Source organism: Dactylosporangium sp. CA-139066 (assembly GCF_050936175.1).
GTDB lineage: Bacteria > Actinomycetota > Actinomycetes > Mycobacteriales > Micromonosporaceae > Dactylosporangium.
In genome coordinates this window covers 6,297,246-6,352,386 of sequence record NZ_JBNJNH010000001.1, presented here as the reverse complement: position 1 = coordinate 6,352,386, position 55,141 = coordinate 6,297,246, and the positions used below count along the sequence as shown (strand labels likewise).

General features: G+C 71.9%; 57 protein-coding genes (2 of these 57 only partly in view). 35 read left to right on the top strand and 22 right to left on the bottom strand.

What is annotated here, in order from left to right:
- The 3 genes from ACQEVU_RS29170 to ACQEVU_RS29160 form a co-directional block, all read left to right on the top strand.
- Window positions 1-703, top strand: partial view of a LysM peptidoglycan-binding domain-containing protein gene (locus tag ACQEVU_RS29170; protein ID WP_433329046.1) — the 3' portion only. 350 nt of this gene lie to the left of the window's left edge; the window shows 703 of its 1,053 coding nt (coding positions 351-1,053); the start codon falls outside the window, past its left edge; it ends in the stop codon at window positions 701-703.
- 220 nt (window positions 704-923) lie between these two features.
- Entirely contained in the window at window positions 924-1,742 is an 819-nt protein-coding gene (locus ACQEVU_RS29165) for an alpha/beta hydrolase (RefSeq protein ID WP_433329044.1), read from the top strand.
- Between the two features lie 19 nt (window positions 1,743-1,761).
- Window positions 1,762-2,550: an SDR family NAD(P)-dependent oxidoreductase gene (locus tag ACQEVU_RS29160; protein ID WP_433329042.1), complete on the top strand. Its 789-nt coding sequence runs from the start codon at window positions 1,762-1,764 to the stop codon at window positions 2,548-2,550.
- Here the strand turns inward: ACQEVU_RS29160 and ACQEVU_RS29155 are convergent.
- Window positions 2,537-5,281: an ATP-binding protein gene (locus ACQEVU_RS29155; protein WP_433329040.1), complete on the bottom strand. Its 2,745-nt coding sequence runs from the start codon at window positions 5,279-5,281 to the stop codon at window positions 2,537-2,539. The genes ACQEVU_RS29160 and ACQEVU_RS29155 overlap by 14 nt on opposite strands.
- A gap of 123 nt (window positions 5,282-5,404) precedes the next feature.
- Here ACQEVU_RS29155 and ACQEVU_RS29150 point away from each other — a divergent pair, with 123 nt between their 5' ends.
- Together ACQEVU_RS29150 and ACQEVU_RS29145 are read left to right on the top strand one after the other, a co-directional pair.
- Window positions 5,405-7,141 (top strand): AAA family ATPase, encoded by a 1,737-nt coding sequence (locus ACQEVU_RS29150; RefSeq protein ID WP_433329038.1) that lies wholly within the window; start codon window positions 5,405-5,407, stop codon window positions 7,139-7,141.
- On the top strand, window positions 7,138-8,193 hold the full coding sequence (locus ACQEVU_RS29145) for a helix-turn-helix transcriptional regulator (protein ID WP_433329036.1): 1,056 nt from the start codon (window positions 7,138-7,140) through the stop codon (window positions 8,191-8,193). The genes ACQEVU_RS29150 and ACQEVU_RS29145 overlap by 4 nt, the downstream gene beginning before the upstream one ends.
- A 6-nt stretch (window positions 8,194-8,199) precedes the next feature.
- Here ACQEVU_RS29145 and ACQEVU_RS29140 read toward each other — a convergent pair whose 3' ends face one another.
- Complete coding sequence (locus ACQEVU_RS29140) at window positions 8,200-8,799, bottom strand: aldo/keto reductase (RefSeq protein WP_433329034.1); 600 nt, start codon at window positions 8,797-8,799, stop codon at window positions 8,200-8,202.
- A 107-nt stretch (window positions 8,800-8,906) separates the two neighbouring features.
- Between ACQEVU_RS29140 and ACQEVU_RS29135 the strand changes: the two genes are divergently transcribed.
- Both ACQEVU_RS29135 and ACQEVU_RS29130 read left to right on the top strand, forming a co-directional pair.
- Window positions 8,907-9,551, top strand: a complete 645-nt coding sequence (locus ACQEVU_RS29135; RefSeq protein WP_433329032.1) for a DUF1345 domain-containing protein — start codon at window positions 8,907-8,909, stop codon at window positions 9,549-9,551.
- Window positions 9,552-9,578: 27 nt separating this feature from the next.
- Window positions 9,579-10,334 (top strand): aminoglycoside phosphotransferase family protein, encoded by a 756-nt coding sequence (locus ACQEVU_RS29130; protein ID WP_433329030.1) that lies wholly within the window; start codon window positions 9,579-9,581, stop codon window positions 10,332-10,334.
- 1 nt (window position 10,335) lies between these two features.
- Here ACQEVU_RS29130 and pqqB read toward each other — a convergent pair whose 3' ends face one another.
- From pqqB to ACQEVU_RS29105, 5 genes are read right to left on the bottom strand one after another with little or no spacing between them, the layout of a single operon-like run.
- The gene (gene pqqB / locus ACQEVU_RS29125) at window positions 10,336-11,196 is read right to left on the bottom strand and encodes a pyrroloquinoline quinone biosynthesis protein PqqB (protein WP_433329028.1); all 861 of its coding nucleotides are present in this window, start codon (window positions 11,194-11,196) and stop codon (window positions 10,336-10,338) included.
- Complete coding sequence (pqqE, locus tag ACQEVU_RS29120; protein ID WP_433329026.1) at window positions 11,193-12,581, bottom strand: pyrroloquinoline quinone biosynthesis protein PqqE; 1,389 nt, start codon at window positions 12,579-12,581, stop codon at window positions 11,193-11,195. The genes pqqB and pqqE overlap by 4 nt, the downstream gene beginning before the upstream one ends.
- The gene (gene pqqC / locus ACQEVU_RS29115; RefSeq protein ID WP_433329024.1) at window positions 12,578-13,273 is read right to left on the bottom strand and encodes a pyrroloquinoline-quinone synthase PqqC; all 696 of its coding nucleotides are present in this window, start codon (window positions 13,271-13,273) and stop codon (window positions 12,578-12,580) included. Before pqqC ends, pqqE begins: the two co-directional genes overlap by 4 nt.
- The gene (locus ACQEVU_RS29110) at window positions 13,255-13,419 is read right to left on the bottom strand and encodes a hypothetical protein (RefSeq protein ID WP_433329022.1); all 165 of its coding nucleotides are present in this window, start codon (window positions 13,417-13,419) and stop codon (window positions 13,255-13,257) included. Before ACQEVU_RS29110 ends, pqqC begins: the two co-directional genes overlap by 19 nt.
- Complete coding sequence (locus ACQEVU_RS29105) at window positions 13,400-14,413, bottom strand: DMT family transporter (RefSeq protein ID WP_433329020.1); 1,014 nt, start codon at window positions 14,411-14,413, stop codon at window positions 13,400-13,402. The genes ACQEVU_RS29110 and ACQEVU_RS29105 overlap by 20 nt, the downstream gene beginning before the upstream one ends.
- 72 nt (window positions 14,414-14,485) lie before the next feature.
- On the opposite strand from ACQEVU_RS29105, the gene ACQEVU_RS29100 reads away from it, so the two are divergent.
- Window positions 14,486-15,397, top strand: coding sequence for a LysR family transcriptional regulator (locus ACQEVU_RS29100; RefSeq protein WP_433329018.1), 912 nt, complete (start codon window positions 14,486-14,488; stop codon window positions 15,395-15,397).
- Here ACQEVU_RS29100 and ACQEVU_RS29095 read toward each other — a convergent pair.
- Window positions 15,394-16,257 carry a class I SAM-dependent methyltransferase gene (locus tag ACQEVU_RS29095; RefSeq protein WP_433329016.1) on the bottom strand — a complete coding sequence of 288 codons (864 nt, stop codon included), beginning with the start codon at window positions 16,255-16,257 and terminating at the stop codon, window positions 15,394-15,396. The genes ACQEVU_RS29100 and ACQEVU_RS29095 overlap by 4 nt on opposite strands.
- A gap of 175 nt (window positions 16,258-16,432) precedes the next feature.
- On the opposite strand from ACQEVU_RS29095, the gene ACQEVU_RS29090 reads away from it, so the two are divergent.
- The 8 genes from ACQEVU_RS29090 to ACQEVU_RS29055 all read left to right on the top strand — a co-directional run bounded on the left by ACQEVU_RS29090 (window position 16,433) and on the right by ACQEVU_RS29055 (window position 23,948).
- Window positions 16,433-17,680 (top strand): ATP-grasp domain-containing protein, encoded by a 1,248-nt coding sequence (locus ACQEVU_RS29090; protein WP_433335122.1) that lies wholly within the window; start codon window positions 16,433-16,435, stop codon window positions 17,678-17,680.
- A complete protein-coding gene (locus ACQEVU_RS29085) occupies window positions 17,677-18,858 on the top strand; it encodes an MFS transporter (protein WP_433329014.1) in 1,182 nt (393 codons plus the stop codon). The genes ACQEVU_RS29090 and ACQEVU_RS29085 overlap by 4 nt, the downstream gene beginning before the upstream one ends.
- A 5-nt stretch (window positions 18,859-18,863) precedes the next feature.
- The gene (locus ACQEVU_RS29080) at window positions 18,864-20,069 is read left to right on the top strand and encodes an ATP-grasp domain-containing protein (protein WP_433329012.1); all 1,206 of its coding nucleotides are present in this window, start codon (window positions 18,864-18,866) and stop codon (window positions 20,067-20,069) included.
- Entirely contained in the window at window positions 20,069-21,313 is a 1,245-nt protein-coding gene (locus ACQEVU_RS29075) for an ATP-grasp domain-containing protein (RefSeq protein WP_433329010.1), read from the top strand. The genes ACQEVU_RS29080 and ACQEVU_RS29075 overlap by 1 nt, the downstream gene beginning before the upstream one ends.
- A gap of 16 nt (window positions 21,314-21,329) precedes the next feature.
- Entirely contained in the window at window positions 21,330-21,890 is a 561-nt protein-coding gene (locus ACQEVU_RS29070) for a hypothetical protein (RefSeq protein WP_433329008.1), read from the top strand.
- Between the two features lie 117 nt (window positions 21,891-22,007).
- Window positions 22,008-22,871: an isocitrate lyase/phosphoenolpyruvate mutase family protein gene (locus ACQEVU_RS29065; RefSeq protein ID WP_433329006.1), complete on the top strand. Its 864-nt coding sequence runs from the start codon at window positions 22,008-22,010 to the stop codon at window positions 22,869-22,871.
- Between the two features lie 28 nt (window positions 22,872-22,899).
- Window positions 22,900-23,388, top strand: a complete 489-nt coding sequence (locus ACQEVU_RS29060; RefSeq protein WP_433329004.1) for a hypothetical protein — start codon at window positions 22,900-22,902, stop codon at window positions 23,386-23,388.
- Complete coding sequence (locus ACQEVU_RS29055; RefSeq protein ID WP_433329002.1) at window positions 23,385-23,948, top strand: thiamine pyrophosphate-dependent enzyme; 564 nt, start codon at window positions 23,385-23,387, stop codon at window positions 23,946-23,948. Before ACQEVU_RS29060 ends, ACQEVU_RS29055 begins: the two co-directional genes overlap by 4 nt.
- A 3-nt stretch (window positions 23,949-23,951) precedes the next feature.
- Here ACQEVU_RS29055 and ACQEVU_RS29050 read toward each other — a convergent pair whose 3' ends face one another.
- A complete protein-coding gene (locus ACQEVU_RS29050) occupies window positions 23,952-24,359 on the bottom strand; it encodes a four-helix bundle copper-binding protein (protein WP_433329000.1) in 408 nt (135 codons plus the stop codon).
- A gap of 162 nt (window positions 24,360-24,521) precedes the next feature.
- Entirely contained in the window at window positions 24,522-27,998 is a 3,477-nt protein-coding gene (locus ACQEVU_RS29045) for a BTAD domain-containing putative transcriptional regulator (protein WP_433328998.1), read from the bottom strand.
- Window positions 27,999-28,084: 86 nt separating this feature from the next.
- Here ACQEVU_RS29045 and ACQEVU_RS29040 point away from each other — a divergent pair, with 86 nt between their 5' ends.
- A complete protein-coding gene (locus ACQEVU_RS29040) occupies window positions 28,085-29,497 on the top strand; it encodes an FAD-binding oxidoreductase (protein ID WP_433328996.1) in 1,413 nt (470 codons plus the stop codon).
- Window positions 29,498-29,533: 36 nt separating this feature from the next.
- Here ACQEVU_RS29040 and ACQEVU_RS29035 read toward each other — a convergent pair whose 3' ends face one another.
- Window positions 29,534-30,085 carry a TetR/AcrR family transcriptional regulator gene (locus ACQEVU_RS29035; protein WP_433328994.1) on the bottom strand — a complete coding sequence of 184 codons (552 nt, stop codon included), beginning with the start codon at window positions 30,083-30,085 and terminating at the stop codon, window positions 29,534-29,536.
- A 116-nt stretch (window positions 30,086-30,201) separates the two neighbouring features.
- Between ACQEVU_RS29035 and ACQEVU_RS29030 the strand changes: the two genes are divergently transcribed.
- On the top strand, window positions 30,202-31,161 hold the full coding sequence (locus ACQEVU_RS29030; RefSeq protein ID WP_433335120.1) for an NADP-dependent oxidoreductase: 960 nt from the start codon (window positions 30,202-30,204) through the stop codon (window positions 31,159-31,161).
- 35 nt (window positions 31,162-31,196) lie between these two features.
- Here ACQEVU_RS29030 and ACQEVU_RS29025 read toward each other — a convergent pair whose 3' ends face one another.
- Window positions 31,197-32,243, bottom strand: coding sequence for a S66 peptidase family protein (locus tag ACQEVU_RS29025; RefSeq protein WP_433328992.1), 1,047 nt, complete (start codon window positions 32,241-32,243; stop codon window positions 31,197-31,199).
- Between the two features lie 256 nt (window positions 32,244-32,499).
- On the opposite strand from ACQEVU_RS29025, the gene ACQEVU_RS29020 reads away from it, so the two are divergent.
- Complete coding sequence (locus tag ACQEVU_RS29020; RefSeq protein ID WP_433328990.1) at window positions 32,500-33,411, top strand: fructosamine kinase family protein; 912 nt, start codon at window positions 32,500-32,502, stop codon at window positions 33,409-33,411.
- Between the two features lie 82 nt (window positions 33,412-33,493).
- On the opposite strand, the gene ACQEVU_RS29015 is transcribed toward ACQEVU_RS29020, so the two are convergent.
- Both ACQEVU_RS29015 and ACQEVU_RS29010 read right to left on the bottom strand, forming a co-directional pair.
- A complete protein-coding gene (locus ACQEVU_RS29015; RefSeq protein ID WP_433328988.1) occupies window positions 33,494-34,240 on the bottom strand; it encodes a phosphotransferase in 747 nt (248 codons plus the stop codon).
- A 43-nt stretch (window positions 34,241-34,283) separates the two neighbouring features.
- On the bottom strand, window positions 34,284-34,856 hold the full coding sequence (locus ACQEVU_RS29010; protein WP_433328986.1) for a dihydrofolate reductase family protein: 573 nt from the start codon (window positions 34,854-34,856) through the stop codon (window positions 34,284-34,286).
- An 86-nt stretch (window positions 34,857-34,942) separates the two neighbouring features.
- Between ACQEVU_RS29010 and ACQEVU_RS29005 the strand changes: the two genes are divergently transcribed.
- Both ACQEVU_RS29005 and ACQEVU_RS29000 read left to right on the top strand, forming a co-directional pair.
- Window positions 34,943-35,518 carry a TetR/AcrR family transcriptional regulator gene (locus ACQEVU_RS29005; protein ID WP_433328984.1) on the top strand — a complete coding sequence of 192 codons (576 nt, stop codon included), beginning with the start codon at window positions 34,943-34,945 and terminating at the stop codon, window positions 35,516-35,518.
- 63 nt (window positions 35,519-35,581) lie between these two features.
- Window positions 35,582-36,160 (top strand): hypothetical protein, encoded by a 579-nt coding sequence (locus tag ACQEVU_RS29000; protein WP_433328982.1) that lies wholly within the window; start codon window positions 35,582-35,584, stop codon window positions 36,158-36,160.
- A gap of 144 nt (window positions 36,161-36,304) precedes the next feature.
- Here ACQEVU_RS29000 and ACQEVU_RS28995 read toward each other — a convergent pair whose 3' ends face one another.
- A complete protein-coding gene (locus ACQEVU_RS28995) occupies window positions 36,305-36,769 on the bottom strand; it encodes a hypothetical protein (RefSeq protein ID WP_433328980.1) in 465 nt (154 codons plus the stop codon).
- Between the two features lie 130 nt (window positions 36,770-36,899).
- Between ACQEVU_RS28995 and ACQEVU_RS28990 the strand changes: the two genes are divergently transcribed.
- The 3 genes from ACQEVU_RS28990 to ACQEVU_RS28980 all read left to right on the top strand — a co-directional run bounded on the left by ACQEVU_RS28990 (window position 36,900) and on the right by ACQEVU_RS28980 (window position 39,247).
- Window positions 36,900-37,064 carry a hypothetical protein gene (locus ACQEVU_RS28990; RefSeq protein ID WP_433328978.1) on the top strand — a complete coding sequence of 55 codons (165 nt, stop codon included), beginning with the start codon at window positions 36,900-36,902 and terminating at the stop codon, window positions 37,062-37,064.
- A gap of 41 nt (window positions 37,065-37,105) precedes the next feature.
- A complete protein-coding gene (locus ACQEVU_RS28985) occupies window positions 37,106-38,032 on the top strand; it encodes a L,D-transpeptidase (RefSeq protein ID WP_433328976.1) in 927 nt (308 codons plus the stop codon).
- A 342-nt stretch (window positions 38,033-38,374) separates the two neighbouring features.
- Entirely contained in the window at window positions 38,375-39,247 is an 873-nt protein-coding gene (locus ACQEVU_RS28980; RefSeq protein ID WP_433328974.1) for a hypothetical protein, read from the top strand.
- Between the two features lie 409 nt (window positions 39,248-39,656).
- Here the strand turns inward: ACQEVU_RS28980 and ACQEVU_RS28975 are convergent, their stop codons facing one another.
- Complete coding sequence (locus ACQEVU_RS28975; protein ID WP_433328972.1) at window positions 39,657-40,280, bottom strand: TetR/AcrR family transcriptional regulator; 624 nt, start codon at window positions 40,278-40,280, stop codon at window positions 39,657-39,659.
- Window positions 40,281-40,358: 78 nt separating this feature from the next.
- On the opposite strand from ACQEVU_RS28975, the gene ACQEVU_RS28970 reads away from it, so the two are divergent.
- The 4 genes from ACQEVU_RS28970 to ACQEVU_RS28955 all read left to right on the top strand — a co-directional run bounded on the left by ACQEVU_RS28970 (window position 40,359) and on the right by ACQEVU_RS28955 (window position 43,336).
- Entirely contained in the window at window positions 40,359-40,766 is a 408-nt protein-coding gene (locus ACQEVU_RS28970; RefSeq protein WP_433328970.1) for an SgcJ/EcaC family oxidoreductase, read from the top strand.
- A 435-nt stretch (window positions 40,767-41,201) separates the two neighbouring features.
- Window positions 41,202-41,954 (top strand): alpha/beta fold hydrolase, encoded by a 753-nt coding sequence (locus tag ACQEVU_RS28965; RefSeq protein WP_433328968.1) that lies wholly within the window; start codon window positions 41,202-41,204, stop codon window positions 41,952-41,954.
- A 297-nt stretch (window positions 41,955-42,251) separates the two neighbouring features.
- On the top strand, window positions 42,252-42,749 hold the full coding sequence (locus tag ACQEVU_RS28960; protein ID WP_433328966.1) for a DUF4419 domain-containing protein: 498 nt from the start codon (window positions 42,252-42,254) through the stop codon (window positions 42,747-42,749).
- 23 nt (window positions 42,750-42,772) lie between these two features.
- Window positions 42,773-43,336, top strand: coding sequence for a hypothetical protein (locus ACQEVU_RS28955; RefSeq protein WP_433328964.1), 564 nt, complete (start codon window positions 42,773-42,775; stop codon window positions 43,334-43,336).
- 7 nt (window positions 43,337-43,343) lie between these two features.
- Here ACQEVU_RS28955 and ACQEVU_RS28950 read toward each other — a convergent pair whose 3' ends face one another.
- The gene (locus ACQEVU_RS28950) at window positions 43,344-44,006 is read right to left on the bottom strand and encodes a Type 1 glutamine amidotransferase-like domain-containing protein (RefSeq protein WP_433328962.1); all 663 of its coding nucleotides are present in this window, start codon (window positions 44,004-44,006) and stop codon (window positions 43,344-43,346) included.
- A gap of 435 nt (window positions 44,007-44,441) precedes the next feature.
- Between ACQEVU_RS28950 and ACQEVU_RS28945 the strand changes: the two genes are divergently transcribed.
- The 6 genes from ACQEVU_RS28945 to ACQEVU_RS28920 are packed head-to-tail and all read left to right on the top strand — an operon-like array spanning window position 44,442 to window position 50,260.
- Window positions 44,442-45,035 carry a hypothetical protein gene (locus ACQEVU_RS28945; protein ID WP_433328960.1) on the top strand — a complete coding sequence of 198 codons (594 nt, stop codon included), beginning with the start codon at window positions 44,442-44,444 and terminating at the stop codon, window positions 45,033-45,035.
- Complete coding sequence (locus tag ACQEVU_RS28940) at window positions 45,032-46,138, top strand: peptidoglycan-binding protein (protein ID WP_433328958.1); 1,107 nt, start codon at window positions 45,032-45,034, stop codon at window positions 46,136-46,138. Before ACQEVU_RS28945 ends, ACQEVU_RS28940 begins: the two co-directional genes overlap by 4 nt.
- Window positions 46,135-46,821: an ABC transporter ATP-binding protein gene (locus ACQEVU_RS28935; RefSeq protein ID WP_433328956.1), complete on the top strand. Its 687-nt coding sequence runs from the start codon at window positions 46,135-46,137 to the stop codon at window positions 46,819-46,821. Before ACQEVU_RS28940 ends, ACQEVU_RS28935 begins: the two co-directional genes overlap by 4 nt.
- On the top strand, window positions 46,818-48,023 hold the full coding sequence (locus tag ACQEVU_RS28930) for an ABC transporter permease (RefSeq protein WP_433328954.1): 1,206 nt from the start codon (window positions 46,818-46,820) through the stop codon (window positions 48,021-48,023). Before ACQEVU_RS28935 ends, ACQEVU_RS28930 begins: the two co-directional genes overlap by 4 nt.
- Before the next feature lie 12 nt (window positions 48,024-48,035).
- Window positions 48,036-49,571 (top strand): HAMP domain-containing sensor histidine kinase, encoded by a 1,536-nt coding sequence (locus ACQEVU_RS28925; RefSeq protein ID WP_433328952.1) that lies wholly within the window; start codon window positions 48,036-48,038, stop codon window positions 49,569-49,571.
- Window positions 49,568-50,260, top strand: coding sequence for a response regulator (locus ACQEVU_RS28920; protein ID WP_433328950.1), 693 nt, complete (start codon window positions 49,568-49,570; stop codon window positions 50,258-50,260). Before ACQEVU_RS28925 ends, ACQEVU_RS28920 begins: the two co-directional genes overlap by 4 nt.
- 10 nt (window positions 50,261-50,270) lie before the next feature.
- On the opposite strand, the gene ACQEVU_RS28915 is transcribed toward ACQEVU_RS28920, so the two are convergent.
- The 4 genes from ACQEVU_RS28915 to ACQEVU_RS28900 form a co-directional block, all read right to left on the bottom strand.
- On the bottom strand, window positions 50,271-50,669 hold the full coding sequence (locus tag ACQEVU_RS28915; RefSeq protein WP_433328948.1) for a hypothetical protein: 399 nt from the start codon (window positions 50,667-50,669) through the stop codon (window positions 50,271-50,273).
- A 524-nt stretch (window positions 50,670-51,193) separates the two neighbouring features.
- Entirely contained in the window at window positions 51,194-52,336 is a 1,143-nt protein-coding gene (locus tag ACQEVU_RS28910) for an NAD(P)-binding domain-containing protein (RefSeq protein ID WP_433328946.1), read from the bottom strand.
- Between the two features lie 121 nt (window positions 52,337-52,457).
- Entirely contained in the window at window positions 52,458-52,733 is a 276-nt protein-coding gene (locus tag ACQEVU_RS28905) for an integrase (RefSeq protein WP_433328944.1), read from the bottom strand.
- Window positions 52,734-52,837: 104 nt separating this feature from the next.
- Entirely contained in the window at window positions 52,838-53,344 is a 507-nt protein-coding gene (locus ACQEVU_RS28900) for a MarR family winged helix-turn-helix transcriptional regulator (RefSeq protein WP_433328942.1), read from the bottom strand.
- Between the two features lie 67 nt (window positions 53,345-53,411).
- Here ACQEVU_RS28900 and ACQEVU_RS28895 point away from each other — a divergent pair, with 67 nt between their 5' ends.
- Window positions 53,412-54,656 carry an MFS transporter gene (locus ACQEVU_RS28895; RefSeq protein ID WP_433328940.1) on the top strand — a complete coding sequence of 415 codons (1,245 nt, stop codon included), beginning with the start codon at window positions 53,412-53,414 and terminating at the stop codon, window positions 54,654-54,656.
- Window positions 54,657-54,892: 236 nt separating this feature from the next.
- On the opposite strand, the gene ACQEVU_RS28890 is transcribed toward ACQEVU_RS28895, so the two are convergent.
- Window positions 54,893-55,141 carry the end of an ABC transporter substrate-binding protein gene (locus ACQEVU_RS28890; RefSeq protein ID WP_433328938.1) on the bottom strand. It continues 795 nt past the right edge of the window, so the window shows 249 of its 1,044 coding nt (coding positions 796-1,044); its start codon lies off the right edge, out of view; it ends in the stop codon at window positions 54,893-54,895.

Below are 55,141 nucleotides of genomic sequence, written 5' to 3'. Positions count from 1 at the left end.
TCCGGCGAGCCCGGGTCCGGCGCCGGTGCGTGCTCACGCGGCCGTGGTGCTGTACCCGGCCGGGATCGCCGTCGTGCTCGCGGGCGCCGGCCTGGCCCTGTGGGCGCGCCGCCGCCTGGCCGCTGCGCCCGCCCCGGTGCCGGCGTCGGCCGATCCCGGACATTCGCCGGCGGGGCCCGAGATCTATCCCGCGGAGGTCGTCGCGCTGCTCGACACGGGGGCGGTGCGGCTCAGCGGCCGTGCGGGCCGGGGAGGGGACGCGTTCGGGTGGCGGGCGGCGCACGAGCCGCCACTGGACGGGGCGCTGCCCGTGGTGCTCGGGGAGCGGGACGGCTGGCTGCTGTGGGCCGACCTCGCCCGGGTGCCCGACCTGCTCGCCGTGTCGGGGGCGCCGGACGCCCGCCGCCGGTACGCGGCCGGCCTCGCGGCCCAGCTGGACGCGGCCGGGCGTGGCGTCGCCGTCGTGGACGGTGCGCTCGGCGCCGACGCGCCGGCCGGGGCGCGGGTGCTGGACGGCTTCCCGGCCGCCGGCGGGGTCGGCGGCCCGGGTGTGGTGATCAGCGGCGAGCTGCCGCCCGGGCAGCTGGTCGACGCCCGCAGCCTCGCCGAGCGCACCGGGCGGGACGTGGTCGCCGTCGTCGTCGGCGACGTACCGCGGGCCAGCTGGTCGGTGGCGGCCGCAGATCTTCCCAAGGCGCGCTGAGCCGGGCGGGCCGGTCACTCCGACGCTTCGCCGAGCGCCTCCCCGACACTGGTCCAGTACCCGCCCAGAACCAGTCGGTCACCGCACCACCGTAGGGCTGCTCACCCCAGGGGCGCCGGGACTGGGGTGTTTCCAGGGTTCGAACGGCCCGGCCGGTGTGATGCCCTGTGTCCGGCCGGCGGCGCGACACGGCGCCCGGCCCGATCAAGGAGGCCCGACCGTGACCACGCACCCGCCCGTCATCTTTATCCACGGACTCTGGCTGCACGCCACGTCGTGGGGCCCGTGGATCGACCTGTTCGAGCAGGCCGGCTATGCGGCCTCGGCGCCCGGCTGGCCGGGCGACCCGGACACCGTCGCCGAGGCGCGCGCCAACCCGGAGAGCATCGCCGATCACGGCATCGACGACGTCGTCGCGCACTACGCGAAGATCATCGAGGGGCTGGACGAGAAGCCGATCCTGGTGGGGCACTCGTTCGGCGGCATGATCGCCCAGAAGCTGCTCGGGCAGGACCTCGCCGCCGCCGCGGTGGCGATCGACGCCGCGCAGATCAAGGGCGTGCTGCCGCTGCCGCTGTCGGCGCTGCGGGCCACGCTGCCGGTGTTCAAGAATCCCGCCAACCGGCACCGGTCCGTCTCGCTGACGGCCGAGCAGTTCCGGTACGCCTTCGGCAACGCCATCTCGCCGGAGGAGTCCGACGAGCTGTTCGAGCGCTGGACGATCCCCGCGCCCGGCAAGCCGCTGTTCGAGGCGGCCGCGGCGAACTTCGACCCGCACTCGCCGGCCGCGGTGAACACCGCCAACGAGATGCGCGGGCCGCTGCTGCTCATGATGGGCGGCCGCGACCACACCGTCCCCGAGGCGGTCACCCGGGCCACGCTGAAGCAGTACCGCCACTCCAGCGCGGTCACCGAGATCATGGACTTCCCGGACCGGGCGCACTCCCTGACCATCGACCACGGCTGGCGCGACGTGGCCGACGCCGCGCTGTCCTGGCTGGGCGCGCACGCCACCGCGATCGCGCGGCCGGCGTCCTGATCCCTATCCGGAGGTCACCATGGAACTGCACCTGACCGGCAAGGTCGCGGTCGTGACCGGCGCGAGCCGGGGCATCGGCCTCGCCGTCGTCCGGGCCCTGGCCGCCGAAGGCGTGCGCGTGGTGGCCGGCGCCCGGACCCTCACCGGCGAGCTGGCCGAGCTCGCCGGCGACGGCGCCGTGCGGCCCGTCGCCGTCGACCTGTCCACCGCCGACGGGCCGGGCCGGCTCGTGGAAACCGCCATGGCCACGTTCGGCCGCATCGACCTGCTCGTCAACAACGTCGGCGCCGTCCGTCCGCGCCCGGCCGGCTTCCTGGCCGTGCCGGACGAGGAGTGGATCGCCACGCTGAACGTCAACTTCCTCGCGCACGTCCGCGCCGTCCGGGCGGCCCTGCCGCATCTTTACGCCGCCGGTACCGCGGCCATCGTGACGATCGCGTCGGTCAACGCGGCACTGCCCGACCCGCTCGTCATCGACTACAGCGCGGCCAAGGCAGCGCTGGTCAACTTCTCGAAGGCGCTGTCGAAGGAGGCCGGCCCCAAGGGGGTCCGGGTCAACACGATCAGCCCCGGCCCGGTCAGCACCGACCTGTGGCTCGGCGCCGGCGGCGTCGCCGAGACCCTGGCCCGCGTCGGCGGCGGCGACCCCGCCGCGATCGCCGACCGGGCGGCGCACGAGTCCGTCACCGGTCGGTTCACCGAGCCGGAGGAGGTCGCCGGCCTCGTGCTGTACCTCGCCTCCGGCCTGGCCGCCAACGTCACCGGCGCCAACCTGGCCGTGGACGGGGGCCTCGTCACCAGCCTGTGAGGTCGCCGACGATCGTGTGCAGCTGCGACCGCGCCGTGATCCCCAGCTTCGGGAAGATGTTGTGCAGGTGGGTGCTGACGGTGCGGTGTGAGAGGTACAGGGCCTGACCGATCTCCCGGTTGGTCAGGCCCTGGGCCGCCAGCTGGGCGATCTGCAGCTCCTGCGGGGTGAGCTCGTCGCGCCCGGTGGTGGGCCGCACCCGGCTGGCCTCGCCGGCGGCGCGCAGCTCCTGCCGCGCCCGGTCCGCCCACGGCGCGGTGCCGAGCGCGTCGAAGGTGTTACGGGCCGCCCGCAGCGGTGCCCGCGACTCGACGGGGCGGCGCTGCCGGCGCAGCCACTGGCCGTACGCGAGCTGGGTCCTGGCCCGCGAGAACGGCCACCGGCTGGTCTCGGCGTTGAGCGCCGCGCGGAAGAGCGCCTCCGCCCCGGTGTCGTCGGCCAGCACCGCCCGCGCGTAGCGCAGCCCGGCGTGCAGGGCCGGCGACGACGTCCGGCGGCCCTCCGCCTCCAGCTCGGACACCACCTCGGCGACCTCGTCGCGCCGGCCGCTGTGCGAGGCCGCCTCCACCAGGTCCGTCAGGGCGAAGCAGCGCATCGCGACGTGGAACGACGGGTCGGCCGGGTCGTGCATCCGGCGCAGCTCGCCGTACGCGTCGGCGTAGCGGCCCTCCGCGAGCGCGCTGCGCCCCCGGGACAGCTGGGCGGTGGCCAGCACCGGCCGGACGCCGGCGGCGACGCCGCGCTGTTCCGCCTCGGCCGCCAGCGCCGCCGCCCGGTCCGGGTGGCCGCCGAGTGCGGCCATCACGGCGGCGGCCGCCCGGGCGATGCCGAAGAACAGCGGCTGCGACGTCTCCAGGGCGAGCCGGGCGGCCTCCTCGGCGGCGGGGATGCCCGCGTTCAGGTCGCCCTGGTGGGCCGCGCACCACGCCAGCGCGGCCAGCGCCCGGGTCAGCGAGCCGAGCCGGGCCTGGGCCCGCAGGCCGGGGATCGACGCCGCGCAGTACGCCTCGGCCTGGTCGAAGGCGCCGATGATGACCGCCGCGCTGCCGAGCAGGCGCAGGGTCTGCGCGTCCGCGCCCGCGCGGGCGGAGACGCCGCGCAGCCCGTCGATGACGGCCGAGCCCCGTCCGACCGGCGCCGCGAACGCGAGGATGGCGAGCCGGTCGGGGTCGTCCGCGGCGGTGGGCAGCGACTCGGCCACGGCGACGACCCGGCGCCCGGCCGTTTCGTCGGCCTCGGCCCAGAAGCAGCGCAGCGCCGCGCTGTTGAGCAGCCGCATGGCCAGCGGGACGCGCTCGCCCTCGGAGGCGACCCGCTCGGCGACCTCGGCCAGCGCGGATGGCGCGGTCTTCGGGTCGCGCAGCCCGTCGCCGAAGCTCGACTCGATCCACAGCCGCTGGGCCTGCTGCGTGAACGACAGCCCCCGGCCCTCCGCCTCCCGCAGCAGCCCGCCGACGACGTCGTGGCGGCCGAGCTCGACGGCGAGCCCGGCGGCCCGCAGCAGCCGGTCGGCCGAGCGCTCCGGGTCGACGGTGAGCTGCCCGGACCGCTGCAAAGCGGCGAGCACGGTGACCATGGCGCCGCGGCTCCGCGCGTGCCGGGCCGCCGCCTCGAGCTCGTCGGCGACGTCGTCGTCGGGCCCGACACAGGCGCCGGCACGGTGCCACACCCGGCGATCGGCCTGCCCGCGCACGACACCCGCCAGCGCGGCGTGGGCGGCGAGGCGCTGCGCCAGCGGTGCCCGCTGCCGGATCGCCGAGCGCATCAGCGGGTGCCGGAAGCGGATCGTGGCCCGGCCCAAGTCGACGAGCTGGGCGGCGACGGCCGGAGTCAGGTCGTCGACCGTCACCGCGGCGCCGGCACCGCCGGCGGCGTCGAGGACCTCGGCCAGCGCGTCGCCGTCGTTGACCGCCGCGACCAGCAGCAGGGCCTGGGCGGGCTCCGGCAGCCGTGACACCCGCGCCGCGAACGCCTCCTCCAGGCGCGCGGTCAGGGGCCGCCACTGCGGCTCCAGCGGGTCGGGGCCGGGCCGCCGTGCCGCGATCGGCAGCTCGACGAGGGCAAGCGGGTTGCCGGCCGCCTCGGCGAGCAGGCGCCGGCGCACCGCGGCGTCGAGGCCCGGCGCGCGGACGTCGAGCAGGGCGTCCGCCGCGGCCTCGTCCAGGCGCTCCACGCGCAGCTGCTCGAGGTCGCCGAGCCCGTCGGCGTAGCCGTCCCGCGCCGCCGCCAGCAGCACGATCGGGTCGGAGTCCAGCCGGCGGGCGACGAACGCCAGCGCGCCGGCGCTGGGCGCGTCCAGCCAGTGCGCGTCCTCGACGAGCAGCAGCGCGCCGGTTGCGGCGGCCGCCTCCGACAGCAGGTTCAGCACCGCCAGCGCGATGAGGAACAGATCCGGCGCGGCGTCCTGCTCCATCCCGAAGGCCGCCAGCAGCGCCGCGCGCTGCGGGCCGGGCAGGTCCTCGGCCCGGCCGAGGACGGGCCGCAGGAGCTGGTGCAGGGCGGCGAACGGCAGCTGCGCCTCCGCCTCCGTCCCGGTGGCGGCCAGCACGAGCAGCCCGTGGCCCACCGCGTCCCGGCGGGCCTGACGCAGGAGCGACGACTTGCCGATGCCGGCCTCCCCGCGCACCACGAGCGCGCCCCCGCGATGGCGGCCCGATTCCACGAGGGCGGCCAGGCGACGCAGCTCGTGCTCACGCCCGAAGAGCGTCGTGCCGGTACCGTCGACCGTCATCGCCATCCGTTCCCCGCTGCGGCAACCGGGATCATCCTGCCCAACCCACCCGGCCGGCGCCAGGCCCGGACCCGTCACGTGACGTATGGAGGCCGCCCGTCGCGCCGTCCTACGCTACGGACCGTGATCGCACGGTCTTCGGTGCCGGCCGATACCCGGCAACTGCCGCTGCACGGCCGACACGACGAATGCCAGGCCATCGAGGAGTTCACGACCACCGTCCGCACGGGCCTGAGCGCCGCGCTCGTGCTCGTCGGCGAGGCCGGGATCGGCAAGACCCGGCTGCTGCAGTACGCCACCGGCGCCGCCGCGGACCTGCAGGTCGCCCGGGTGGCCGGGGTGGAGCCGGAGCACCGGCTGGCCTACGCCGCCCTGCACCGGCTGCTGCGGCCGTTCACGGACCGGATCGATCAGCTGCCCGGCCCCCAGCGCGACGCGCTGGCCGGGGCGTTCGGCCTCGCCGAGGGCGTGACCGCGGACCGCTTCCTGGTCGGCCTGGCCGTCCTGACCCTGCTGGCGGATGTCGCCCGGAGCCTGCCGCTGGTCTGTCTCGTCGACGACGCCCAGTGGCTGGACCCGGAGACCGTGGCCGCCCTGGCCTTCGCGGCCCGGCGGCTGCACGCGGACAGCCTCGGCCTGCTTATCGCCACGCGCGACGAGCCGGCCCTGGCGCGGGCGCTGGACGGCCTGCCGACGCTGCCCGTCGCCGGCCTTCCGGACGGGGCCGCGCGCGACCTGCTGGCGCTGGCCGCCGCCGGCCGGGTTGCGCCGTTCGTCGCCGGCCGGATGGTCGCCGAGACGCGGGGCAACCCGCTCGCGCTGATCGAGCTGACCGCGGAGCTGTCCGCGGACCAGCTGGCGGGCGGGGCCTCGCTGCCCGACCGGCTGCCGCTGAGCCACCGCATGGAGGCGCACTTCCTGCGCCACGTCCGCACGATGCCGGCCGCCACGCGGTCGCTGCTGCTCATTGCCGCGGTGGCGCCACCGGACGACGTCGCAGTGATCTGGCGTACCGCAGCAATGCTGGGCCTGCCGGCGGAAGCGCTCGACCCGGCGGTCGCCGAGGGCATCCTCATGGCAGCGCCGGCGTGCACCTTCCGCCACCCGCTGATCCGCTCGGCCGTCTACTCCGCGGCCCCCGCGGCCGAGCGGCGCCGGGTGCACGCCGCGCTGGCCGAGGCGATCGACCGCGACGCCGACCCGGACCGCCGGGCCTGGCACCTGGCCGAGGCCACCGCCGGGCTGGACGAGGACGTCGCCGCCGAACTGGATCGGGCCTCGCTGCGGGCCCGCACCCGCGGCGGGTACGCGACGCTGGCGATGTTCCTGTCCCGTGCGGCGGACCTGACCCCGGATCCGCGGCGGCGGGCCGGGCGCCTGCTCGGCGCCGCCCGGGCGCACCTCGCCGCCGGTGACCCGGTCGCGGCCGGCCTGCGCCTCGAGCAGGCGGAGCCAGCGCTGCACACGCCCACGATGCGCGCGGCCGCCCAGCAGACCAGGGCCACCCTCGCCTGGTTCGGCGGCGGGGTGGCGACGGTGGTGTCGGCGATGATGCTGGAGGCCGCCACCGATCCCGGGCTGCCCGCCGAGCTGAGCAACGGCATGCTGTTCGAGGCCCTCACGGCCGCGATGCTGTCCGGGCAGCACACGGCGGGCACCACGATCGCCGACGTGGCCCGCGCCGCGCGGCGGGCACCCGGCCGCGGCCAGGCCCCGGCGTCCACCACGCGCCTGCTGCTGGACGCCTTCGCCACCCGGATCCTCGACGGGTTCGGGCCGGCGGTACCGCACCTGCGCGCGGCCGCGGCGGCGCTGCGCACCGAACGGGACCTGGCCCACGGCAGCATCCCTTCGCCATGATCGGCAACTGGGTGGCGGAGGAGCTGCTCGACGACGCGGGATACGAGGCCCTCCTGCGCCACGCCGTGCCGCTGGCCCGCGAGCGCGGGGCCCTCCACGCGCTCGACGCCGCGCTGCACGGGCTGGCCGCGGCGGCGACGTGGGCCGGCGACTTCGCGCAGGCCGACGCCATCTACGCCGAGGCGGCCGACGTCGGCAGCATGACCGGAACCGGCGACGACGGCACGGCGGGCCGGCAGATCGAGCTGCTGGCCTGGCGCGGGCACGAGGCGCCGGCGCGCGCGGCCGCCGACTCCGCGTTCAACGTCTGGGAGGCGCGGCGAGGCTACGCCGTGGTCGGCAACCACGCCCGCTATTCGCTGGCCATCCTGGAGCTCGGCCTCGGCCGGTATCGGGAGGCGCTGGCCTGGACGCTGCCCGGCTTCCGGGACGACGTGGTCGGCCAGGGCAATCGCATGCTGCCCAACCTCATCGAGGCGGCCGTGCGCGCCGGGGACCGGCCGAGCGCGCGGGCCGCGCTCGACCGGCTGGCCGAGCGGGCGAGCGCGAGCGGCACCCCGTGGGCGCTGGGGGTGCTGGCGCGCAGCCGCGCACTGCTGAGCGAGGAAGACGGGGCGGACGCCCTGTACCGCGAGGCGGCCGAGCACCTCGCCGGCAGCCGGATGGTCACCGAGCTCGCCCGCACCCACCTGCTGTACGGCGAATGGCTGCGCCGCCGCAAGCGCCGGACGGAGGCACGGGGGCAGCTGCGCCTCGCGCACGACGCCTTCACCGACATGGGCGCCGCCGCGTTCGCCGAACGCGCCCGCGTCGAGCTGCTGGCCTCGGGCCAGCAGGCCCGTCCCCGCACCGTCCCGGCCGGCCCCGACCTCACGCCCCAGGAGGCCCGGGTCGCCGGGCTCGCCGCGGCGGGTGCCACGAACACGGAGATCGCCACGCAGCTCTTCGTCACCGGCTCGACGGTGGAGTACCACCTCAACAAGATCTTCCGGAAGCTCGGCATCACCTCACGGCGGCAACTCCCGCGCGTCCTCCGAACGCCGCCGGAGTGACCGGCGCTAGGCGTTGGCGTACCCGGGGATCCGGTCGCGGATCCTCTGCAGTTCGGCCTCGTCGGAGACGCCCTGGAAGTCGTGACGCGGCGTGTACCGGCGTTCGAGCTCGGCGATCTCGCCGGATGTCAGGTCGAGGTCGAGGGCGGCGACGGCGTCGTCGATCTGGGCGGTCGTGCCGGCGCCGACCAGCGGGGCGGTCACGGCCGGCTTGCTGCGCAGCCAGGCGAGCGCGACCTGCGCCCGGGACACGCCGCGGGCCTGCGCGACCCGGCCGACCGATTCCACGATCGCCTGGTCGCTGCCGGCGGTGAGGGCCGGGTACAGCAGGTCGGCGTACCACCCGTCGGTCTCGGACCGCACGGTCGACCGGGCGTCCTGCCACGCGCGGGCGAGCCGGCCGCGCGCGAGGGGGCTCCAGATGATCGTGCCGACGCCCTCGTCGAGGCAGAGCGGGATCATCTCCCGTTCCTCTTCGCGGGCGAGCAGGTTGTAGTGGTGCTGCATCGATATGAACCGGGCCCAGCCGTGCCGGGCCTGCAGGTGCAGGGCCTTGGCGAACTCCCAGGCGGGCATGGACGACGCGCCGAGCTTGATGTACCGCATAGTGCTCCTCGATCTCTCCGGAGAGATCTCCATTTAACGTAGTGGAGACATCTCCGGATAGCAATCGGGCTGAGCGGGGCGGCCGTTGCTGTGCGACGCTCTGTTGCGTGAGTGGATCGATGTTCAGCGCGCACGGCCCCACCCCGGCCCGGGCGGCCATCGCGGCCGCGGTCGGGATCGCCGGCGCATGCGTGATCGGGCCCGTGTTCGGCTGGCCCTATGCGCCCGCGGCCGGTTGGAGCCTGGCGGCGTTCTTCTACGCCGGGCACACCTGGATCGTGATCGGCCGCATGTCTGCGGAGCAGACCGCGTCGCACGCCACCCGCGAGGACCCCGGCCGGCGGGCCTCCAGCATCGTGGCCGTGCTGGCCAGCGTGGCCAGCCTCGCCGGCGTGCTCTACGTGCTCGCGGCCGGCGCGTCCAAGGGTGTGGGCGCGGACATCTCGGCGTCGCTGGGCATCGCCGACGTCGTCGCGTCCTGGCTGCTGCTGCACACCGTCTTCACCTTGCGCTACGCCGAGCTGTACTACACCGGAACGCCGGGCGGTGTCGACTTCAACCAGGAGGAGCCCCCCGCGTACGCCGACTTCGCCTACCTGGCCTTCACGCTCGGCATGACGTACCAGGTCTCGGACACCGACCTGAAGACCCGCCCGATCCGGGTGACCGCGTTGCAGCAGGGCCTGCTGTCGTACCTCTTCGGCTCAGTCATCCTCGCGACGACCATCAACCTCGTCGCCGGCCTGCGCTGATCGGCGGTTGACGTGACGGATCACCAGGTGCTCCAGGATGACCCGCATCGGCGGGTGGAACGTATCGGCGACACGGTGCGGCGCCCTCTGCACCCGTGGTCTGCGACCATCCACGAGCTGTTGTGGCATCTGGAGAGCGTCGGGTTCCCGTACGCACCCCGGCTACTCGGCGTCGATGCGGAAGGCCGCGAGGTCCTCACCTACATCGACGGCGAGTCCGGCGGTGCCGCATGGGCCAAGGTCGTCGACGACGCCGGCCTGGTCGCGATGGCCCGTCTGCTGCGCGACTACCACGAGGCGGTACGCGGCTTCCGTCCGACGGCCGAGGCGGGGTGGGCCGCGTACACCGGCACCCTCGATGCCGGCGAGGTGGTCTGTCACGGAGACTTCGGACCGTGGAACCTGGTGTGGCGGGGCACGCAGCCGGTGGGCATCCTGGACTGGGACTACGCCTGGCCGGCTCGGCCCATCCACGATGTCGCCTACGCCCTGGAGTACGTGGCACCGTTCCGCGACGACGGCGTCTGCATCGGGTGGTTGCGCTATCCCGCGCCCCCGGACCGGCGGCGCAGACTGGAGCGATTCGCCGATGCGTACGGCCTCACGACGACCACCGGTCTCGTCGACGAGGTCATCGGCCAGCAACAGCAGGTGTGGCGGCGCGCCCGGCAGCTCGCCGCCGAGGGACGCCAGCCACAGGCCGCCTGGGAGGAGGCCGGCGTCCTCGATGAGGTAGCTGAACGGATTCGCTGGAGCCGCGCCCACCGGCACCTGTTCGAGTGACCTACAGCTCGAAGGACGCGCCGTCCGCGGGCACCTCGGCGGCCGATCGGGGGGTGGTGCCCGCCACCGCGGCCGGGTTGGTGTTGTTGAGGTGGGTGTACATGTACCGCGTTGCGGGCCGGCGCGGCAGGAGCGGCTCGGAGACCTCGATCGGCAGGTGGCCCATCGAGGTCGCGGTGCCGCCCCCGCCGGTCGAGCGGCGCAGCTCGTCGTCGTGCAGGAACGTGCCGTCGAGCACGACGCAGCCCGCGTCCGCGGTCAGCTCCTCGAACGCCGAGGACCACGCCGGCAGGCAGGGCGCGTAGACGAGGACGCCGCCGGTGTGCGGGTCGTGCACGCGGTATGCCAGCACCCAGTCGTCGCCGGGGAGGCCCTCGGCGTACCGCGGCCGCTTCGAACCGACGGTCAGCGCGCGCGCCCGCAGGCCGCCGTCCAGGTCGATCTCGCCGCCCCCGACGGCCGCGCAGTGCAGGGTGGTGTAACGGGCCAGGAGCGGCCGCACCGGGAAGGGCCCGGCCAGCGCGTCGAGCACGCAGCTGCTGCCGTACAGCGTCAGCGCGCTCGCCTCGCGCAGCGTCAGCAGCCCCAGGGTGTGGTCGAGCTCGGCCGTCGACAGCAGCACGCCCCGCAGCGGCGTGTCCCGCCGGCCCGGGCCCGGCGCCAGCTCGGGCGCGGCGGCGAGCTGCGTGCGCAGGTCGGGGGAGGCGTTGAGCAGGAACCAGGCCCGGCCGTCGCCGCTGACCGCCACGCAGTCCTGGGTGCGGTTCACGCCGGCGGCGCGGGCGCGGGCGCAGCCGTCGCAGGCGCAGTTCCACTGCGGCAGGCCGCCGCCCGCGGCGGTGCCGAGCAGCCGGACCCTCACGCCATCCGCCGGGGCACCGGCGCCGCCGCGGTGCCGGCCGCCGCCGCGACCCGCGTCAGCCGCTCGTGGTGCGCAGACAGGCTGCAGGCGGGATCGGTCGCCGCCGGATCGCCGGTGATCTGGTACGCCTGGCAGCGGCAGCCGCCGAAGTCGACCTCGCGCAGCGCGCACGAGCGGCACGGGTCGGGCATCCAGCCGGTACCGCGGAACCGGTTGAAGGACGCCGACGAGTACCAGATCTCGCCGAGCGGGCGCGAGCGGACGTTCTCGATGCCGAGGTCCGGTAGCTGCCCGGCGGCCAGGCAGGGCAGCGCGTCGCCGTTGGGCGCGACGACGAGCTGGCGGGCGCCCCAGCCGGACATGCACGGCTTCGGCCGGTCGGCGTGGTAGTCGGCCGCCACGTACACCAGCTCCAGCGCGTCGCCGTACCAGGCCCGGGCCGTCTCGGCGTCCCGCTGCGCCGTCGCGACCTGCTCCGGGGTCGGCATCAGCGCGGCCCGGTTGCGCAGCCCCCAGCCGTAGAACTGGGTGTGCGCGAGCTCCAGCCGGTCGGCGCCCAGGCCGGCGGCCAGCTCGGCGATCGCGAGCAGCCGGCCGACGTTGCCGCGGTGCAGGACCACGTTGACGGTGAGCGGCAGCCCGTGCGCGCGTGCCCGGCGGGCCGCGTCCAGCTTGCGGCCGTGCGCCCGCAGGCCGGCCACTTCGTCCGCCGCCGCCGGCTCGGCGTCCTGGATCGACAGCTGCAGATGGTCCAGCCCCGCGCCGGCCAGCGCCGCCAGGCCGGCCTCGGAGAGCGGGATGCCGCTCGTGACGAGGTTGCTGTACAGGCCGAGCGCGCGGGCGTGGGCGACGAGGTCCACCAGATCGGGGCGCAGCATCGGCTCGCCGCCGGAGAGGTGCACCTGCAGCACGCCGAGGTCGCGGGCCTCGTCGAGCACCCGGCACCACTCGGCGGTGGTGAGCTCCTCGCGGTACGCCGACAGCTCGACCGGATTCGAGCAGTACGTGCAGTGCAGCGGGCACCGGTAGGTCAGTTCGGCGAGCAGCCCGAGCGGCGCCGGCTCGCGGGGCGGCGGCGTGGGTGCATCGCCCGCGGTGTCGAGGCCGGCGGTCCCGGCCGGGCGGCCGGTGCCGTCGAGTGCGACGAGCCGCCGGCCGGCCAGGTCGCCGAGGAGCGCGCCGACCTCTTCGACGGACACGCCGTCATAGTCGCGCGCGAGATCCTCCGCGATGTCAGCGGCCGTGTGCACGCCGTCGCACCGGCTCACGACCTGCCCGGCCGTGTCGTTGAGCAGCAGGACACCCTCGGGATACAGCAGGGCCGGCCGGGCACGCACCCGGTCGTACGCGAGCCGCACCCCGGCGCGCAGGCCGGCCCCGCTCACCGCCGCAGCCCTGCGTAGTCGACGGCGTCGAGGATCGTCCGCAGCACGTCGCACTTGAACGACAGCGCCGCGACGGCCGCGTCCTGCTGCTCCCGAGTGCGGCAATGGTCGAGCACGAGCGAGAGGGTGTACTCGCTGTCGCGCCGCACGACGGGGATGCGGTTCTCGAAGTACGCGAAGCCGTGGGGCTTGATCCAGTCGTAGTGCCGCTGCCAGGCACGAACCCGCTCCGCCATCAGATCCGGCGCGAAGAGCTCGGTGAGCGCCGCCGCGGCGCCCTCGATCCACGGCCTCGTGCGGCAGAAGTTCACGTAGCCGTCGACGGCGAACCGGACCCCGGGCAGCACATGGCGCTCGTCGCGAACCTCGGCGGGGTCGAGCCCCACCGCCTCGGCGAGGACGAGCCAGTCCGCCAGCCCGCCCTCGCCGTCGCCGCTGCCGTCCTGGAAGGCGATGCGCTCGACCCAGCGCCGGCGTACCTCCGGGAGCGGGCAGCCGGCGATGATGGCGGCGTTCTTCTGGGACAGGCACCGCTGGTAGTACCAGCGGTTGGCCACCCACGCCCGGACCTCGTCCGGCGAGCAGTCCCCGGCGTGCAGGCGGACGTGGAACGGGTGCTTGTCCCAGTAGCGCGCCGAGAGTCCGCGCAGCGCCGCGGCGAGCTCCTCGCGACTCAGCGGGTCGTCGGCCACGGATCGCCGGCTCCGGAGTACGCGGTGATCTCGGGCCGGGTCTCCAGGCACTCGACGCGCGGCGACGTCCAGCGCCGACGCGCCGGCGCCGCGGGCGGGGTCTGTTGCGTTGCGGCCGGCATGGCCTCACCTCCGAGTAGCAGCATCGGAACTCCTGGGTGCGCGGTACATCGAGGCGGCTGCCTCGCGAGCCACCGCACTACCCGCGGCGGCGGTGGACATGCACCGGCGAGCCGAGGGCCCGCCGGCGGCCGAAGGATCAGACCGGGACCGGCGCGCGCGATGGGCGGCCTCGACGCGCTGGCCGTAGTAGGTGCCGCCGAGGACGAGTGCGATGCCGGCGACGCCGGCCGCGGCCAGGTGCTCGCCCGCGAGGCCCACCCCGATCAGCACCGCCCACACCGGTTCGGTGCCCAGCAGCAGGCTGGCGCGCGCTGCCGATGTGCGGCGGATCGCCCACAGCTGCACCAGGAACGCGAACACGCTGCAGCCCATCGCGAGATACAGGACGCCGAGCCAGTGCACCGGTCCGAAGGCGCGTCCCGCCGAGGGCAGTGCGGGCGCCGCGACGATCGTGAACAGGACGGCGCCGACCGCGGTCTGCAACCAGGTGAGCGTCACCGTGTCGTACCGCCGGCCGTCCGTCAGCCGCCCGGACAGCGTGACGTGGCCCGCGCGAACGACGGCGGCGGCGAGCATCAGGGCATCACCGGCCGTCGGCGCGTGCAGGCCCGGGCCGGCGACGAGCAGCATCACGCCGGCCACCGCGACCGCCGCGGCCACGAAAAATCGGCCCGGCAGCCACCGCCGGCGAACCCCGCCCTCGAGCGCCGGCGTCAGCAGAATCGTGAGGCTGATCAGCACCCCGGCGTTGGTCGCGCTGGTCAGGGACACCCCGTACGTCTCCAGCACCAGCACCGAAGCCTGGGTGAGGCCCAGCAGCGCCCCGACCCGCAGCTCCGGCCGGCTGGGCCGCCGCCTGGCCATGGCGGGCGCCAGCGCGATCGCCGAGACGAGGAAGCGCAGCGCCAGCACGGCCAGCACCCCGCCGACCAGGACGAGGGTCCGGGCGGCCAGATAACTGCTGCCCCACACCACCGCCACGGCCAGCAGCAACAGATCACTTCGACGTACCGACATGGTCGGAGCCTGAACGCGGCCTATCGTGAAGACAAGACCCGTACCGCTGAATCCATAGTGTAGTGAGACCTCATGGATCTGCACCACCTGCGCCTGCTCAGGGAACTCGGCGACCGGGGCAGCCTCGCCGCCGTCGCCCGGGCGATGCACATCACGCCGTCAGCGGTCTCCCAGCAGCTGCGGTCGCTGCAACGCTCGGCACGAGTCCCGCTGACCGAGCGCCGCGGCCGCCGTCTCGTGCTGACCGAGGCGGGCCGCGCCCTCGCCGCCGCGGCGATCGAGGTCTCCACCGCACTTGACCGGGCCGGCCGGGCCGTGGACGCCTACCTCGACGACCCGGGCGCGCCGGTCACGGTGGCCGCCTTCCACAGCGCCGCGCTCACCTACTTCGGCCCGCTGCTCGGCCGGCCCGGCCTGCCGCCGGTGCGGTGCTGCGACGAGGACGTGGCGCAGGCCGACTTCCCGGCGCTGGTCGCCGACTACGACCTGGTCCTGGCGCACCGGCTGGCGCACAGCCCGCCCTGGCCGTCCGACCGGCTCACGATCGTGCCGCTGGTCCACGAGCCGCTGTACGTCGCGATGCCCGCCGGCCACCGGCTGGCCTCGAAGCCGTCACTCACCGCCGCCGACGTCAGCGACGAGCCGTGGATCTGCGTCCACGAAGGATTCCCGCTGGAGGGCATCCTGACGGCGATCGCGGCGGCCGCCGGCGGGCCCCTCGAGATCGTCCACCGGGTCAACGACTTCACTGTCGTGGCCGCGATCGTGGCCGCCGGCGGCGGGCTCGCCCTGCTGCCCGGCTACACCAGCCGGCCCGGCTCCGCCGTGGTGCTGCGCCCGCTGGCCGACCTGCCGGCCGGGCGGCACATCGACGTCCTCGCCCGTCCGGAGAGCCTGCACCGGGTCGCGGTGCGCACGGTCCTCGGGGCACTCCACGAGATAGCCGCCAGGCCCGCGCGCCCGCTCCTGCGGCCACCGGCTTAGACGCGCGGCGCGAGGTCGTACACGTAGTAGCCGCGGCCCGGATACGCGTACGGCGAGTCGTCGCGTTGCTCGTCCACCACCCGGAAATGCTGTCCGAGCGCGGCGTCGAGCTGTGCCTTGCGGCTCAACCAGTACGGCCGGCCGTACGGCAGCGTCACCTCCCGGAGCCTGGTGAGCAACAGGCTGGTGCGGTGGTTCGGGTGGACGAAGCGGTCACCGTCCCAGTAGCGGTCCATGGCTTCGCCGAGCGCCGCGTACGACAGGAAGCCGCTGGCCGGATCCCAGTGCCGCAGGCCCGCCACACTGCGCAGCTCGCAGACGTCCTCCGGGGTGGGATCGGACAGCCGCGAATAGTGTTCGAGCAGCGTGTCCAGATCCTCGAAGACGCTGTACTCGTCGACACAGTCCATTCTGGACACCCAGTGGCCGCCCGGTTTGAGGATCGACCGTACGCGTGACATCAGGCCCCGCTGGTCGTCAGGATTGAGGTTGCCGAGCACGAGATCGCTGACCACCAGGTCGAAGTACCGGGGCGGCAGCGGCGCCGTCAGCCAGTCGCCACAGATCCACACCTCGTTCAATGACTCGGCCTCGATGAGCGTTGTCATGGCCTGCATCATGGGCAGCACGCGGTCGAGGATCGTGACCCTGAGCCGGGGAATTCCGGCGAGCATCGCACGCAGTTCCGGTGTCGAGCCGAGCACCAGTACCTCGACCTGGTCGCCCTCCTCGTCCAGGCGGATCCGCGACCGGATCCGCGCGACGTCGTCCGCCGATGGTCTGGCTGGTGGCGCGTACTTCGTCCACCGCGGAACGATGTCCTCCCACGCAAGGGGTGCGGTGATGCTGGCTGCGGCCATGACGATCCAACCAATCAATCAAGCAAATGGACGGGGTGCTCGCACAAAGCGCGACGGACCCGAATGTAGGCCCGTTCACCCTGCGCTGCGTATCGACCGAACGAGATATTGAGATCAATGTCGGCCTGTGGTTGCGTGAGGGCCGATCCGCAACGATGAGGGAGCCGTGAAGGTGATGCGCGCCCGGGCAACGCACGCGCTGGTGGGGTTCAGCAAGGGTCTGGTCGCCGACCTCGACCGGCTGCTGCCCCCCGCCTCGGTCGTCGTGCTCGAGGAGGCCGACGTCATCGTGGCCCGCGACGTGCGGCGCCGGCTGTCGCCGTTTCGCTGCGTCGCCTCGCTGCTGGAAATGCCCATCCACGACGAGGTGGACACCACGCGCCTGCTGCGCGCGGCCGGCGGGCCCGGTGACATCGGGATCGTCCTGCCCGCGGTCGAGTACGGCGTCGTAGCCGCCGCCGCACTCGCCGAGGCGTGGCAGCTGCGCGGCGCGGGTACCGAGGCGGCCCGGATCCTTCGCGACAAGGAGGCGCTGCGCCGGCACGCCGGCACCGCCGGTCTTCCGCAGCCGCGCTGGCGGGTTGCCACCGGGCCGGCCGACGTCACCGCGTTCCGCGCGTCACACGGCCGCTGCGTGCTCAAGCCGACCGGTCGCCAGGCGAGCCTGGGCGTGCGGGTCGTGTCGGAGCACGACGATGTGGCGGCCGCGTGGTCGCAGAGCGCCGGCGTCGACGAGTCGCGCATGCGCGCGCGTTTCACCACTCCCGTGCGCTACCTGGTCGAGGAGTACCTCGAAGGCCCCGAGGTCAGCGTGGAATGCCTGGTCGACGACGGCGCCGTCCGGTTCGTCAACGTCACCGCCAAGGTCGTCCACACTGGACCGTGGCCGGTGGAGCTCGGCCACGTGGTGCCGGCCGCGCTGCCGGCGGACGTCACCGCGACCGTCGTCGAGCTCACGACGCGCCTGGCCACCACTGTCGGGTTCGGCAGCGGAGTCCTGCACGCCGAGTGGATCCTCGTCGGCGGCGTCGACCCGCACCTGGTCGAGTGCGCCGCCCGGCTGCCCGGCGACAGCATCGACGAGCTCATCGACCTGGCCTACGGCGGCTCGATCACCGCCGACCTGGTGGGCCTGCTCGGCGGGGCCGGCGTCGCCGACCGGAGCTCACCGTCCCGCGGCGCCGCGATCCGGTTCCTGACCTGCCCGCCGGGCGTCGTCGCCGACGTGAGCGGCATCGACGTCGCCGAGCGGTCCGAGGGCGTCCACCAGGTCGCCGTGACCGCCAAACCGGGGAGCACGGTCGCGCCGCTGACCAGTTCCTGGGAGCGGGTCGGTCACGTCATCGCCACCGGGCCCACCGGGCCGGACGCCGAGGACCGGGCCGCGCGCGCCGCCGCGCTGATCGCGGTCAGCACAAGATGAGCCCTCGTCGTGCGCTCGTGGTCGTCGCGCTGGTCGACTCGGCCGGGACCGGGCTGTACCTGGCCGGATCGACGGTGTTCCTGATCCGGTCCGCGGGGTTGAGCGCCGCGGCGATCGGGACAGGTCTCGCCGTGTCCGGCGCGGCCGGCCTGCTCGCGTCCGTGCCGCTCGGCACCCTCACCGACCGCTGGGGTGCCCGGCGGATGCTCGCCGGCGTGCAGGCATGGCGGGCCCTGTGGTTCACGGCGCTCGCCTTCGTCGACGGCCCGACGACCTTCGTCCTGGTGTCGTTGTTGCTGGGCCTGGTGGAGCGGACGGCGTCGCCGGCCACCCAGGCGGTCGTGGCGGCAGCCGTACCAGGGCACGAGCGCACCCGCACCCTGGCGCTGATGCGTTCCGTGCGCAACGCCGGGTTCTCGCTGGGCGCCCTCGCGGCCGCGCCGCTGCTCGCCGCGCACTCGGTTGCCGCGTACCGCACCGTCATCCTCGCCGACGCCGCGTCCTTCGCCGCGGTGGTCTTCCTGCTGGCGCGGCTGCGCGTCGACACCGCACCGTCGCCGGTGCGCCGCGGCCCCCTCACGTTCCTCGCCGACTTCCGGGACTGGCGCTACCTGCGGCTGGCCGGGCTCAACGGCCTGCTGTACCTGCACACGACGATCCTGACGGTGGCGCTGCCGATGTGGACACTGCTGGCCACCCCGGCGCCGGTTGCGGTGGTACCGCTCCTGGTCGGCCTCAACACCGTGCTGACCGTCGCGTTCCAGGTGCCGTTCAGCTCCGGCGTGGACAGCGCCGCGGGGACGACTCGCGCGTTGCGTCGCGCCGGCCTCGCCCTCGCCTTGTGCTGTGCGGCGTTCGCCGCAGCCGCCCAGGTGGGGCGAACCGCGTCGGTCGCGCTGCTGGTCCTCGGAACCGTCCTGCTCACCGCGGGGGAGTTGTGGCAGTCGGCCGCCGCCTGGGAGGCGTCGTACCGGTACGCTCCGGAGCACCGCAAGGCGGAGTACCTTGCCGTGTTCGGGCTCGGCCCCGCGGCGCAGGAGATCGTGGGGCCGCCGCTGGTTACGCTCCTGGTGATGGGTCTGGCCGGGCCCGGCTGGGTGGTGCTGGCCGGGCTGCTGGCGGCGGTGGTGCCCGTCGTGCCCCGCGCGGTCGGCGATCTGGCGCTCCAGGAGGGGTGATCCCGGTGCACGTGGTTGTGTTGCAACGGCCCGGCTCGGCGGCACCGTGCGACCGCTGGATCCTGCAGGAGGCACCCGGGACGCGCGTCACGGTCGTCAGCTCGCACGGCACCGTCCGCCCGGACTCCGACCTCGGGCCGGGTGTACGGCGGGTCCTGGTCGACGACTACGACTCCGACGCCGCCGTGCTCGGCGAGCTGTTCCGGATCTGCCGCGAGGACCGGCCGGACCGGCTGTTCGCCAACTCCGAGGACGACGTCCTGCGGGCCGCCGAGGTCCGGACGCTGTTCGACATCGAGGGCCAGCGGTCCGCCTCCGCCCTGGCGTTCCGCGACAAGGTCGCCATGAAGGCGCTGTTCGCCGGCCTGGCCACGCCCGCGGTACCGTACCGGCCGCTCGGCTGTCTCGAGGACGTCTTCGCCGCACGGCGGCAGTTCGGTGCGGTCGTGGTGAAGCCGCGGGACGGCGCAGGAGCGGTCCAGGTGCGCGTGTTCCACGACGACGACGCGATACGGTACGCCTGCATCGCCGACCCGGCCTGGGTGACGAGCGTCCACACCGGACGGCTCATGGCGGAGCGGTACGTGCCCGGCGCGGTGTACCACGTCGACGTCGTGGTGGACGGTTCGGCCGCCCTGCTCGTGTCCGCGTCGCGGTACCGGTGTCCGCCGCACCGGTACGCCACCGACAACTCCGGGTCGATCATGCTGGACGAATCGTCGCCGGCGCGCCGGGTGCTGACCGGCGCGGCGCGGGAGTTCGTGCGGCGGCTGCCGGCCGGCCACGGCGTCAGCATCCTGCACCTGGAGTTCCTCGCGGACGAGCCGGGCCTGTTCTTCGCCGGCGAGGTGGCCTGCCGCAGCGGCGGAGCACTGATCAGGAACAGCATCCGGTACACCTACGGCGTCGACACGTCGCGACTGGCGTGCCTCATCGCCGTCGGGTTGTGGCGGGACACTCGTGAGCTGACGCCGGTGGCCGCCCCCACCGGCTGGCTGCTGTGGACCGGCGGCCGGCGCCTGGCGGCCCCGGCGGACCATCCGGACTGGCTGCTCGAGCATGTCGTGAGCGACCGGCCGGGCAAGGCGACCAGCGCCGTCGACGGCAAGGCGGCGTTCCTCGTCCGCGGCGCGAACGAGGACGAGATCGCCCGGCGGTTCGCCGCGCTGTCGGCCGGTGATCCGGTCGCCGTACCGCGGGCCGCGGGCTGATGGCACCGGGCCTGACCCGCGGCGGGCCGCGGGTCCTGCTGGTCAACTCGGGGAAGACCGAGGCGGTCGACCGTCTGCGCGTCGTCGCGCCGGACGCCGAGCTGGACGTCATCACCGAGGCGCCGTATGCCGTGCAGTACGCCGCCGACGTCCGGCTGCACTTCGTGACCGACATCGGCGACCTGTCGGCGGTCCAGCGCACAGCACTGGCGTTGCAGGCCGCCGCGCCGATCGACTACGTGGTCGCGCCGTCCGAGCGCAGCCAGCAGGCCGGCGGCTATCTGCGGTCGTTCCTCGGGCTGCCGGGGATACGCTTCGACACGGCGAACCTGTTCTCCAACAAACCGGTGATGAAGGCCGCCCTGGCCGCGCAGGGAATCGCGGTGGCGCCCCATCGCGTCGTGGCGGACCTGTCCGCAGTTCCCGCCGCGGCGGCCGGCCTGGGCTGGCCCGTCGTCGTCAAGCCCGCGCTGGGAACCGGGTCGATGAACACGTTCGCGGTGCCGTCGCCGGCCGCGTGGGCGGCCATCCGGGACTCGGCCGCCTGCGACGGTCTCCGGCATGCGAATTGCCCGCTGGTGGTCGAACGGTTCGTCGACATGGAGGGTGAGTACCACTGCGACGGCGTCGTCCACAATGGTCGCGTCGAGTTCGCTGCCGCGTCGCGGTACTTCATGCCACTGCTCGGAAACATCGATGCCTTCACGGGCTCCTACCTGCTGCCCGACTGGCATCCCGACGCCCACCCGATCGTCGCGCTGCACGAGCGCGTCGTGCGCGCGCTCGGACTGCGCAGCGGTGTCACCCATCTCGAGCTGTTCAAGACCGCCGACGGATTCCTGGTGGGTGAGATCGCCTGCCGGCCCGCGGGAGGCGGCATCGTCGAGGCGATCGAGCTGCAGTACGGGGTGGACCTGTGGCGGGTCTTCATGGAGACCGCCCTCGGCCGGCGCCCGTCGATGCCGACGCCGGCCCGCCGGTTGCGCGACGACATCATCGTCAACTGTGACCTGCCGGTGCGCCCCGGCCGGGTGGTCCGGATCTCCGGTCCGGATGAGCTGGCGCGGGTCCCGGACGTCGTGCGGCTGTCGATGACCGTCGGACCGGGCGACGTCATCGGCACCCGGCTGCACTCGGCGTCGACCACCGGCCTGGTGTACCTCGCGGTGGCCGACGAGGAACTGGTGTACAAACGGGTGCAGGAACTGGCGCAGGCGTACGTGCTCGATGTGGATCCGACCTAGCACAGGAGTGGAGCGGATGCCCGCAGCGTCCCGCGGTCACGGCGACGTGACCAAGATGCAGAAGTACGACCGGCTGGCCGCCGGCAGGTTCTTCACACCCGTCGTCGAGGTCGCCGCCGCCTACGTTGCCGCGGCCATTACCGACGCCGCCGCCACCGAGGGCGAGTTCTGGGCGCTGTCGTGCCTGCCGGGCACGACACCGGGCCGGCTGTCGGCGCTGACCATGCGGGCCACCGACATCCTGGTGATCTACCGCGTCCTGCCGAAGGTCGCCGCGTCGCCGGTCGACGCGCTGATGATCGTCGAACGCTCCACGCTGGAGGAGGGGTTCGGCGAGCGCGAGGTCGCCCAGCAGCGGTACCCGCACCTGCAGTTCGTCGACTCGGACTTCTACGGCGCGGGCGACGACCAGATGATGGTGCGCGGGCCGTACGACGAGATGGTCGCGGTGCTGGGCGACAGCGTGGTGGCCGGCGCGGCCCGCGCGTTGGCGCAGCGGATGATGGGCCAGGGCAGGGTGCTGTTCTGGCGCGGGCACAACCGGATGCTCGCCGACCACGCGCTCGGGCGCGCCTGAGCGGCATGATTGATCGTCATTGATTGGATTCCGGTCGCGCGACGCCGAAAACCGCACTGTCCCTTGTAGAGTCCGCCATATGTTCAGCGCAGCGGCGTGGACCTCGGGACGGGACCGATGATGGTAGCTGAGTATCAGGCGCGCCGGCAGAGGCTTCTGCCGCCGGGGGAGCGGTCCGCGCCGGTGTTGCTGGTCGGGACGCACAACGCGGCGGTTGCCCGGATCGCCGAGGAGGCGGGCTTCGACGGATGCTGGGTCAGCAGCCTGGAGATCTCGGCGACCAAGGGCATCCCGGACCGCAACCTGCTCGGCGCCAAGGAGATGATCGACGTCGCGCAGACGATCCGGTCCGCGACCACGCTGCCCGTCGTCGTGGACTGCGACAACGGATACGGCACCGACCTCGCCGCCGCCCGGGTCGCGCGCGAGCTCCACCTCGGCGGCGTGACCGGCATGTGCATCGAGGACAGCGCCTTCCCGAAGCGCAACAGCCTCATCAAGTCCGTCGACCGGTCGCTGGAGAGCCGCGAGGCCTTCGCGGGCCGGGTGGCACGGGCCCGAGCGGCCACCGGCGACGACTTCGTGATCGTCGCGCGGACCGAAGCGCTGATCGCCGGACTCCCGCTCGACGACGCGATCGAGCGGGCCCAGTCGTACGCGGAGGCCGGTGCGGACATCGTCGTCGTGCATTCCAACGGGGGCGAGGTCACCGAGCTGTGGGAGATCGCGAAGAAGTGGACCGGCCCGGCCCGGTTGGCGTCGATCCCGACCGCCTACACCAACGTCACCCTCGACGAGCTCGGGGACGCCGGATACGGCATGGTGGTCTACGCGAACCACCTCCTGCGCGGCGCGCTCGCCACCATGACCCGGCTCGCCGCGCAGCTGCGGCGCGGCGGTCAGCTGTCGGCGCTGACCGGTCTCGTCCCGATCCAGGAGATCCTTCGCCTGTCGGGTGAGCCGGGCGTCGTGGCGGCCTGAAGACGCCACGAGCGACCGGGACCGCGACATGGATACGAGGGTCGCGCTGCACGAGTTGCCGGCGGCGCTGGGACTCGATGTTGCCGTCGGCGTGCCGGACTCCCACCTTTCGAGGCTCATGGCCGCAGTGGGGTCCTCGATGCCGGTGTACACGGCGCCCCGCGAGGACGCCGCGGTGGGAGTCGCATGTGGACTTGCGCTCGGCGGGCGGAACCCGTTCGTGTACCTGAAGAACGCCGGGCTGTTCACGTGTGGCGACGCGCTGCTCTCGCTGGCGCGGGACATCGGCGTCGCCGTGTTCCTCGTGGTCGGCTGGGCGGGAACCGGGGACGACCGGCTGAGCCATCACGTCGTCACCGGTGAACGGACGGTCCAGTTCATGCTCGCGCTGGGCATCTCGTACCAGATCGTCGAGCACGACGCGAAGGTCGACCCCACCGCCATGCGACGGTGGTACGACGACTGCGTCGCGGCCGGCCGGCACCGCGCCCTCCTCGTCCGGCCGGGTCACGCATGATGTACCGCGGCGAGATCGCCTCGCGGATCGTGACCTGTGCGCGCGCCCGCGGCTGGCCCCTGTTCGTGGGCAACGGCTACCTCGCCCGCGAGGTGATGGCCATGGTGGAGCCGGGCGAGGCCCGGGCGCTGCCGCTGCAGGGCGGAATGGGCCTTGCCGGCGCGGTCGCGGCCGGGTTCGTGCTCGCCGGCGCGTCGTCCCGGGCGGTTGTCCTGGAGGGCGACGGCAACCACCTCATGGGGTGGTCGTGTGCGCAGTTCATCGCCTTCCAGCAGCTGCCCATCATCCACGTGGTGAGCGCCAACGGCGTGTACGCCAGCACCGGCGGCCAGACGGTTCCCAGGCGTGGCGGGCCGCAGGACGTGTCTGCCTGCGCCGCGGCGCTCGGCTACGGCCAGGGGTTCGCCGTCGAGTCTGCGGAGGAGCTCGAGGACGCGCTCGCCACCGCGACGGACACGGCACTGCCGGTACTGGTGTACGTGGCGGAGGACCCGCGCAGCGTGGCGCCCCGGCGCAGCCCCGAGACCAGCGCGAGGTACGCCGCAGCGTTGCGGACGTGAACGTCAGCCGTGCAGGCCGTGCAGCATCTGCCGGCAGGCCTCGGCGCACCTGAGGGTTGCCTGCGAGCAGATCCGGCAGTGCTCGTGATGGTGGGCGTGCTTGGCGCAGAGTTCGGCGCTGTGCTCGCAGGCGATCACGCAGGCCTCCAGTTGCGCGCTGAGCAGCGCCACGTCGCTGCCGCGGCTGATCAGGCGGCGGGTCGTCGCAACCGTGTCCGAGCAGTTCAGGTCGCGGATGATTGCGTCCTGCAGGTCGCGTACGTCGTCCTCGCCGACCATCGCCGCCGCGCAGGCGGTGACGGCCTCCTCACACTCCAGCATGGCGTCGATCGCCGAGGCCAGGCGCTCGCTGGTCACTTCGGGCCGGAAGCTCATCGCGACGCTGTTGAGGAGTTCCCGGGTCTGCGGCATGGCGATCCTCCCGGTTGCCGGGTACTGGGACCGTACGCCTCTACCACGAAACGGCCACCCCAAACCGGCCGCCGGGGGTCTTCGAGTGCTCGCCCGACGACGCCGGGCGGGCCCCATCCGACCCCGGCCGAGGCGGGCTGGTTGGCTGACAGAACCCTGGTGTCACCGCCAGTCGATGGACGTGACCTCAACCGGGCCGGACACCCCGGCCAGCTCGATTGGCTGGAGGGCCGATGCGGCGAAAGCGTCGGTGGCGGCTTCGATCGCGGGTCGGGTGGCCAGGACTTCGCCGTTGGCCGCTTCCGCGCCGATCTGCGTGGCGAGGCGGGTGGCGGCGTCGGCCTGTTCGGGGCCGCGTGCGGTGTGTACGGCGATGCGGACCCGGGGTGCGAAGCCGTGGTCTCGACGGTGATCGGCCAAGGCGCGCTGGACGTGGCACGCGCAGTTGAGTGCGACAGCGGCGTCCGCGAAGGTCGCGAGGTAGGTCTCGCCCTGTTGGTTGATCCCGTCCGCTCCGTGCTCGCCGCAGATCGACCGCAGGGTGCGGTCAAGCCATCGGGTCAAGGCGTCGGCTGCCGCGACGTCGAGCAGCGCGGCCAGTGCGGCGGGGTCGGCGCTGGCGATGTACACGACGGTGGGCGCGGTCCGTCTCGACGGCGGCCCGGCCGGGGTGGCGGTGCCGACCGGGGCTGCGCGCTGCGCTTGGATGAGGTCCTCCAGGTTGGCGTCGGCTCCGCGCCGGGTGGCCCGCTGGAGTTCCTCGGCGCCCAGGCCGGCGAGCAGCCGGGTCCAAACCGTTTCCTGGGTCTGTCGCTTCGCGGCCGGCGGCGACTCGCCGAGCAGGTTGCGTTGTGCGGCTGCCGCCCCGACCAAGACCGCGGCCTGCACGTCCTCGCCGCCGGCGAGTGCGGTGCGCGCCAGACCGTCCAGGCTGGCGGCGATCCCACCACGGTGCCCGAAGCGCATGCAGAGCTCGAGCGCATTGCAGAAGGTGTGCCGGGCGGCGTCCCGGTCGCCGCGGTCCAGCAGCAGCCGGCCGGCCGCCTGCAGGGCCGATGCCTCACCTTCCCGGTAGCCGATCGCGCGGTAGCGGGCGAGGGCCTCCTCGGCGAGATCTCCCGCCCGGTCGGGTCGGCCGCGTTGCTGCATGATGGAGCCGAGGATGTCGAGGGAGAAGCCGAGCGCGGTGTCTTCGCCGACGCGCCGCGCGACGGCCAGCGCCGCCTCCGCGGCCGACTGTGCGGCGGGCAGTTGGGGCGCATCGCGTCGTACTCGGGCCAGGTGCGCCAGCGCGATGGCCTCGCGCCACCGGTCCCGTGCTGCGCGCAGCGCGTCGACGGCGTGTTCGAGATGGGCGGTAGCCGCTGGCAGGTCGCCTCGCGTCCAGGCGATCATCCCCAGCCGGGTCAGCGCGTCGCCTTCCCATTGCCGGTCGGCGTGGCTGCGGGCGAGCCGGAGTTGCTCGGCGGCGAGTGCGTGAGCGGTGTCGATCTCGCCCAGCCCGAGGCGGAGCAGGGTTGCCGCCGCCAGCAGCCGCATTCGTCGCCCGGGCTCGGAGCCGGACACCACGCCCAGCCCGGCGTCGATCCAGTGCAGTCCCTCGGTGCGAGCGCCTGCTAGGTCCCACGGGTGCCAGAGCAGCGCCGCCATCCGAGCGCCGAGCTGCGCGTCGCCGTCCGGGCCGAACGCCCACTGCAGGGCGGCGCGCAGGTTCTCGTTCTCCTCACGGATCTGTTCGAGCCATGGCATGGAGCCGGCCTGGTACAAGTACGGCTCGGTCTGCTCGATCCAGGCAAGGTAGTGCCGCGCGTGGCGTTCGGCTGTCGTCGCGACCTCGCCTTTGTCGCGCCGGGCCTGCGCGTATTCGCGCAGCGGCTCCAGCATCCGGTAGCGGCTGCGCTCGGACGCGATCTGCTCCAGCTGGACCAGTGACCGCGACACGAGCCGGGACAGCAGCGCGGCGATGCTGCGCCTCGGCAGGTGTACATCGTCCACGATCATTTCGGCGGTGCCCAGCGTGAACCCGCCGGCGAACACCGACAGCCGCTCGAACAGCAACTGCTCGGGCTCGCTGAGCAGGTCGTAGCTCCACCGCAGGGCGGTGTCCAGACCGCGATGCCGGTCGGTGGCGTCCTCATGTCGGGCGTCCAGGAGCCGGAACTGGTGGTCGAGCCGGTCGGCGATCTGGCGCAGGGGAAGCGTCGCGACCCGGCTCGCCGCCAGCTCGATGGCCAGTGGCATCCCGTCGAGCCGGTGGCAGATGTCGCGTATCAGACCGACGTTGGCCTCGGTCACCCGGAAGCCCGGCCGGGCGGTCGCGGCTCGCGCGCCGAACAGCCACACCGCCGGGCTGGCGGCTGCACGCTCCCACGTGGTATCCCGACCGGGCACCGGCAGTGGAGACAGCGGCACGATTGCCTCGCCGGGTATGCCGAGGCTTTCCCGGCTGGTTGCCAGCACGCGCAGATCTGCGCCGGCCGCCACTACGGCGGTGGCGAAGCTGCTGCTGGCGGGTAGCAGATGCTCGCAGTTGTCCAGAATCAGCAGCGCTTTACGGCGTCCCAGCGCCGCGGTGACGGTGTCCAGGAGGAGTACACCCGGCTCGGCCCGAACCCCGAGCGCGTCGGCCACCGCCTGCGCCACGAGCTCCGGCGCCGTGAGCGGTGCCAGGTCGACGAACCAGATCCCGGCGGGGTACCGCTGGGTCATCGAGCGTGCGACCTCGATGGCGAGGCGGCTCTTCCCGACGCCTGCCGCGCCGACCAAGGTCACCAGCCGGTGGCCGTCGAGGGCGGCGGCGAGCTGCTCGCGCTCCCGTTCCCGGGCGACGAAGACGCCGAGCGGGCGCGGCAGCGGCGGTCGCGCCCGGGCCGCGCCCGGCGGGTCGAGGGAAGGGTGATGTTGCAGTACCGCGCGGTGCAGATCGTCCAGCTCCGGTCCCGGCATGACACCGAGCTGCTCGCCGAGGAGACGACGCACCGCCTGGTAGGCGGCCAGCGCGTCGGCCTGCCGGCCGCACCGGTAGAGCGCGACCATGAGCTGGGCCCACAGGCGCTCCCGTAACGGGTACTGCCGTACCAGAGCCGCGAGCTCGCCGACGAGGTCGGCGTGCGCGCCGAGGGCGAGATCAGCGTCTGCCCGCGCCGCCAGGGCGTCGAGACGAAGCTCCTCGAGCCGGTGAGCGGCGTTGGGCACGAAGGGTGCGTCGACCCCGGCCAGGGCGGGTCCGCGCCACAACGACAGGGCCTGCGCCAGCAGCGGCGAGGCGCGCCGGGGATCGTCTCGGAGGTGGCTGCGGCCCTCCGCCACCAGCCGTTCGAAGCGCATGGCGTCGACCTGCTCGGGCCCTGCCTGCAGCGTGTAGCCGCCCGCTCCGGTCACCAGCACGCGTGGTTGGTTCGCCCCGGAATCCTGCTCCAGAGCCCGCCGAAGGCCGGCCACCGAACCATGCACGATGGTCGCCGCGGAGGCGGGCGCATGCTCTCCCCACAGCAGGCCGATCAGCCGGTCGACCGGCAGCGGGTCGCCGGGATGGAGCAGCAGCGCCGCGAGGAGCGCGTGTTGCCGCGGCGGCCCGAGCGGCACGGTCGTCCCCGCGTCGTCGATCACCGTAACGGACCCGAGGATCTGGAACTCCACGTTCAGAACCTCCTCGACGTCTAGTCCATGTTTAGCCGACCGGCCAAGACTGTGTCCGTGCCTCGGCTACGGAAAGGAGCAGGCCGGTGGACCCTGTGACGGACAATGCCCGGGCGGCGAACGAGGCGGCCCGGGAGCTTCGCGGCACCTTCCGCGGAGACCTCATCCTGCCGCAGCACGAACGATACGAGACCGCGCGCAGGGTGTGGAACGCCAGCATCGACCGGTATCCGGGGCTCATCGCCCGCTGCGCCGACACGGGCGACGTCATTGCCGCGCTCCGCGCCGCGCGCCGGCACGGCCTGGAAGTGGCGGTGCGCGGTGGCGGGCACAGCATCGCGGGTCTTGGTGTCGCCGACGGGGCCGTCACCATTGACCTGTCGCGAATGGCGGCCGTACAGGTCGACCCGGATGCCCGGCGGGCCACGGTGCAGGCGGGCAGCCTGCTCTCCGGGCTCGATCGGGAGACCCAGCGGCACGGGCTGGCCGTCACCAGCGGCTTTGTCTCGCACACCGGGGTCGCCGGCCTGACCTTGGGCGGCGGGTTCGGCTGGACCGCCCGCAAGCACGGCCTCGCCTGCGACAATCTCCGCTCAGCCCGGGTCGTCCTGGCCGACGGCAGCTCGCGGGTCGCCGGCGAGGAGCAGGACGCGGACCTGCTGTGGGCCTTGCGCGGCGGCGGCGGGAACTTCGGCATTGTCACCTCGTTCGAGTTCGATCTCCACGCGGTCGGGCCGATGGTGACCACCGGCGCCGCCTTCTACGACCTCGGCAACGGCCGGACGGTGCTGGAAGCGTTTCGCGAACTCGCCACCGAGGCGACCGATGAGACGACCTGGGCCGCGTCCGTCTGGGACGTCGAACCCGGCTCGTCGCTCCCCGAGGAGTACCACGGCAAGCCCGTCGTGTCCCTCGTATTCGTGCACATCGGTGACGTCGAGCAGGGCGTGGCGCTCGGCCGTCAGCTGCGGCGCCTGGCACGACCGCTCGCCGAAACGGTCGGCCCGGTGCCGTACCTGGAAGTGCAGAGCAGCAACGACACCGCCTGGAGCCATGGGGTGCGCCGGTACTGGAAGTCCCACTACCTGTGGGAGCTGCCGGACGCCGCGATCGAGACCTTCCTTGCTCGCGGCGCCGCAACGCCCGCCGACCGCCCAGCTGTCGCCGGGTCGCTGCAGGCCCGGGGCGGCGCCATCGGCCGGACCGGGGAAGACGACTCCGCGGTGGGCCATCGCGGTGCCCCGTTCGAGTTCATGGCCTCCACCGGCTGGAACGATCCGGGTGAGGACGACTCCCGCCGCAGCGGCGTCCGAACCTTCGCCGACCAGATGGCCCGCTTCGGCCGGGGCGTGTACGTCAACAACCTCGACCTCGAGGGCGAAGATCGTGTCCGCGACGCCTACGGCGCGCAGAAGTACCGGCGGCTCGCCGCCCTCAAAGCCCGTTTCGACCCCGACAACGTCTTCCACCTCAACCAGAACATCCGCCCCGCCACATAACCAGGCCGGCCGCCGGCGGCGGCGTGACGACGCGGTTCAGGGTCTGGATCGCAGGCCGTCCATCAGGATGTTCAGCAGGCGGCTTGCCCTGGCGTCGTGCTCGGGCGGGCGGGCTACGGTGAAGATGCCGATGAGGCTGGCGGCGATGTCCTCGGCGGTGACGTCGGCGCGCAGTTCGCCCGTCACACGGCCGGCGTCGAGGAGCTCGTCGATGGCCGCGAGGAGCTCGGTCTGGGTCTGGGCATGGGCGATTTCGCCCGATTCGATCATCGCGAGCAGCGTGTCGAGCATGCCGTTCTTGGTTGCGATCCAGTCCCCGAACAGCTCCATCCAGCGGCGCAGCGCCGCGGGCGGGGGAAGCTGGGTGAGGAGCTCGCGGGCGCCGTCGGTGAGCCGCGCGACCTGATCGCGGTAGACCGCGTCGACGAGAGACTCGCGGGTGGGGAAGTGCCGGTAGAGCGTGGCGATGCCGACCCCGGCCTCGCGTGCGATCGCGCGCATTGACGGTTCGGTGCCGGTGGACACGAACACGCGGGTCGCGGCTTCGAGGAGTTGGCTGCGGTTGCGTGTCGCATCCGCTCGCAGCACACGAGTTTCTGACTCTGCCAAAACGGATCACGCTCCGGTTATGGTACGGTGCTCTTGTAAACGGAGCATAGTCCGGTTCTCGTTGCCCTCGTTCGCCGCCAAGGAGACAAGTGAGCATGCAACACCCGAGCGTCAACACGTCGGCGACCACGAGCCGAGCGGTCCTGCTCGAGTCATTCGGCGGCCCCGAGGTCCTGGACCTCCGCGAGGTACCCGCACCGCAGGCCGGCCCGGGGCAGATCCGCGTGCGAGTCACCGCGGCCGGACTGAACCCGATGGACTGGTTCATGACCTCCGACGCGGAGACCGCCGCTCGATTCGGCTTGCGCCTGCCGTCCGGTTTCGGAACCGACTATGCCGGGGTCGTGGACCAGGTCGGTGACGGCGTGACCGGGTTCGCGGCCGGCGACCGGGTGTTCGGCGGCGCCCTCTCCCGCGCGGTCGCCGACTACGTCGTCATCGACGTGGCCGGGACCATCGCGGCGGGCGGCGACGCGCACCATACCCCCGACGGCGTCGACGACCGCACGGCCGCCGTCCTCGCCATTGGGGGCTGCACGGCCGCCGCCGCGCTCGCCGTCGTCAAACCCGGCCCGGGCGACACGCTGCTCATCGGCGGCGCGGGAGGCGGGGTCGGCGTGTTCGCCGTGCAGCTCGCCCGCCTTGCGGGCGCACGAGTGATCGGGACGGGATCGGCGACGTCGGCCGATGCCCTGCGTGCCCTCGGGGCCGAGCCGGTCGCTTACGGCGACGGCCTGGTCGACCGGCTGCGCGCCCTGGCTCCCGCCGGCGTCACCGCGGCCATCGACCTGTACGGGACGGAGACGGCGCAGGCGGCACGAGAACTCGGCGTTCCGGACGGGCGCATCACCACCATCGCCGCACAGATCGACGGCATCACACCGGCAAACGGCGCCAACGCCGCGCCCGGCGCCATCGAGGACATTGCTCGCCTGGTCGCAGCGGGCCGGGTCCGTGTGCCCATCGCGGCAAGCTTCCCGGTCGAGCAGATCCGCGCCGCCGTCGAGCTTCAAGCCGCCCGCCACGTACACGGCAAGGTCGTCATCGACCTCTAGCTCTCGCCCGCTGCGTCAATCTTGATCTTGGAGGCTCACGCGCGGCCATGTCTGCGGTCCCAGCCGGCCGGTGGTGTGGTCGCGAGCGGCTGCACTGCCGGTTCGAGTAGGGAAAATGTCAGCTGCTGCGCATCAAGGCCGACGCGGATGCCGACCGGCATCGGCAGATTCAGGCCGGCATGACCGACTTCAACGTTGCCCAGGACCGGGATGTCACGGTCGCCGAGGACGTCGAGGACGATCTCGGCAAGCGTCGGGGACGGGTTGGGCCCCTCAAGTCCAATGATCTCGCGCGGAACGCCCACGACCATGCCGGAGATCCGATCGAGAATGCCGCAGTGCCGCAGGACCTGCAGATAGCTCCAGACGTAGGAAGCCTGGCCGCCCATCTCCTCCCAGAACAGCACCGCACCGTCGAACCATTCGAGCGGCACCGCGAACCGCGTAGCCTGCACCAGCGCGATGCGATTGATCACCCCGCCGATCAGCCGGCCCTCGGCGCGACCGGCGCGCCAGCACTCCCACGACGGGCTCGCCGGCAGCGCACCGATCGCCTCGGTGCCGGTCAGTAGCCTGGAGTAGAGTTCCTCGAATTCCGCTCGGCGTGTCGCCGGCACGGCCTGCCAGTGCCCGCCGAAGCCAGGCACGGCCATGTCAGCATGGAACCCGACCAGACCCGTGCGTGCGTAGAGCGCCAGATGCAGCAGCGAGATGTCGCTGTAGCCGAGGATCGGCTTGGGGTCGGCCTTGATCGCCTCAACGTCGATCAGGTCGAGGTAGCCGAACGCCGTCTGGCCGCCGTCATTGGCGATGATCGCGCGCACCTCGGCATCCCGCAGCAGACCGTTGAGCTCCGCGGCGATCTCCGCCGGCGTGGCCGCGCTCCACCAATGGTGGCGCCCTACTTCCAGGAGCGGTGCCCGACGCACGCGGAATCCCATCCGCTCGAGCACAACCACCGCCTGCTCGACATTGGGCTCGTAAGCGGCAGGGAGCGGCCCGGACAGCGCTGCGATAACGACGAGATCACCGGGCCTCAGGGCACGGGGTCGAAGCAGTTGAGGCGGTGCTGAACCGGTCATCGGTGCAGTGTCCACACACGCGCACCAACTCGCTACGTATTTGCCGATCGACGCAATGGGCGGCCGCGAACCCCGACCTGGCGCTGTCCCTGCTCCGCTACGCCACCCACTGGGATCCGTTTGCGCCGTGACGGTGGCGGACCGGGACGTGGTGGCGCTGCTCCGCCGCAGCGTCGATGCCGGCGGCGAGCGTAAGGTGTGGAGCGCTTCGAGGCGGCCCTGCAGGATCTGACCGAAGCAACGCGAATGCGCAGCGGTGACTGCCAGGTTTGAGGCTCGGGGGTCGACGATGTTCCTGCTGGAGTGCCTGTACCGGGCGGGGATGGACGACGTTGTCACGGTGGAGCCGGCCACCGGTGGGTTCGCGGCGCTCGCCGGCATAGCCGTCCGCCGCGATGCGCCGCCGGTGTTCGTCAAGGCCTTCACCGAGCCGCCGGCCGACGACGTCTTCGTCGCGGAGGCCGAAGGGCTGGCCGCGCTGCGCGAGCTCGGCGGCATGGCGACGCCCGAGGTGATCCTGGCGAACCGGGAACTGCTGGTGCTGCAGGTGCTGCGGCCGAGGCCGTCCAGCGAGACCTTCTGGGAACAGCTCGCGCACGCGCTTGCGGGCCTGCATACGAGTACGACCCATCCGCGCTTCGGCTGGCACCGCGACAACTGGCTGGGCCGCCGCCGGCAGCGCAACACCTGGGAGGACGACGGCTTCGCGTTCTTCGCACAGCACCGGCTGCTGCGGTGGCTCGGGCAGCCCCGCGTCGATGCGGCACTCGACGCCGATGACCGCCGGGCGCTGGAGCGACTGTGTGACCGGCTGCCCGACCTGCTGCCGGACCGGCCGGCCTGCCTGACCCACGGCGATCTGTGGGCCTCGAACGTCCTGGCCGCCGCGAACGGCCGGCCCGCGCTGATCGACCCGGCCGTGTCGTACATGTGGGCGGAGGTCGACCTCGCCCACGTCTGGTCCACCGCGCCACCGCCCGAGGCGCAACGGTTCTTCGCGGTCTATGCGGAGCTGACCTCGCTCGATGCCGGCTGGCAGTCCCGCATGCCGATCGTGCAGTTACGCCAGCACCTCGCCGTGCTGGCCCAGCTCGACGACGACTGGGGCGCGGGCGACCAGGTCCGCGCTACCCTCGCGCCATTCCGGCCGCGGCGACAAGGCATATGAGGGTACGAACGGCACATTGGTCGATGCGCGTCATCGCGGCCCCGCCGCCGTGACCGAAGGCTGTTCCCGGGCTCGTGCGGCCTTACATCCGGGATCTCAGCACGTCGACCTCGCAGCCCGGCGAGAACGGGTCGAAGCCGTGCTCGACCAGCCACCGGACCGCCTGCAGGCTTCGCAGCGACCACCACGCGCGGATCACGTCGAGGTCGACGTCGGTGCCGTAGCCGGCGACGACGTCGTCAAGGTGCTCCTCGTGTCCGAGCGTCAGGATGGCGAGATCGAACAGGGCGTCGCCCTGGGCCGCCTCGGACCAGTCGACCACGCCGGTGATCTCGTCACCGTCGACGAAGACGTGGCTGAGCTGCAGGTCGCCGTGCACGAACACCGGTGTCCACGGCCGGAGCGCCGCCTCGGCGATCCGGCGGTTGCGCGAGACCAGGTCAGCCGGAAGGACGCCGTTCGTGACGAGCCACTCGCATTCGCTGTCGAGGTCCGATGCGATCTCGTCGACGCTCCGGCCGGGCCATGGCGGCAGCGGCGCGTCGTGCAGCATCCGTGCGGCGGCACCCGCCGCGGCCCACGCCGCCGGCGACGCGGTCGACGGCTCGCCGAGGCGGCCGAGTGCGGTCCCTGGGAGGGCGGCGAGCGCGAGCGCGGGCGGCTTGCGCCACAGGACCTCCGGAGTCGGGATCGGCGCCATGGCCATCGCCTCGACCTCGACGTCGGTGCGCGTCTGATCGGCGTCGATCTTCAGGAACACGTCACCGACGCGCAGGGTCGCGCGCTCGTTATGGGCGACGACGACCTCGACCTCCTCCACGTCGGCCATTATCGCGGCGGACGACCGCCGATGTCGCCGGGTTTCTTGCCGATCACGTCCTTGTGTACGTCAGGACGGCGGCCCCGCTCGCGAAGGTCCGGCTGCCCGTCAGCGTGAACGGGGTTGGCCGGAACGCGCCGGCAAGCATCGGGATGCCGGCACCGGCGACGATGGGGTACTGCTTGATCACCAGCTCGTCGATCTCGGGCAGGAGCGCGCCCGCGAGTTGTCCGCCGCCGCACAGCCAGATGCCGAGGCCGTCCTCCTTTTTCAGGCGCCGGACCAGGCCGACCGGGTCGTCCGGCACCAGTGCCACCTCGGGGTCGGCGATCTCCGCGATGGTCCCGGACACCACGTACTGCCGGAGGTGCCGGTACGGGCTGGTCGCGCCGATCGCCAGGCCCGGCTCGTAGGTGCCGCGGCCCATCACCACGGTGTCGAAGCGCCGGTTCGGTGCGTCGGCGAGCCCGAAGTGCCCGCGTGCGTGGGTGGGCAGGGTCTCCGGGTACTCCTCGCCGATGTAGGCCAGGACGTCCTCGGCGAGCGGGAGGAAGTCGAACTCGCCGCCCGGACCGGCGATGAAGCCGTCGATGGTGGTGCCGATGTAGTAGGTGAGGCTTCGCATTCCAAAAACTCCATCTGTAGTGCTATATCTGTAGTGATCTGAAGGTAGTACTACACTTGCAGTGGTGTCAAGAGGGGGTTGCTGTGGTGCGGCAGAATCCGGAGCGGCGCGCGGCGCTGCTCGACGCGGCCATCGAGGTCCTCGCGCGGGAGGGCTCACGTGGCCTCACGTTCCGGGCGGTCGACGCGGAGGCGGGCGTGCCGAACGGCACGGCGTCGAACTACTTCGCCAGCCGCGACGATCTGATCAACCAGGTCGGCGGCCGGGTCTACGAGCGGCTGCGGCCCAGCGACGAGCAGTTCGCCGAGGCGCAGGCGGGCCCGGCCGACCGGGCCAAGCTCGCCGCGCTGATGCGGGAGCTGGTCCAGCGCATGTCGGCCTTCCCGAGCGGCTACCTCGCGCTCGTGGAACTGCGGCTGGAGGCCATCCGCCGCCCGCAGCTGCGCAGCGTCCTCACCGGCATGATCCGCTCCGACCTGGACGGCAACATCGCGTTCCACCGGGCGGCCGGGCACCCCGGCGACGCGACCACGGTCAGGCTGCTGTACCTGGCGCTGAACTGGCTGATCCTGGAGCGGCTGACGCTGCCGGGCGTGTTCTCCGACAAGGAGACCGAGACGCTGATCGCTGAGGCGGTGGACCGCCTGGCCGCGGCCGGCTGACGGTGCGGCTTCCCGGCAGGTCCGCCGAGTAACGCATCGACGCCTGCGCGTGATCGGTGCGTAATGCCGATCGCCGAGGATTCCACCATGACGCGTTCGCTCGCCGTGGCGGTGGCGGTGCTCATGGCAATGATATCGACGGGCGCCTGTTACCTTGCACCCTTTGGCCCGGATCCCGTGCAGTACGCGGCCTTGGCCGTGATCGATGGCCGCCCGACGGCGGTCGTCGCCGCGTGCGGGCGATCAACAGTTGACGTCAAGGTGTACCTCGGCGGCAACACCATGGACGATGACTTTCACGTGTGGTCCGTCACGGTCACGCTGCCGGACCAGACGCAGGACGTCGAGGTGGAGCTGCTCGGAGCCGAGCGACCCGGCTGGAAGATCACCTCCAGCCAGGAGGAGGTCGTCGGCGCCAGCCCGTACAGCTTCAAGGTCGTACCGCTGACGTCGATCGAACCCGGCCACCACTACACCCTCGACTCATCGGACGGTGGCCCCGAAGGTTCGAGCGCGCCCGCGGTCAGCTTCACCACCGAGGACCTGACCAAGATCGGCCCGGGCCAGGTGCTGTCCGCGGTTGACTACGACCGCTCCAAGGTCGTGTCACGCGACTCGTTCGTCAACGACCGCTGTGGCTGACACTCACGCGGCGCGGCGCACGCCGGGAGTGGTTCGCGAGCATCGAGCCACTCGCCGGGTACCAGCCGATCATCGATCGGGAGCCGTTGGGTACGCGACGAGTACTGTCCGCCTCAGTCAGGTCGGCCTGCCGGATGACAGGGCCTACAAGCCTGCTCCGGTGGTGAACATCGCGGCCATGGCGGCGAACATCCGGGTGTGTGCTTGTTCGGCTTCGGTGGCCACGAACCGCCGCAGCGGCCATGGCGCATGGATGGTCAGCGTTTCCTGGATGGTGGTCGCGTCGCCGGTCGGGATGAACGTCACCTGTCCGACCAGCCGGATTCGCGGCGCCTGACGCGCGAGCGTGGCGATCGGACCGTCGGGTGACGCGGAAATCCGTACCCGGTAGGTGAATCGGATCCGCAGGCCCGCCACGACCATCCGGTCGGTGACGAGGTAGTCGGTGATCGCGGTACCGTCCGCTGCGAGGGTGGTGCCGACCTGGCGCACTGCGACGATCAGCGGGTGGACCCGGCGCAGGTTGGTCAGGTCGAGGTACCAGGCACGGACGACCGCTGGCCGGGCCGGGATGGTGGCGGTGATGACACGAGACACGATGCGCGACATGGCGCTTACACTGCCATCGAGGGGCCTGGCGGTGGAACCTTCTCCGGACGCAGCACACGGTCACTCCACGAGGACTGAAACCCACGCGGAGTGACCATGTGCGGTCGGGCCAGCGCGCGCGGACAGCGGCATGAGCGTGCAGCTGATCAGGCTTGCCGCTGCATCGAAGCCGTCGCCGGCCGCGCTGAGGGTGAAGGCTGCAAGGGACATTCCGCGTGCTGACAGTGCAGTGGGGTTCGATCCGGCCGATTGTGATGTGGTCGAGCCGGACAGCGGTGGCGGTGGGCGTGCATAAGGGGCATCGTCGTGGTTATGCGATCTTCTCACCGTGTGCGGGTGGCGGCGCTGCTGGTCGGTCTTGGTCTCGGGTTGACGGCGTGCGGCGGGAGCTCCGCGCCGCAGGCCTCGTGGTCGGCGGCGCCGTCGTCGGGTCAGCAGCCGGCCGGGGGCGCGTCGCCGTCGGTGTCGCCGGCGCCGAGCGGTAAGCCGGTGCACGTGCGGTTGTACGAGAAGGACGGGGCGACGTACGGGGTGGGCATGCCGATCATCGCGTACCTGTCGGCGTCGATCACCAGCGCCAAGGACTTCGACGCGGCGACCCAGGTCACCGTCAACGGGGCGCCGGCCCAGGGCGCGTGGTACTTCCAGAAGTCCACGATCTACGCCGGCTACCCGATCGAGGCGCACTACCGCCCGGCCGAGTTCTGGCCGGCGCACGCCGAGGTCGCCATGAACCTCGACACGAAGGGTAAGTCGGGCGGGGCCGGGCTGGTGTACGACAACAGCCTGACCCTCGACATGAAGACCGGGCCGGCGAACGTCGGCAAGGTCGACGGCAAGACCCTGCGGATGGTCGTGACCTCCGACGGCAAGCAGGTCTTCGACTTCCCGGTGTCGCTGGGCAAGGCGAGTACCCCCACGTTCAACGGCACGAAGGTCGTCATGGAGAAGAAGGCGGTCGAACACATGGTCGGCGACGGCTATGACGAGCAGGTGCCGTGGTCGGTACGGGTCACCAACTCCGGCGAGTACGTCCACTCGGCCAGCTGGAACGGCGGCAACATCGGCCAGCGCAGCACCTCCCACGGCTGCACCAATCTGACCGAGGCAAATGCCAAGGCGTACTTCGACTTCGCCCAGGTCGGCGACCCGATTACCTACACCAACACCGGCGGCCCGACGATGCCGACCTGGGACGGGTACGGCGACTGGAACGTGCCCTGGAACACCTGGCAGGCGGGCGGCGCGGTGCCGGCCAACTGACGCACCTCCGGGCGAACGCCGACATCGCAGACGGCCGCGATGCCTTTCAGTACGCGGGCCGCGGCAAATCCGCGCACCTGATCAAGGGATGTGCCGGCTGCGCCGCGGCAGCCGGCGCACGAGATGCGCGGGCGCCACGCCAGTTCGGCACTGCCCTTTTGCGCGCGTTGGCCCGACGCCGAGGGGGTCCTGGGAGGCGCGCATCGGGGCGGCATGCGTCCCGGGGTGCGGTGGAGCCGATGCGCTACCGCGTGCCGCAAACCGGCGACGGTGGCACAGTGGCCGCGGGTAACCCCGGAGGTCGACAGGGCTATCGTGTCCGGCGTGAGTCTCGCGGACCTGGTGACCGACGCCGCGACGGTGGGCTTCCGGGGTGTGGACGCATCGATGCTGCCGGGGCTGCGCGTGATCCGCCGCCGCGGTCCCGCGCGCGCTCGGCGGGCCGCGCTGCTCGCGTTGCTGCACCTCGGTGGCGAGAAGGCGCTCGAACCCGCCGATCTGGCCGTCCTGCGGCGGCTCATCAGGATCAAGATGCCCAGCGACCGGCCGCACACACTCGACGGCTGCTTCAACGCGTGGTTGGCGGTCCGTGGCGGCGACCAGCAGGGGATCATGCGGATCCTCGGGCTGAGCCGGTCGGTGCCCGCCACGTACGGCTTGGGCGAGACGCTTGTCGCCCACCTGGGGCACGGCGGGCCCGACCGCTCGCGCACCTGGCGGCACGTGTTCATCTCACCTCGGCTCAACGGCTGGACCGTGGTATCCGGCCCGAGTTGCGACCCCGACAACGAGCCCCGGGTCGAAACGTGGATTCAAGACCTGAGTTCGGTGTACGGCGACGCGCAGGCCTACTTCTACGGCAGCCAAGGCGACGGCGACGCCTGGCTGGTCGGCTCACGGGGGCGGATCGTGCGCCGTTTCAGCAGCGAGAAACCGGAAACGGCGAGCGGTGAGCCGCTGCCGATCGAACTGCGCACCCTGCGGCGGCTCGGCTTCACCGGCCCGCCGGAGCGACTCGATGCCGAGAACGCCGATGACTTCTGGGACTTCGTCGGCGAATGCGGTGCGCCGCAGGTCGCGGCCGAGCTGAGCATCGACCCGGTGTGGACCGGCTGGCCCGCCGACCTCGACGTGGACGCTCATCCGCTGATCGCCTGGCCCGAGTCCGACGATGAGGTCAGCATCCTGCGCGGCTGCTACACCTTCAACATTTAAGCGGATCCGCGCACAACCCGGGCTGTTCTGCAGCACAGTGACCCTCACCGCTATGGCCGCCGTGCAGCTGGATAACCGGTGCTGGGCCTGGCCGGCGTGGCGGAGGCGCCGGGCGACCTTGCCGGCGTGGGGGGAACTCGCGGCTGGTGGCCCTACCAGCGGTGCCGGATGATCAATGGCACCACCATCGCCGAGCCTGGCCAGCCGTCCGGCACTGCGCTGTCATCGGCCACGAGAGTGAGCCGACCCTCGACGGCGTGGAGACACGGAGCGTGCCGATCTTTAGGGGCGACCGCCGCGCGAGACTCGCGGCAGATCGGTGAACGTGATCTTGACCGAGCTGGTTATCCACTGTGGACAATCGGTGTCGGCGGCGAGCGTCGGGGCGTGGACTGCGAAGGCGGACGGATCAGGGGCGGCGAGCGTACGTGCCGAGGGACGGTTCCAGCGCTGTGAAGGCTTTCTCGGCCGCGGTCGACAGGGAACGGCGGATGGCGGGGGGCTTGGCGCCGCGCAGGAGAAGGGTGACGCTGTACTCGAACAGGACGCGGTGAATCGACGCCAGTTGGGCTGCGACTATGCGGGGGTACGGGTCGTTGGCGGTGGACTCGCTGGCCAGGGCGTCGGCGAGGGCCTGTTCGCGACGGTCGGTTATGTCGCGGCCGCGGGCAGTCAGGGAGTGGCTGGAGTGGACCAGGCGGGCGAACGACTCCGTCGGGGGGCCGAGGGTGACGTCGCCCGCGGCCAGGCGGGTGGCGTAGTCGCGGCGGAGAGCGGCGAGGGGCGTTTCGCCGCGTGGGCGGGTGATGACGGCCTCGGCGAGGCTGTTGATGGTGGCCTCGGCGTGGTCGAAGACGAGGTCCTCCTTGCGCGGGAAGTAGTTCGTGACCGTCATTTTGGACACACCCGCGGCAGCGGCAATCTGCGGGATGGTCACCTTGTCGAAGCCTTCCACCTCGAACAGAGCCATGGCCGCGGCGGCGATAGCGAGGCGGGTGGCCTCCTTGCGGCGCTCGCGCAGTCCCTTCGTCACGGGTCACAGCCTACACCGACTTATGCTTGACATAAGTTTAGGCGAAGCATAAGAATGGCGATGACGGGGAGGTGGCACGTGTACGACGAACGGGCAGTACGTCAGGTCGGCGGGGCGGTGCGGGACGCCTGGAACCGTGGGGACGCGACCGCGTACGCGGCGTTGTTCACGCACGACGCGAGTTTCGTGGCCTGGAACGGCGAATACGGGTACGGGCGGCGGGCCATCGAGGCGGCGCATCGGCACCTGTTCGCCGGTCCGCTGGCGGGTTCCCGCATGACCGTCGACATGAGCGAGCCGGTGCGGTTTCTCCAGGCCGACGTCGCCGTAATGGTCACCACTGGAGCCGTCACCCCGGGCGCAGAAGCCACCGGAGCGGTCGACACGACGGGCCGCGAGGGGCACGTGGCGGTGCAGACGTATGTCCTGGTGAACGGCGACGACGGGTGGCGGATCGCCGCATTTCATAATACGCGCCGCCCCTAATCCGCGCCGGCCGCGAGGACAGAGGAGCGGCGCGACGTGTGCGTACGAGATCGGGACGGCCGGCGCCGACACCATGCCGGTGTGGTGCCGCATGTGATCTCTCGTGCTCCGACTGGAAACGTTGGCCGGGTTGCTCAGGCTGCCTTGGCAGTGGTCTGACCGCAGCGGCGTTGCGGTTGGCCTTGGGCCCACCGGATGCGGTACTGCCCGGCTTGGTGCAGTCGGCGTGTCGCGTCGATCCCCCTCGCTGTCTCACATCAGCGTGGCAGGGAACGCGCCCGAGTCCACTTCGAACCCACTGCTCGACGAACGTAGCCAGTGACCTGAACAATCCCCGAGCGGTATCGGTGCGATCGGCCGGCTTCACCAGGCGACGGGACAACGCGAGCGGAGCGACCCCGCTATGCTCCCGGGAGCGCTCCCAAGGAGGCCCTCATGCGCCGAGTCGCGGCACTCTGCCTGACCCTGATGCTCACCGCCTGCTCGGGCGGCTCCCCCGACCCGGCGCCGCCGTCGGAGGGCCCGCAGGCCGGGTCCCATTGCGCCGACGCCGCGGACCGCGGCAAGCGGGTCGGGTTCGCCACCCCGGCGGGCACCCGGCTGGCGGGCGTCGAGCTCGGGACCGGTTCGAAGGGCATCGTGCTCGCTCACCAGAACGGCTCGAACCTGTGCGAGTGGCTGCCGTTCGGCCAACGCCTCGCCACCCTCGGGTATCGGGTGCTCGCGTTCGACTTCGGCGGCGACGGCGACTCCGGCCCGCACCAGGGCGACGACCGCCTGGACGACGACGTAGTGGCCGCGGCCACCCACCTGCGCACGAGCGGGGTCGCCGACGTGGTGCTGATGGGCGCCTCAAAGGGCGCGGCCGCGTCGCTCGCCGCCGCCGTCACGCTGACCCCCAAGCCGGTAGCGGTCGTGTCGCTGTCGGCGCCGGTGGTGTTCGGCGGTGTCTCGGCCGAGGACGCGGTGCCGCGCCTCGCCTCGCCTGCACTCTTTCTGGCCGCCGAGAACGACCACCCGTTCGCCGACGCCGCGCAGCAGTTCGATGCGGCTGCGCCGAAGGCGGTACCGCATCAGGTCTTCATCGCCATCGGCGCCGAGCACGGGACGGGTCTGCTGGCCGGAGGTCAGGCGACGAAAGTCACCGAGCTGATCGAGGCGTTCCTCAAGCAGCACGCGCCGGCGTGACGACCAGCCTGCTGCACGGCAGTCTGGCGCGCCCGGCGGCCGGTACGGAGCCACCCGGACCGCGGCATGAGCGAGTACCCCTTCGTCAGCCCTTGTCGTCGGGGGTGCGGTCCGGATGCTTCACCCAGGGACCGAGCAGCCGAGGCACGATGTCGGTCATGCTCAACGCATGTCTGTCGTGTCGATCACCATGACGGGGTTTTTGGGACTCCCCGAACCCAGGGGCGACGTTCAGGCGCTGTAGCGCAAAGGTTTCGACCGCCATGGTCGGCGCGGTCGCCGCGTAGCAGCGGGGCAGTGCGGTGCGCGGTCGGTGGTTATGGTTCGGGCATGACCACCTTTCCGGTCGATGATGTGACGCCCGCTGGCGCGCCGCTGCCGACGCGGCCGCTTGGCGGGCTGTTTCCTGATGCCCTGGCGTTCGGTGGTGACCCGGCGCTGCCGCTGCTCGAACCAGACGGTGTACACCCGCTGCTCAGCGCTGTCGCCCGGGCGTTCGCCGACCATCGGCCGCTGGTGCTGTCACCCGACGCGGTGTGGCTGACCATCGCGCACGGCGTCGCCCAGCACGTCCGGCTGCACGCCGAGCAGCTGCGCCCGCGGCTGGTCCGCCACACCGGCAAGAAGCGACTTACCGTGACCATCGACGGGGCGGTGCCGCACGACACCGCCTCATGGGCGCACACGACCGAGTTGTTCACCAAGCTGCTCGCCGCCGAGATCATCGACCCCGACCGACGCTATCGCCGGCTTTGGCCCGGAGACGTGGTGCCGATCGCTCGCGCCGATCGCTGACGAATTCGTCCGGGCCTCGGCCGGTGGTGGCCCTGTACGCCGGCCTCGTCGGCGTCGCCCAGGACCCCGACGGCGCGCTGCGGCCGGTCGCCGCGTGGCACGTGGCGCCCGCGGTCATCGAGATCGACGACGTGATCGACCGGATCGTGCGTGAGCACGACACCACCCCGGCGCAGGACGTGCCCGGTGAAGCGCCCGCCGAGGTCGTCGCGCTCTACCATCGCGGCGGCTCCGCGACCCTGTTCGGCGGCCGCTGGCGGCTGGTGCCGGCAAACGAGCGCCGCTACATCGACACCGACATCCTGGACCTGTGGACCGAGACGCTCATTGAGCTGGCCGACGGCCGGACCATCGCCTCGGCGACCGACGTGTCCACAATGATCACCTACTGGGTGCTGTGCCGGGTGGTGGAGATCGGCGAGCCCGGACGGTCCACGCCCCGGTTCCGCCTGGCCGACGATCCGGCCGATGTCCCGTTGCTCGGCACTTCCTTCGTCATGCTGCTCGACGCCGCTATGGACTCCGGCGGCAACATCGCACACCTGGAGACCGGGCGCCTCGACCAACTCGACGCAGTGGTCGGCTAAACCGCTGCTATGACCCGAACTTCTTCCATTGCCCTTCGGAGACCACCTCGACCGAGCCGTCGACGACCTTGATGGCCGTCTGTTCGTCGATGGCGTAGGCCGGGACACCGATTTCGGCGGCCCACCGCTCGGCGTCGGCCAGGGTGTTTGTTGGAAAAGCGTCCAGGTGCGGAAAGATCGAGAAGTCGACGACTCCCAGGGTGCGGTCGTCCGGCGCGGACGGCCACTCGACGAAGTACGTTCCGATCCGGGGCGTCATCACCATGCTTCCGGCACTCACTCCCACCCAGACCGTGTCGGGCAGCGATGGCAGCAGATCGGCCAGCCCAGACTCCCGCATCCAGTGGCACAGGTACGTCGCGTCTCCGCCGTCGACCAGGAGAACGTCGGCATCCCGGACCCAGGGGCCCCATCGCTCCGCGCCGATGGTGGGCAGTGCGGTGAGCTCGAGGACACCGAGCGACGCCCAACCCAGGCCGGACAGGTACTGAAACACGGGCTCGGCGGCTACGAAGCCCCGCACCGATTTCGGACCGCACATCGGGTGACCCCACTGTGCTGTCGGGACGCAGAGGGCGTGGCACTCGGCGATCGGCTTGCCGAGGAGCTGCACGAGCGCCGAGTGGATGCTTGGGTTCGTGACGCCGCCTGACGTAAGCAAGAGCTTCAAGGTGCCTCCAGATTCGCGCGCGGAGGGTGGATGTGCCTGAAGACCTGGGACCGTGCTGGAACTCATCGTAGGTCGAGCAACCTCTTCAGAGGTCCCTCAGGTCGCCGGGTGCGATTGCCACTAATCCTCCACCCCGTCCTACCCGCACAGCACGTGCACCGTAGGCACACCTCCGGCAGCATCGACTTCCACAACGACGGTTGGATGTTCCGCGTCCGCAGCGTGGCCGCAATCCTCTGCGCGCCAACGACTTCCTGTCACCCGTCATCGTGATGACCAGGCGTGTCCGGCACAGCCGGACACGCCTGCAACCCTCGGTCTACTTTTTCAGGTCGAAGTAGCTAGCACGGAGCGGCCCTGGTCACAGGTTGTACACGAGCCGGCCCCGGGGCGGCAGTACCCCGAAGGGGGAACCGGCGCTTCCACTCGACGGTGATGTGGTCGCGGCGGCCCGCTGGGAGTGTTGGCGCCGTGATTTCCAATAGACGAAAGCACCAGCTCGCGGCCATGCTGTGCACCGCGGTCATCGGCCTTGCCGGGTGCTCCGGCAAGGGCGCGGCGAACGCGGGGGCGTCGCCGACGCCGTCCCTGTCCGATGCGCAGATTCAGGCCGTCGTCAACGAACTGGTCCAATGCATTCGTGAGAACGGTGCTCCGGGCATGCCGGACGTACGGGTCGAGAACGGCAAGGTCATCCAGCCGGACGAGAACTCGGTCGACGAGACGACCAAGCAGAACGCCAAGTCGGCGATGGATGCGTGCGCCTCCATCCGCGACCGGCTGCCACCGTCGGTGTTCCAACAGGGCCAGGCGAATGGCGGTGGGCCCGGGCCGCAGGACGTGCCGGCGCTGCGCAAGTTCGGCGAGTGCATGCGCCAGAACGGGGTGCCGGAGTGGCCCGACCCGAAGGCCGACGGCTCGTTCCCGTCCGGGAGCGTCCTGGAGACCGAGGGCAAGTCGCCGCGCATCGTCGCCGGCTTCGAAGCCTGCCGGCAGTACTACGACGGCGGTTTCCGGACGTCGTCATGAGCGGACGCAGCAGAGCCCGGCGGGTGGGGATGGCCGCGGCGGTGTCCGCGCTCGGCGTGGCGGCCGTCGGCGCCGGCGCGGCGGTGCTCGGCCGGCCGCATCCGGCGGCACCGGTGGCGCAGGTGAGCACGAACACCGCGGCCGTGACGCGTGGGCCGGTGGCCGAGCGCACGCGGTTCACCGGCACGCTCGGCTTCGACGGCGCTTACCAGGTCGCGCACCAGGGCGAGCCCGGGATCGTGACGGCGATGGCCGAGGCCGGCACGACGCTCGCCCGCGGTGGGATCGTCTACGCGGTCGCGAACCACCCGGTCCGGCTGCTCTACGGGGCGGTGCCGGCGTACCGCGACCTGGCCGCCGGGGTGACCAACGGCCCCGACGTCAGGGAGCTGGAGGAGAACCTCGTCGCGCTCGGCATGGACCCGGGTCGGCAGATCGTGGTCGACGAGAAGTTCACGGCGGCGACCGCGGCGGCGATCCGGCGGTGGCAGACGAGCTGGGGGCTGCCGGCGGCGCAGCGTACCGGCCGGCTGCCGCAGGGGTCGGTGGTATTCGCGCCGGGTCCGCTGCGCATCGCACAGGTCCAGGCGCCGATGGGGGCCGCGGCCGCACCGGGCCAGCCGGTGCTCTCCGCGACCTCGACCAACCGGGTGGTCACCTCGGAGATCCCGGTCGCGCGGCAGTCGCAGGTACACGTCGGCGACCAGGTGCAGGTCACCGTGACCGGGCTCGGCGGGCCGGCCACCGGGACCGTCGTGCGCATCGGGCGCACGGCCACCGCCCAGCAGTCCGGCCAGCAACAGCAGGGCGGCGGGAACGGCCCGCTGACCGTGACGATCACGATCCAGGTCAGCCTGCCCGCCGTCACCGCGGAGCTCGACCAGGCCCCGGTCGCGGTGCTGATCACCGCCGCCAGCAAGCGGGACGTCCTGCAGGTGCCGGTGGTGGCCCTGCTGCCCCGCACCGGCGGCGGGTACCAGGTCCGGCTGCCGGACAACACGCTCGTTGAGGTGAAGCCGGGACTGTTCGACGAGGTCACCGGCCGGATCGAGGTCACCGGCGATCTCACCGCCGGCCAGCTCGTGCAGGTGCCGGTCTCATGACCGCTGTGCTGGAGCTCGACGCCGTGCACAAGGTGTACCCGGGTACCCCACCGGTCGCCTCCGTCGCGGGCATCACGCTGACCGTCCACAGTGGAGAGCTGGTGTCCGTGGTCGGCCCCTCCGGGTCGGGCAAGACGACCCTGCTGAACCTCGCGGCGGGCCTCGACCGGCCCAGCTCCGGCTCGGTACGCATCGCCGGGCAGGCCATCGAGGGCCTGTCGGACCGGCAGGTGTCGGGGCTGCGGGCGCACCGCCTGGGTGTGGTGTTCCAGCAGTTCTTCCTGCTGGAACACCTCACCGCGCTGGACAACGTGGCCACCGGGCTGCTCTATCGGGGGGTACCGGCTGCCGAGCGACGCCGGGCGGCCGGCGCGGCGCTGGAACGGGTCGGGCTGCGCCACCGGGCCGGGCACCGCGCCCGGCAGCTGTCCGGTGGGGAGCGTCAACGGGTGGCGATCGCCCGGGCCCTGGTCGGCCGCCCGGCGGTGGTACTCGCCGACGAGCCGACCGGGAACCTCGACAGTGCGACCGGCGCCGGCATCCTCGCGCTGCTGCGCGAACTCAACGCCGCCGGCACCACGATCGTCGTCATCACCCACGACCCGGGCGTGGCCGCGGCCACCCACCGGCGCATCGAGCTGCGCGACGGCGTGGTCGTCCACGACACCGGAGGCGGCTCATGAGCGACGTGGCGCAGCGGTCCCGGGTGCGGGCCTCCGACCTGCTCCCGGTCGGCACCGTCGGGCTGCGCAGCCGGCGGGTCCGGGCCGCGCTGTCGATGCTCGGCGTCGCCGTCGGCATCGCCGCGGTCGTCGCGGTGCTCGGCATCACCCGTTCGAGCCAGGCCGACCTGCTTGCCCGGATCGACCGGCTCGGCACCAACCTGCTCACCGTCGCCAACGGCCGCACCTTCGGCGGCGGGCAGGAGGTACCGCTGCCGCCGACCGCGGCCGCCACCATCGCGCGGGTCGACGGCGTCCTCGGCACCGCGCCCACCGCGGCCCTGCCGGGCGTCACCGCCACCCGCTCGGACCTGATCCAGGCGCAGCGCGGCGGCGGCGCGTCGGTCCGCGCGACCGACCCGACACTGCTGCCCACGCTCGACGGTCACCTGGTCAGCGGCGTCTTCCTCAACGAGGCGACGATGCGGTACCCGACCGCCGTGCTCGGCTACCGGGCCGCGGAGACGCTCGGCATCGCGGACCTCACCGGCGATCCGCGCATCGCGATCAACGGGCGCACGTACGCCGTCATCGGCATCCTCGAGCACCTCGAGCTGGCGCCGGAGATCGACGGCTCCGTTCTGATCGGCTTTCCGGCGGCCGCGGCCCAGTTCGACTACGACGGGCACCCGACGCGGATCTACGTGCGGGCGCAGACCGACCGCACGGTCGAGGTACGTGGCCTGCTCGCGCGGGCGACCAGCCCGACGGCGCCGGAACAGGTGGACGTCAGCCGCCCGTCGGAGACGCTCACCGCTCGGCTGGCCGCGGCCGACGCCGGTACCGCGCTGTTCCTGGGCCTCGGGGCGGTCGCGCTGTTCGTCGGCGGCATCGGCATCGCCAACGTCATGGTGATCTCGGTGCTCGAACGGCGCGGCGAGATCGGCCTGCGCCGAGCCCTGGGGGCGACCCGGGCGCACGTCGCCGTGCAGTTCCTCATCGAGTCGGTGCTGCTCGGCGCCGCCGGTGGGCTGCTCGGCCTGCTCGCCGGCGCGGCGATCACGCGCGGCCTCGCGTACCAGCGGGGCTGGCAACCGCTGATCCCGCCGGAGGCGATAGGCCTCGCGCTGGCCGGCGCGGTCGTCATCGGCGCGCTGGCCGGGCTCTACCCGGCCGTGCGCGCCGCCCGGCTCGCACCTACCGACGCGCTGCGCAGCACGTAATGTGGACTGGCGATGACACACCTCGGGCTGCGAGCCAAGATGGCCGCGTCGTACGTGCTGGTGACCGCCGCCGCCGTCGCGGTCGTGGAGATCGTCGTGCTGGTACTCGTGATGCCCGGGCTGCTGGGCGGTACCTCGTCCGCCGACCGGTCGGTGATCGTGTTCGTCACCGCGAAGGGCTACGCCGACCGGGTCGGCGAGGCGGTGCAACGGCTGGGCCACCTGCCCGGGCCCGCCGAGCTGCAACTCGGCGAGGAGGGGCTGCGGCTGGCCCCCGGCGAGGCGATGGTCACCCCGGACCGCAGCGCCGTGCGGATCCCCTACACGCCGAGCGCCCAGGACGCCGCGCGGCCGATGTCGCTCGCGCTGCTGCTCGACAATGACCGGCGGATCGTGGACAGCTCCTACCCCGCGCGCTACCCGGTCGGCCAGCCCTACGGCGGTGCCGGTGTCGCCGACCTTCCGGCCGACACGAGCGAAAAGCTCCTGAGCCTCGGCAAGGGCGGCGCCGAACGGACCAAGACCGCCGGAGGCGCCATCCTCTGGGCCGCCGTACCGATCGCTGCCACAGCGAAGCAATCGACCGATATGATCGGCCTGCTGTACGTGCAGGTGCCGGACGACCCCGCGCTGCCCACGCTCGTCAAGACTCCCGACCGGCATTCCGACGTCTGGAACAACGTCGCTGCGCAGTTCGGCGTCGGGCTGCTGGTCCTGCTGGCCGCGCTGCCGGTCGGCGCGGTCTTCGGCCTGTACTCGACCCGGCGGCTCATCGGCCGGCTCCGACGGCTCGCGGCCAGCACCGTGGCCGTCGCCGACGGCGACTACCAGCACCGCGTCCCGGTGTCCGGCTCCGACGAGGTGACCCAGCTGGAGACCAACTTCAACCGGATGGCGGCCCGGCTCGCCGAGGCGATCGCCGCCGAGCGGCAGCTGGCCAGCGCCGGCGAGCGCGCCCGCATCGCCCGCGAGCTGCACGACTCGATCTCGCAAGACCTCTTCTCGCTGCGGCTGCTGGCCGGCGGGCTGCGCCGGGCACTGCCCGCGGACTCGCCGCTGTACCCGCGGGTCGAGGCGATGGAGCACACCGCGACCAGCACGATGCACGAGATGCAGGCCCTGCTGCTGGAACTGCGCCCGGTCGCCCTGCAGGACGCCGGGCTCATCCCGGCCCTGCAGGAACTGTGCCAGGCGTACCGCGACCGTATCGGCGTCGCCGTCGACGCCGACCTGGAGCCGGTCGACCTGCAGCCCGCGGTCGAGCACGCCGTCCTGCGGGTGATCCAGGAGGCCCTGGCCAACGCGGTCAAGCACGCCCACCCCAACCGCATCGCGCTGCGGGTACGCCCCGACGACCTGCAGGTCGAGGTGTCCGTCAGCGACGACGGCAGCGGCTTCGACCCCCTCCACGCGGCGGGCCGGCACGGCATGGGCCTCGACCTCATGCGCGAGCGGGTCGCCGAGCTCGGCGGAATCTTCCACCTCGAGTCCACACCCGGCACCGGCACCACGATCCGGGTCCTGCTCCCGCGAGGATGGCCGACATGATCCGGGTGCTGATCGTCGATGATCATAAAGTGGTACGGCAGGGACTGCGTTACCTGCTCGAGCAGGAGGACGGCATCGAGGTCGTCGGCGAGTGCGCCGACGGTGCCAGCGCACTCCAGGCCGTGCGCAGCCTAGAGCCGACCGTCGTCCTGCTCGACCTGTTCCTGCCCGGCCTCGCCCCGGGCGAGAACGGGCTCAGCGTGCTCACACACATCAAACGCGACCGGCCGGCGACCGAGGTGCTCATGCTCACCTCGTCGAACGCCGATGAGCACCTGCTGGCCGCGGTACGGGCCGGCGCGCTCGCATACCTGCCCAAGACCGCGGGCGTCGACCAGGTTGTCGCCTCGGTCCGCGCGGCCGCCCGCGGCGAGAGCCTCCTCGAACCGAGGATCGCCGCCCGGCTGGTCCGGGAGATACGCGAGGGTACCACCCGGCGCGGCCGGCTCGACCAGCTCTCGCCCCGCGAGGTGGAGGTGCTCGGCGTACTCGCCCGCGGCCGGTCCAACCGGGAGATCGCCCGCACGCTCGCCATCAGCGAGGAGACCGTGAAGGCCCACGTGTCGAGCATCCTGGCCAAACTGCAACTGGCCGACCGGACGCAGGCCGCCATCTTCGGCCTCCAGCAACGCCTGGTACCGCTGGACGACGCCCTGAACGAGACCGACTCGTCGCCCGGCGGCGAATGAGCGCGACCGGCTACAGGTCGTACAGGAGCCGGCCGGTCAGCGGATCCTGGCCGTAGCGGTGGCACAGCTCCGCGAGCACGTCCTCGTGGGCGAGGCCGACGTTCATGACCGTGTCGTTGCCGGCGTAATAGATCACGATCGTGCCGTCGGGACGGCGCGTGAGGCCGCAGGAGAAGACGACGTTCGGCTCGTGCACGTAGTCGGTGTCGCCGACGCGGCAGTCGGCTCGCGACGCCGGCTCCACCGAATAAACCCACGTCCTGGCGGATCGCCGCCGACCGGCGGCGATCCGCGGCTGCCATCGCTTGCAGCTGACGTACGGCCATCCGTTGCCAGCTGGACCAACATCGAGGTCCATCCCAGCCAACTCCTGGGCGTTGGCCGCGAAGTAGTCCATCATGACGCCCACGTCGCAGACGGTATCGCGGACACGGGCGCGCCCGAAGACGACACCGAGCAGGACGGGCACATGGCCCATCCCCGGCTCGCAAGTCCCCGATGAGCAGGACTCTCAAGACACCCCGTTCTCGTTCCCGTTACGACGTCGAAGGGCCAGACGCGGCATCAACCAAAAGTCACCGGCAAGATCAGGTGCGCACACATCGGCAATGACAGGAAGCCTCCGCCACATCGGGATGGCTACCGTCCGTATCGATCACTAGGACGCAGGCCTTGCGCGCCACCGCGGCAGAGGTGGAATGGACTGCCCGGCTCGTCCAACGCTGTCGGGCGGTTGCGGTGCTCAGCGCTGGGGCTGTCGATCTCGCGCCATTGGCCGTCTGGCGTCAGTTGGTAGCGGCGGGGCGGTTTCATGCACCGTTGCGTTATTCCACGTCGTCCTGGCGTCGACGGTGTAGGTCTTGTTGAGGTTGGCCTCGGTGTCGGTCGTGGGCGGCCGCGACGAAGAGCAGCGCTCGTCTCGGCCCTGGTCGATCACGCGGGGCAGCGCATCAGTTCGTCGACTGCGATGCGCGCGGATGACGGGCAGCCCTTAGTAAAACCGTAGAAGGGGCCGAAGTCGCGGGTGGAGGCGAAGCCGATCACGTAGAGACCCGTCAGTGATGTTTCGAAGCCCTCGGTCAGGTCGGGGAAACCATCTGTCGTGCTCACCTGGTGCGAGACGCTGCGCAGGTAGGGGATGCGAGACAGATCTGCCTTGTAGCCGCATGCGAAGATCACATGGTCCGCGATCAACGTGGTCTGGTCGGAGAGCTGAAGTCGCACATCTTGATCACCGGGCGTCACGTCGATGACTGCGCAGTGGGGATGGCTGGTGACAACGTCCGTGGCGAGGCGTGGGACGAGCCAGGGCTCGAGGGTGAGGCGGCCAGCTCGCCAGAATTCGCCGGCGATCCTCTGTTGTTCCTCGGCGGAGAGCCGGCGCCACCATCCTCGCTGTGCCAGCGTTTGATCGATGTATGGGTCCATGAAGGCCCAGCTGACCTTGGCGAACTCCGGATTGGGATGGCGATGCACCATGTGTACCTGCTCGGCGTGCCGGTCGCACAGCAGTGCTGCCCACTCGTAGGCGCTCTGCCGCCCTCCGACAATGGCGACACGGGCGGCGGCGAGATCCTCGAAGGTGACGAGTTCGCTGGTATGTGATCGGAGTGTCGGCGGTACGTCCTCGTGCCAGTGCGGGAGGTTGGCGAAGTAGCACATGCCCGGGACGGCAATAACCTTCTCCGCTGTGATTGTCGAGCCGTCGTCCAGGTGTGCGAGAAAGATCCCGCTCGGTTTGGTGAGGTCGGTGACCATCCGTTCGTCGACTTCGAGCGACGTGCGCTGACGGAACCACTCGGCGTAGTCGATGAAGATAGCGATCGGAATTGGGTCGAAGTCCTCGGGTCGCATCCCTCGGTCCTCGAAGAAGGCATTGAAGGTGTAGTTGCCGCCTGCGTCGAGGTGCCAGTCAGGACCCGAGCGCAAAAACATGTCAGCCGGCATCTGCTCACGCCAGAAGGCCATCGAGTGGCCGACGATGTGAGTGTCGATTCCGTTGTCACGAGCAAAGGCGGCGGCCGAGTACGCGTACGGCCCCGCACCGATTACCAGGAGTTCTGTCCGCTTCGGCATGGGTCCTCCGGTCAACGGCGGATTAGAACGAGTCTCAGGCCGCCCTCGAAACCTCCCGAAAGATCTGATACTTCGAGGCTACCTCGAGCCCTGTGCCTGCCAACAAAGCCGTCCGCGCAGGTCAGGCGGTATGTTCGTACTCGCGTAGCACACCGCCGAGGCGGTCACGTCGATGGACGTTCACGTGGGCGAGTCGGTGTGGATCGCTGATCGGCTCGGGCAGCGGCGCGAGTGGTCGGGCGTTGGCGATGCCCTGGTGCGACCCGCGCTCGTTGTAGAAGACCTCGAACTCACGCAACGCGTGCAGCAGATGGCGCCGGTTCCAGATCAGGGTACGGTCGAGCAGCTCGCGCCGGCAGGTCCGCAGGCTCAGTCCGGCAGGAACGCCAGGCGCCACGGCACGTCGAGGTGCCTCGCCACGGTCGTCACGGACACGAGCCCGTCGCCCCCGCCGGACGGGTCGGCCGCCCCGTGCCGGGTCAGCGCCCGCCGCGGCGCGCGTTAGTCCAGCGACAGCATCACCTTGCGTAGCAGTCCGTTGAGCTGCACCAAGTCGTCGTGCGAGAGTGCACCGAGCAGTTGCTGGTCGCGCGCCAGGGCCTCGAAGATGTACTTGCTCCAGGCCGCGCGGCCGTCTGCGGTTGGCCGGATGATCACTCGCCGCCGGTCGGTCGCGTCCACCTCGCGATGCACGAGCCCAGCGGCCACCAGCCTGTCGAGTCGGCTAGTCATTGCAGCCCGGGTCACGTGGGTCGCCTCGGCCAGTTGCGCCGGGCTCGCCTCGGTCGGGTATGGCTGGACCATCAGCGCGTGCAGCGTCCTGTAGTCCTCCATCGTGAAATCTTCGGCATCTGCGAACGCCACTGCGTCCGCCCGCCGCAGATACCGCAGGATCTGACTTATCCGGACCAACGCGCCCTCCACCTCCGGCACGAACGCGGGGTCGTCCTTCCAGAACGCCGCCCAGCGTGCCACGTGGTGGTCGACGTCGTCCCTTGCCTCCGTCATACCGCTATTCTGCCATCATCTGATTATAAGATTGTGAATAGTTAGACAGTGAACTAACGTCCGGTCCATGACACGGATCTCCGACTTCCGCCTGCTCGCCACCGGCCAGACCCTCTCCTGGATCGGCAACGGCTTCCAGACGGTGGCGCTCGCCGTCGCCGTCGTCCAGGCGGGAGGCGGCGCCCGCGATCTCGGCCTGGTCATGGCCTGCTCAGTCACAGCCATGCTGGCCTGCACGCTGTTCGGCGGCGTCTGGGCCGACCGGTTGCAACCGCAGCGCGTCATGGTCGTGTCCGACCTGGTCCGCCTGCTCGGCGCGGCGGCGATGGCAGTCATGTTCGCCGTAGATGACTACCACCTGCTTCTGCTCTGCGCGCTCGCCACGATCTCGGCGGGCGCCGGCAGTTTCTTCAGCCCGGCGATGATCTCACTCAAGCCGCTACTCGTCCCGGTCGACAAGCGGCAAGCGGCGAACGCGACGCTCAGCATGCTCCAGACCGGCAGTTCGGTGGCAGGCCCCGCGCTCGGCGGTCTTACGGTCGCCGCCCTCGGCGCACCGGCCGGATTCGCCGTCAACGCAGCCAGCTTCCTCGCCTCGATGGCCGCGGCGCTGCTGCTACGCGTGCGCGCCGAGCGCGGCCCGCGCGCGTCGATGCTCCGCGAGCTCGCCGACGGATGGCGCGAGGTCAGCAGCCGCGACTGGCTGGTCGGCGGCCTTTTCGGCGCCACGGTCTACCACATCGCCAACGGCGTCATCCTCGTCCTGGTCCAAGTGGTCGCCATCGAACGCCTCGGCGGCGCCGCGGCCGCCGGCTTTGTCGCCTCGGCCGAAGGCCTCGGCGGGGTGATCGGCGCGGCCGTCGCGATGCGCCTCAAGCCCAAGCGCCTGCTACGGGCCGGCTGGCTCACCCTGATGCTGATGCCGCTATGGGCGCTGGCGTATGTCTGGCCCGCCCAGCTCACCGCTGTGCTGGCCGGTGCGATCATCGGCTACGCCGGCCTGATCTACTTCGATGTCGCCTGGGAGACCGCCATCCAGGACAACGTGCCGCACCGCGCCCTCGGACGCGTGGGCTCGTGGGACACCCTGACCTCGTTCATCGCCATGCCTGCCGGCAACGTACTGGCGGGACCGCTTTCACAAGCGTATGGCACTGACCGGGTCCTCACGGTGTGCGCGGGAGTCCTCCTCACGTCTGCCTTGTCCCAGCTATTCATCCCCGGCTCCCGGCGGCTCACCCGAGCGACACCCGAGCAGACCGAGCCGCCGACTCCCCTTCCGACCGGAATAGCCACATCAACAAAAGCCTGACAGAACAGAGCTTCGCCTTGGTCTGTGTTGCCACCTTGATCAGCTGCGCGCTCATGGCCGCGATCCGCGCTCCACGCATCGTGGTGGCCCAGCAGCTGCTCGGCGTGCGGATCTGCCGAACAGCGGATGCGGGAACTGATCAATGCCTCAGGTCGGTATCCGGCTTCCGTCCAGGCCGCGGGATAACGCCGAATGGGGCCGCCCCGACGGGCGGCCCCATTCTGTCAAGCGGTCGGTCAGGCCTTGGGCACCTTGGTCACGAACTCGGTCGTGTAGCCCTTCGTCACATCGATCGACGCCTTGTTGCTCGCGACGTCCGGGTTGCCGGCGGCGAGGACCTCGACGACGTTGCGAGCGCCGTCGGCGTCGATCACGCCGTCGGGAGTGAACCCTTCCTTGGTCTCCTTGATCGAGGCAACGTACAGCTGCTGGTTGCTACCGGCGTAGTCGGCCGGCATCTTGGCGGCGATCTCCTCCGCCGAGTG

Bases quoted from the DNA above. Each gene is read 5' to 3' on its own strand.
- ACQEVU_RS29160 (WP_433329042.1), top strand. From the start codon at position 1,762: ATGGAACTGCACCTGACCGGCAAGGTCGCGGTCGTGACCGGCGCGAGC.
- ACQEVU_RS29155 (WP_433329040.1), bottom strand. From the start codon at position 5,281: ATGACGGTCGACGGTACCGGCACGACGCTCTTCGGGCGTGAGCACGAG.
- ACQEVU_RS29145 (WP_433329036.1), top strand. From the start codon at position 7,138: ATGATCGGCAACTGGGTGGCGGAGGAGCTGCTCGACGACGCGGGATAC.
- ACQEVU_RS29140 (WP_433329034.1), bottom strand. From the start codon at position 8,799: ATGCGGTACATCAAGCTCGGCGCGTCGTCCATGCCCGCCTGGGAGTTC.
- ACQEVU_RS29110 (WP_433329022.1), bottom strand. From the start codon at position 13,419: ATGCTGCTACTCGGAGGTGAGGCCATGCCGGCCGCAACGCAACAGACC.
- ACQEVU_RS29105 (WP_433329020.1), bottom strand. From the start codon at position 14,413: ATGTCGGTACGTCGAAGTGATCTGTTGCTGCTGGCCGTGGCGGTGGTG.
- ACQEVU_RS29100 (WP_433329018.1), top strand. From the start codon at position 14,486: ATGGATCTGCACCACCTGCGCCTGCTCAGGGAACTCGGCGACCGGGGC.
- ACQEVU_RS29095 (WP_433329016.1), bottom strand. From the start codon at position 16,257: ATGGCCGCAGCCAGCATCACCGCACCCCTTGCGTGGGAGGACATCGTT.
- ACQEVU_RS29090 (WP_433335122.1), top strand. From the start codon at position 16,433: ATGCGCGCCCGGGCAACGCACGCGCTGGTGGGGTTCAGCAAGGGTCTG.
- ACQEVU_RS29085 (WP_433329014.1), top strand. From the start codon at position 17,677: ATGAGCCCTCGTCGTGCGCTCGTGGTCGTCGCGCTGGTCGACTCGGCC.
- ACQEVU_RS29075 (WP_433329010.1), top strand. From the start codon at position 20,069: ATGGCACCGGGCCTGACCCGCGGCGGGCCGCGGGTCCTGCTGGTCAAC.
- ACQEVU_RS29070 (WP_433329008.1), top strand. From the start codon at position 21,330: ATGCCCGCAGCGTCCCGCGGTCACGGCGACGTGACCAAGATGCAGAAG.
- ACQEVU_RS29065 (WP_433329006.1), top strand. From the start codon at position 22,008: ATGATGGTAGCTGAGTATCAGGCGCGCCGGCAGAGGCTTCTGCCGCCG.
- ACQEVU_RS29060 (WP_433329004.1), top strand. From the start codon at position 22,900: ATGGATACGAGGGTCGCGCTGCACGAGTTGCCGGCGGCGCTGGGACTC.
- ACQEVU_RS29055 (WP_433329002.1), top strand. From the start codon at position 23,385: ATGATGTACCGCGGCGAGATCGCCTCGCGGATCGTGACCTGTGCGCGC.
- ACQEVU_RS29050 (WP_433329000.1), bottom strand. From the start codon at position 24,359: ATGCCGCAGACCCGGGAACTCCTCAACAGCGTCGCGATGAGCTTCCGG.
- ACQEVU_RS29030 (WP_433335120.1), top strand. From the start codon at position 30,202: ATGCAACACCCGAGCGTCAACACGTCGGCGACCACGAGCCGAGCGGTC.
- ACQEVU_RS29025 (WP_433328992.1), bottom strand. From the start codon at position 32,243: ATGACCGGTTCAGCACCGCCTCAACTGCTTCGACCCCGTGCCCTGAGG.
- ACQEVU_RS29015 (WP_433328988.1), bottom strand. From the start codon at position 34,240: ATGGCCGACGTGGAGGAGGTCGAGGTCGTCGTCGCCCATAACGAGCGC.
- ACQEVU_RS29010 (WP_433328986.1), bottom strand. From the start codon at position 34,856: ATGCGAAGCCTCACCTACTACATCGGCACCACCATCGACGGCTTCATC.
- ACQEVU_RS29000 (WP_433328982.1), top strand. From the start codon at position 35,582: ATGCCGATCGCCGAGGATTCCACCATGACGCGTTCGCTCGCCGTGGCG.
- ACQEVU_RS28995 (WP_433328980.1), bottom strand. From the start codon at position 36,769: ATGTCGCGCATCGTGTCTCGTGTCATCACCGCCACCATCCCGGCCCGG.
- ACQEVU_RS28990 (WP_433328978.1), top strand. From the start codon at position 36,900: ATGAGCGTGCAGCTGATCAGGCTTGCCGCTGCATCGAAGCCGTCGCCG.
- ACQEVU_RS28965 (WP_433328968.1), top strand. From the start codon at position 41,202: ATGCGCCGAGTCGCGGCACTCTGCCTGACCCTGATGCTCACCGCCTGC.
- ACQEVU_RS28945 (WP_433328960.1), top strand. From the start codon at position 44,442: ATGTGGTCGCGGCGGCCCGCTGGGAGTGTTGGCGCCGTGATTTCCAAT.
- ACQEVU_RS28940 (WP_433328958.1), top strand. From the start codon at position 45,032: ATGAGCGGACGCAGCAGAGCCCGGCGGGTGGGGATGGCCGCGGCGGTG.
- ACQEVU_RS28935 (WP_433328956.1), top strand. From the start codon at position 46,135: ATGACCGCTGTGCTGGAGCTCGACGCCGTGCACAAGGTGTACCCGGGT.
- ACQEVU_RS28930 (WP_433328954.1), top strand. From the start codon at position 46,818: ATGAGCGACGTGGCGCAGCGGTCCCGGGTGCGGGCCTCCGACCTGCTC.
- ACQEVU_RS28925 (WP_433328952.1), top strand. From the start codon at position 48,036: ATGACACACCTCGGGCTGCGAGCCAAGATGGCCGCGTCGTACGTGCTG.
- ACQEVU_RS28920 (WP_433328950.1), top strand. From the start codon at position 49,568: ATGATCCGGGTGCTGATCGTCGATGATCATAAAGTGGTACGGCAGGGA.
- ACQEVU_RS28910 (WP_433328946.1), bottom strand. From the start codon at position 52,336: ATGCCGAAGCGGACAGAACTCCTGGTAATCGGTGCGGGGCCGTACGCG.
- ACQEVU_RS28900 (WP_433328942.1), bottom strand. From the start codon at position 53,344: ATGACGGAGGCAAGGGACGACGTCGACCACCACGTGGCACGCTGGGCG.
- ACQEVU_RS28895 (WP_433328940.1), top strand. From the start codon at position 53,412: ATGACACGGATCTCCGACTTCCGCCTGCTCGCCACCGGCCAGACCCTC.